General features: G+C 70.1%; 55 protein-coding genes (2 of these 55 running past the window's edge). 16 read left to right on the top strand and 39 right to left on the bottom strand.

Translation table 11 applies throughout. The features are described from left to right. The 4 genes from egtB to fgd all read right to left on the bottom strand — a co-directional run. A protein-coding gene (egtB, locus tag NR111_RS12520; RefSeq protein ID WP_256820957.1) for an ergothioneine biosynthesis protein EgtB crosses the window boundary here: on the bottom strand, nt 1–692 show its 5' portion. The gene continues 682 nt to the left of window position 1, outside the view; 692 of the gene's 1,374 nt are visible here — the first part of the coding sequence; it begins with the start codon at nt 690–692; its stop codon lies beyond the left edge, outside the window. 140 nt (nt 693–832) lie between these two features. Continuing rightward, nucleotides 833–1,450, bottom strand: a complete 618-nt coding sequence (locus NR111_RS12515; protein WP_227022156.1) for a methylated-DNA--[protein]-cysteine S-methyltransferase — start codon at nt 1,448–1,450, stop codon at nt 833–835. 26 nt (nt 1,451–1,476) lie between these two features. Beyond that, nucleotides 1,477–2,115 (bottom strand): suppressor of fused domain protein, encoded by a 639-nt coding sequence (locus NR111_RS12510; protein ID WP_256820956.1) that lies wholly within the window; start codon nt 2,113–2,115, stop codon nt 1,477–1,479. Further along, nucleotides 2,112–3,131: a glucose-6-phosphate dehydrogenase (coenzyme-F420) gene (gene fgd, locus NR111_RS12505; RefSeq protein WP_256820955.1), complete on the bottom strand. Its 1,020-nt coding sequence runs from the start codon at nt 3,129–3,131 to the stop codon at nt 2,112–2,114. Before fgd ends, NR111_RS12510 begins: the two co-directional genes overlap by 4 nt. Before the next feature lie 395 nt (nt 3,132–3,526). On the opposite strand from fgd, the gene NR111_RS12500 reads away from it, so the two are divergent. The 3 genes from NR111_RS12500 (at nt 3,527) to NR111_RS12490 (ending at nt 6,336) form a co-directional block, all read left to right on the top strand. Further along, entirely contained in the window at nt 3,527–4,216 is a 690-nt protein-coding gene (locus NR111_RS12500) for a SipW-dependent-type signal peptide-containing protein (RefSeq protein WP_256820954.1), read from the top strand. A gap of 107 nt (nt 4,217–4,323) precedes the next feature. Then, a complete protein-coding gene (locus tag NR111_RS12495; protein WP_256820953.1) occupies nt 4,324–5,001 on the top strand; it encodes a SipW-dependent-type signal peptide-containing protein in 678 nt (225 codons plus the stop codon). Nucleotides 5,002–5,784: 783 nt separating this feature from the next. Continuing rightward, nucleotides 5,785–6,336 carry a signal peptidase I gene (locus tag NR111_RS12490; protein ID WP_374210724.1) on the top strand — a complete coding sequence of 184 codons (552 nt, stop codon included), beginning with the start codon at nt 5,785–5,787 and terminating at the stop codon, nt 6,334–6,336. Nucleotides 6,337–7,500: 1,164 nt separating this feature from the next. Here NR111_RS12490 and NR111_RS12485 read toward each other — a convergent pair. Then, nucleotides 7,501–7,824 carry a hypothetical protein gene (locus NR111_RS12485; RefSeq protein WP_256820952.1) on the bottom strand — a complete coding sequence of 108 codons (324 nt, stop codon included), beginning with the start codon at nt 7,822–7,824 and terminating at the stop codon, nt 7,501–7,503. 55 nt (nt 7,825–7,879) lie between these two features. Between NR111_RS12485 and NR111_RS12480 the strand changes: the two genes are divergently transcribed. Together NR111_RS12480 and NR111_RS12475 are read left to right on the top strand one after the other, a co-directional pair. Then, the gene (locus NR111_RS12480) at nt 7,880–8,092 is read left to right on the top strand and encodes a hypothetical protein (RefSeq protein WP_256820951.1); all 213 of its coding nucleotides are present in this window, start codon (nt 7,880–7,882) and stop codon (nt 8,090–8,092) included. Nucleotides 8,093–8,263: 171 nt separating this feature from the next. Then, the gene (locus NR111_RS12475; protein ID WP_256820950.1) at nt 8,264–8,893 is read left to right on the top strand and encodes a hypothetical protein; all 630 of its coding nucleotides are present in this window, start codon (nt 8,264–8,266) and stop codon (nt 8,891–8,893) included. Between the two features lie 78 nt (nt 8,894–8,971). Here the strand turns inward: NR111_RS12475 and NR111_RS12470 are convergent, their stop codons facing one another. The 3 genes from NR111_RS12470 to NR111_RS12460 form a co-directional block, all read right to left on the bottom strand. After that, nucleotides 8,972–10,123 (bottom strand): hypothetical protein, encoded by a 1,152-nt coding sequence (locus NR111_RS12470; RefSeq protein ID WP_256820949.1) that lies wholly within the window; start codon nt 10,121–10,123, stop codon nt 8,972–8,974. Between the two features lie 17 nt (nt 10,124–10,140). After that, nucleotides 10,141–11,349 (bottom strand): O-succinylhomoserine sulfhydrylase, encoded by a 1,209-nt coding sequence (locus NR111_RS12465; RefSeq protein ID WP_256820948.1) that lies wholly within the window; start codon nt 11,347–11,349, stop codon nt 10,141–10,143. Between the two features lie 84 nt (nt 11,350–11,433). Beyond that, the gene (locus NR111_RS12460; protein WP_256820947.1) at nt 11,434–11,850 is read right to left on the bottom strand and encodes a rhodanese-like domain-containing protein; all 417 of its coding nucleotides are present in this window, start codon (nt 11,848–11,850) and stop codon (nt 11,434–11,436) included. Between the two features lie 79 nt (nt 11,851–11,929). Here NR111_RS12460 and NR111_RS12455 point away from each other — a divergent pair, with 79 nt between their 5' ends. Continuing rightward, the gene (locus NR111_RS12455; protein WP_256820946.1) at nt 11,930–13,399 is read left to right on the top strand and encodes an FAD-dependent oxidoreductase; all 1,470 of its coding nucleotides are present in this window, start codon (nt 11,930–11,932) and stop codon (nt 13,397–13,399) included. Between the two features lie 223 nt (nt 13,400–13,622). On the opposite strand, the gene NR111_RS12450 is transcribed toward NR111_RS12455, so the two are convergent. From NR111_RS12450 to NR111_RS12430, 5 genes are all read right to left on the bottom strand, one after another. After that, nucleotides 13,623–15,146, bottom strand: coding sequence for an alpha/beta hydrolase (locus NR111_RS12450; protein ID WP_256820945.1), 1,524 nt, complete (start codon nt 15,144–15,146; stop codon nt 13,623–13,625). Further along, nucleotides 15,124–15,474 carry a hypothetical protein gene (locus tag NR111_RS12445; RefSeq protein ID WP_256820944.1) on the bottom strand — a complete coding sequence of 117 codons (351 nt, stop codon included), beginning with the start codon at nt 15,472–15,474 and terminating at the stop codon, nt 15,124–15,126. Before NR111_RS12445 ends, NR111_RS12450 begins: the two co-directional genes overlap by 23 nt. Nucleotides 15,475–15,599: 125 nt before the next feature. Next, the gene (locus NR111_RS12440; protein WP_256820943.1) at nt 15,600–16,163 is read right to left on the bottom strand and encodes a DUF1648 domain-containing protein; all 564 of its coding nucleotides are present in this window, start codon (nt 16,161–16,163) and stop codon (nt 15,600–15,602) included. A gap of 47 nt (nt 16,164–16,210) precedes the next feature. Further along, a complete protein-coding gene (gene purT / locus NR111_RS12435) occupies nt 16,211–17,494 on the bottom strand; it encodes a formate-dependent phosphoribosylglycinamide formyltransferase (protein ID WP_256820942.1) in 1,284 nt (427 codons plus the stop codon). A gap of 777 nt (nt 17,495–18,271) precedes the next feature. Next, a complete protein-coding gene (locus NR111_RS12430; RefSeq protein ID WP_256820941.1) occupies nt 18,272–19,162 on the bottom strand; it encodes a hypothetical protein in 891 nt (296 codons plus the stop codon). 198 nt (nt 19,163–19,360) lie between these two features. Between NR111_RS12430 and NR111_RS12425 the strand changes: the two genes are divergently transcribed. Next, nucleotides 19,361–20,458 (top strand): CaiB/BaiF CoA-transferase family protein, encoded by a 1,098-nt coding sequence (locus NR111_RS12425; protein ID WP_256820940.1) that lies wholly within the window; start codon nt 19,361–19,363, stop codon nt 20,456–20,458. A gap of 3 nt (nt 20,459–20,461) precedes the next feature. Next, nucleotides 20,462–20,902, top strand: a complete 441-nt coding sequence (locus NR111_RS12420) for a GntR family transcriptional regulator (protein WP_256820939.1) — start codon at nt 20,462–20,464, stop codon at nt 20,900–20,902. Nucleotides 20,903–21,210: 308 nt separating this feature from the next. Here NR111_RS12420 and NR111_RS12415 read toward each other — a convergent pair whose 3' ends face one another. Then, the gene (locus NR111_RS12415) at nt 21,211–22,563 is read right to left on the bottom strand and encodes a hypothetical protein (RefSeq protein ID WP_256820938.1); all 1,353 of its coding nucleotides are present in this window, start codon (nt 22,561–22,563) and stop codon (nt 21,211–21,213) included. A 307-nt stretch (nt 22,564–22,870) separates the two neighbouring features. On the opposite strand from NR111_RS12415, the gene NR111_RS12410 reads away from it, so the two are divergent. Beyond that, nucleotides 22,871–23,116 (top strand): hypothetical protein, encoded by a 246-nt coding sequence (locus NR111_RS12410; protein WP_240341380.1) that lies wholly within the window; start codon nt 22,871–22,873, stop codon nt 23,114–23,116. 82 nt (nt 23,117–23,198) lie between these two features. On the opposite strand, the gene NR111_RS12405 is transcribed toward NR111_RS12410, so the two are convergent. The 6 genes from NR111_RS12405 to NR111_RS12380 form a co-directional block, all read right to left on the bottom strand. Continuing rightward, nucleotides 23,199–23,714 (bottom strand): hypothetical protein, encoded by a 516-nt coding sequence (locus NR111_RS12405; RefSeq protein ID WP_256820937.1) that lies wholly within the window; start codon nt 23,712–23,714, stop codon nt 23,199–23,201. 541 nt (nt 23,715–24,255) lie between these two features. After that, nucleotides 24,256–25,056: a hypothetical protein gene (locus NR111_RS12400; RefSeq protein WP_256820936.1), complete on the bottom strand. Its 801-nt coding sequence runs from the start codon at nt 25,054–25,056 to the stop codon at nt 24,256–24,258. 163 nt (nt 25,057–25,219) lie between these two features. Next, nucleotides 25,220–26,506: an adenylosuccinate synthase gene (locus tag NR111_RS12395; protein WP_096906728.1), complete on the bottom strand. Its 1,287-nt coding sequence runs from the start codon at nt 26,504–26,506 to the stop codon at nt 25,220–25,222. A gap of 107 nt (nt 26,507–26,613) precedes the next feature. Next, complete coding sequence (locus NR111_RS12390; protein ID WP_256820935.1) at nt 26,614–27,528, bottom strand: biotin-dependent carboxyltransferase family protein; 915 nt, start codon at nt 27,526–27,528, stop codon at nt 26,614–26,616. Between the two features lie 16 nt (nt 27,529–27,544). After that, the gene (locus tag NR111_RS12385; RefSeq protein ID WP_256820934.1) at nt 27,545–28,504 is read right to left on the bottom strand and encodes an allophanate hydrolase subunit 1; all 960 of its coding nucleotides are present in this window, start codon (nt 28,502–28,504) and stop codon (nt 27,545–27,547) included. Next, on the bottom strand, nt 28,501–29,397 hold the full coding sequence (locus NR111_RS12380) for a 5-oxoprolinase subunit PxpA (protein ID WP_256820933.1): 897 nt from the start codon (nt 29,395–29,397) through the stop codon (nt 28,501–28,503). The genes NR111_RS12385 and NR111_RS12380 overlap by 4 nt, the downstream gene beginning before the upstream one ends. Before the next feature lie 56 nt (nt 29,398–29,453). Here NR111_RS12380 and NR111_RS12375 point away from each other — a divergent pair, with 56 nt between their 5' ends. Further along, the gene (locus NR111_RS12375) at nt 29,454–30,110 is read left to right on the top strand and encodes a hypothetical protein (protein ID WP_256820932.1); all 657 of its coding nucleotides are present in this window, start codon (nt 29,454–29,456) and stop codon (nt 30,108–30,110) included. Here the strand turns inward: NR111_RS12375 and NR111_RS12370 are convergent. Both NR111_RS12370 and NR111_RS12365 read right to left on the bottom strand, forming a co-directional pair. Further along, a complete protein-coding gene (locus NR111_RS12370; protein WP_185950935.1) occupies nt 30,055–31,344 on the bottom strand; it encodes an aromatic acid exporter family protein in 1,290 nt (429 codons plus the stop codon). The genes NR111_RS12375 and NR111_RS12370 overlap by 56 nt on opposite strands. Next, nucleotides 31,301–31,717 (bottom strand): DUF3151 domain-containing protein, encoded by a 417-nt coding sequence (locus NR111_RS12365; RefSeq protein ID WP_067719394.1) that lies wholly within the window; start codon nt 31,715–31,717, stop codon nt 31,301–31,303. Before NR111_RS12365 ends, NR111_RS12370 begins: the two co-directional genes overlap by 44 nt. 294 nt (nt 31,718–32,011) lie before the next feature. On the opposite strand from NR111_RS12365, the gene NR111_RS12360 reads away from it, so the two are divergent. Both NR111_RS12360 and NR111_RS12355 read left to right on the top strand, forming a co-directional pair. Continuing rightward, nucleotides 32,012–33,388 carry an NAD(P)-binding domain-containing protein gene (locus NR111_RS12360; protein WP_374210723.1) on the top strand — a complete coding sequence of 459 codons (1,377 nt, stop codon included), beginning with the start codon at nt 32,012–32,014 and terminating at the stop codon, nt 33,386–33,388. A 112-nt stretch (nt 33,389–33,500) separates the two neighbouring features. Continuing rightward, a complete protein-coding gene (locus tag NR111_RS12355; protein ID WP_374210727.1) occupies nt 33,501–35,219 on the top strand; it encodes an alkaline phosphatase in 1,719 nt (572 codons plus the stop codon). A 68-nt stretch (nt 35,220–35,287) separates the two neighbouring features. Here NR111_RS12355 and NR111_RS12350 read toward each other — a convergent pair whose 3' ends face one another. Continuing rightward, a complete protein-coding gene (locus NR111_RS12350; protein ID WP_256820929.1) occupies nt 35,288–36,679 on the bottom strand; it encodes a PQQ-binding-like beta-propeller repeat protein in 1,392 nt (463 codons plus the stop codon). A 169-nt stretch (nt 36,680–36,848) separates the two neighbouring features. On the opposite strand from NR111_RS12350, the gene NR111_RS12345 reads away from it, so the two are divergent. Then, on the top strand, nt 36,849–37,442 hold the full coding sequence (locus tag NR111_RS12345) for a hypothetical protein (RefSeq protein WP_256820970.1): 594 nt from the start codon (nt 36,849–36,851) through the stop codon (nt 37,440–37,442). A gap of 63 nt (nt 37,443–37,505) precedes the next feature. Here NR111_RS12345 and NR111_RS12340 read toward each other — a convergent pair whose 3' ends face one another. The 15 genes from NR111_RS12340 to clpB all read right to left on the bottom strand — a co-directional run bounded on the left by NR111_RS12340 (nt 37,506) and on the right by clpB (nt 53,472). After that, nucleotides 37,506–39,065: a DUF222 domain-containing protein gene (locus NR111_RS12340; RefSeq protein ID WP_308202017.1), complete on the bottom strand. Its 1,560-nt coding sequence runs from the start codon at nt 39,063–39,065 to the stop codon at nt 37,506–37,508. Nucleotides 39,066–39,327: 262 nt separating this feature from the next. Continuing rightward, nucleotides 39,328–40,371, bottom strand: coding sequence for a class II fructose-bisphosphate aldolase (gene fbaA / locus NR111_RS12335; protein WP_159148996.1), 1,044 nt, complete (start codon nt 40,369–40,371; stop codon nt 39,328–39,330). A gap of 130 nt (nt 40,372–40,501) precedes the next feature. After that, nucleotides 40,502–41,497, bottom strand: a complete 996-nt coding sequence (locus NR111_RS12330) for an MsnO8 family LLM class oxidoreductase (RefSeq protein ID WP_256820928.1) — start codon at nt 41,495–41,497, stop codon at nt 40,502–40,504. 58 nt (nt 41,498–41,555) lie between these two features. After that, the gene (locus tag NR111_RS12325; protein WP_256820927.1) at nt 41,556–41,732 is read right to left on the bottom strand and encodes a hypothetical protein; all 177 of its coding nucleotides are present in this window, start codon (nt 41,730–41,732) and stop codon (nt 41,556–41,558) included. Next, a complete protein-coding gene (locus NR111_RS12320; RefSeq protein ID WP_069390469.1) occupies nt 41,729–41,935 on the bottom strand; it encodes a helix-turn-helix transcriptional regulator in 207 nt (68 codons plus the stop codon). The genes NR111_RS12325 and NR111_RS12320 overlap by 4 nt, the downstream gene beginning before the upstream one ends. Continuing rightward, the gene (locus tag NR111_RS12315) at nt 41,935–42,414 is read right to left on the bottom strand and encodes a DUF2975 domain-containing protein (RefSeq protein WP_069390468.1); all 480 of its coding nucleotides are present in this window, start codon (nt 42,412–42,414) and stop codon (nt 41,935–41,937) included. The genes NR111_RS12320 and NR111_RS12315 overlap by 1 nt, the downstream gene beginning before the upstream one ends. Before the next feature lie 31 nt (nt 42,415–42,445). Then, complete coding sequence (locus tag NR111_RS12310) at nt 42,446–43,093, bottom strand: RNA methyltransferase (protein WP_256820926.1); 648 nt, start codon at nt 43,091–43,093, stop codon at nt 42,446–42,448. Then, nucleotides 43,090–43,932, bottom strand: coding sequence for an SDR family oxidoreductase (locus NR111_RS12305; protein WP_256820925.1), 843 nt, complete (start codon nt 43,930–43,932; stop codon nt 43,090–43,092). Before NR111_RS12305 ends, NR111_RS12310 begins: the two co-directional genes overlap by 4 nt. Continuing rightward, nucleotides 43,929–44,690, bottom strand: a complete 762-nt coding sequence (locus NR111_RS12300; RefSeq protein ID WP_256820924.1) for a lysoplasmalogenase family protein — start codon at nt 44,688–44,690, stop codon at nt 43,929–43,931. Before NR111_RS12300 ends, NR111_RS12305 begins: the two co-directional genes overlap by 4 nt. A 5-nt stretch (nt 44,691–44,695) precedes the next feature. Next, a complete protein-coding gene (gene pyrE / locus NR111_RS12295; RefSeq protein ID WP_256820923.1) occupies nt 44,696–45,253 on the bottom strand; it encodes an orotate phosphoribosyltransferase in 558 nt (185 codons plus the stop codon). A 134-nt stretch (nt 45,254–45,387) separates the two neighbouring features. Further along, complete coding sequence (locus tag NR111_RS12290) at nt 45,388–47,652, bottom strand: hypothetical protein (protein WP_256820922.1); 2,265 nt, start codon at nt 47,650–47,652, stop codon at nt 45,388–45,390. Nucleotides 47,653–47,755: 103 nt separating this feature from the next. Beyond that, nucleotides 47,756–48,634, bottom strand: a complete 879-nt coding sequence (locus tag NR111_RS12285; RefSeq protein WP_256820921.1) for a sulfurtransferase — start codon at nt 48,632–48,634, stop codon at nt 47,756–47,758. 129 nt (nt 48,635–48,763) lie between these two features. Then, nucleotides 48,764–49,705: a hypothetical protein gene (locus NR111_RS12280; RefSeq protein ID WP_120286423.1), complete on the bottom strand. Its 942-nt coding sequence runs from the start codon at nt 49,703–49,705 to the stop codon at nt 48,764–48,766. A 1-nt stretch (nt 49,706) separates the two neighbouring features. Continuing rightward, nucleotides 49,707–50,387, bottom strand: a complete 681-nt coding sequence (locus NR111_RS12275) for a hypothetical protein (RefSeq protein ID WP_163376299.1) — start codon at nt 50,385–50,387, stop codon at nt 49,707–49,709. 532 nt (nt 50,388–50,919) lie between these two features. Further along, complete coding sequence (clpB, locus tag NR111_RS12270; RefSeq protein WP_256820920.1) at nt 50,920–53,472, bottom strand: ATP-dependent chaperone ClpB; 2,553 nt, start codon at nt 53,470–53,472, stop codon at nt 50,920–50,922. A 272-nt stretch (nt 53,473–53,744) separates the two neighbouring features. On the opposite strand from clpB, the gene NR111_RS12265 reads away from it, so the two are divergent. The 3 genes from NR111_RS12265 (at nt 53,745) to NR111_RS12255 (ending at nt 55,860) form a co-directional block, all read left to right on the top strand. Next, on the top strand, nt 53,745–54,578 hold the full coding sequence (locus NR111_RS12265; RefSeq protein WP_256820919.1) for a hypothetical protein: 834 nt from the start codon (nt 53,745–53,747) through the stop codon (nt 54,576–54,578). A gap of 86 nt (nt 54,579–54,664) precedes the next feature. Further along, nucleotides 54,665–54,955, top strand: coding sequence for a hypothetical protein (locus tag NR111_RS12260; RefSeq protein WP_154829744.1), 291 nt, complete (start codon nt 54,665–54,667; stop codon nt 54,953–54,955). Nucleotides 54,956–55,068: 113 nt separating this feature from the next. Continuing rightward, a complete protein-coding gene (locus NR111_RS12255) occupies nt 55,069–55,860 on the top strand; it encodes an ROK family protein (protein ID WP_067719438.1) in 792 nt (263 codons plus the stop codon). A 42-nt stretch (nt 55,861–55,902) separates the two neighbouring features. On the opposite strand, the gene NR111_RS12250 is transcribed toward NR111_RS12255, so the two are convergent. After that, nucleotides 55,903–56,445: the end of a DEAD/DEAH box helicase gene (locus tag NR111_RS12250; RefSeq protein ID WP_256820918.1), read on the bottom strand. The gene runs 2,889 nt beyond the window's last position; only the last 543 of its 3,432 coding nucleotides appear in the window; its start codon lies beyond the right edge, outside the window — the gene reads right to left on this strand; it ends in the stop codon at nt 55,903–55,905.

Raw genomic sequence — 56,445 nt, 5'->3', positions numbered from 1 at the left:
GGACGCTCGTTGTCGTAGGAGAACGCGGGGCCTGCGGCGGTGGCGGGGCCGGCGGCGGTGGCACCGGAGTCGCCCCCGACGTCGGAGTCGCCGGGAGCCGGGGCGCCGACCTGCACGACTCCCTCTGCGACGGCGAGCCAGCCGGTCTCCCCCGGCGCCGCTCCTGACGGGTCTGTGGACCTGTGGACGTAGACCGGGTCGGTCGGATTGTGCGAGAAGAGGTGCTTGATGTCCATGAGCAGCAACTCCTGGTGCTGCTGCTCGTGATGGCAGCCCAGCTCCAGCAGTTCGAGGCCACGCTCGTCGACCCGGCCCGCCTCGATGGCGTCGACGACGGCCTCGTCGATGCGGGCGCGGAAGTCCCCGATCTCCGCCACCGACGGGCGGGTGATGAGCCCGCGCTGCGGCCGCGGCTGCCGTGGGCCGACCGCCTCGTAGTACGAGTTGAACAGGAAGCGGAACACCGGCTCCGGCGAGGTGTAGCCCGGCAGCCGGCCCAGCACGAACTCCTCGAAGAACCACGTGGTGTGTGCCCGGTGCCACGCCGCGGGGCTGGCCGCGGTCATCGACTGGGGGATCTGGTCCTCGGGGCTGAGCCGGGACGCGAGCAGGTCGGTGAGCCCCCGGACCTGCTGGAACTTCTCGACCACGCTCTCGGCGCGGGCGGTGGTGGCGACGGTTCCGGCTGTCATGGCTTCCCCCGTAAGTTGTGGTCGACGGCAGGCGGTCCGCGCCGGCGGACCCCTCGGCCCCCGACGCTGACCGCCACCCTAACCACGGTGTGGCCGCCGTCCCACCGATCCGGCCGTGCCCGGACGAACGGCGGCGATGCCTACCGGAACGGGAGCGGGCCCGGCTTTCCGGCACGCTCGGCGGCGATGTTGCGTCGCTCGTGCTCGAGCAGCCGCAGCCGGTACTCGGGGCAGTTCCCCATTCCGCCATCGGCGCGGATCACCCGGTGGACGGGGATGACGAACGGCACCGGCACCAGCGTGCACAGCCGGCCGACGCGACGGGCGTTGCGTGGTCGGCCGGCGTCGATACTGACCTGGCCGTAGCTGGAGGTCTCGCCGTAGGGGATGTGCTGGATCTCGCGGTAGACCTCGCGTGAGAATTCATCGTGGACCCCGGCCGCCGCCCAGTCCAGCGGGACGTCGAACCCGCGGAGCCTCCCGGCCAGGTAGTCCTCCACCTGTTCCGCCAGGCGGGCGAGGTGCTCCGCCGCGGCGCCGGGCTCGGGATCGCGGCCCTCGTCGTCGTCGTGATGTTTCACGTTGAACCAGGTCGCGGCGGCATCCCTGTGGTCGAGCTGGTCTGCGTCGAGCTGGTCCGCGTCCACCTGGACGAGGCGCGCGATGCCGTCGGGGGTGGCCTCGACGAGCATCAGCCCGGCCGCGGTGGTGAGTACGTGCGTGACACCGCGGGACGTCCGGGGCGCAGGCGCGCTCATACGGGACCCACTCACACCAGCCTCACTCACACCACGCTCGGGCGGTCCGGGTTGGTGACGTCGGCGTCGGCGGTGTCGAGCCGCTCGAACAGGGCGTCGGCGCCGTCGCGTCCGATGGCGGACATCTCCGCGGTGGTGATCGGCACGGCCTGCAGGCGCGTGAGCAGGGGGCCGGTGCCATCGAGGCCGCCGGTCTCGTCGACCACCTGCAGGTCGGGCCACAGGAACGGAGGCGTGAGGACCAGGTGCTCGCACGTGCGGCCGGGATCGACCAGCCCGACCGCGTTGGGGATCACCGCGCCGGGCGCCACGTGGATGGAACCGGTGGCCACCGCGAGCGCGCACGCGTCCAGGACGTCGGCCATGGCGCGGTGCCCGGTGCGTCCGACGGTGACGAACTCGGAGCGGATCTGTCGCCCCTCGGGCGTGGTGACGTTGGTGGGGAGCTCGCGGGCGCCCACGGTGGCGTAGGTGGAGAAGCCGGGCGCGGGAACGTCGTCGACGACGACGATGTCGCAATGCCACTCCGTTGTCTGACCCTCCTCATCCGGCTCGGTCTCGTGCGGATAGCGCAGGACGCGGACCGATTCCTTGTGGCCGAGGATGCCCTCGAGGCCGGAGAGATCGGCCGTGTCCGGGCCGGGGAGGTTGTTCTCGTTACTCATGCAAGGGCTCGCAGTCGCGGTTCGAGGTCGGATGTGAACAGGTCGAGGAAGCGTTTCTGGTCGTGGCCGGGGGCGTGGAAGACCAGGTGGTTCAGGCCGGCATCGACGTATTTCTTGACCTGCTCGACGGCCTCGTCGGGGTCCGAGGCGACGATCCAGCGCTTGGCCACCTGCTCGATCGGCAGCTCGTCGGCCAGGCGCTCCATCTCCCGCGGCGAATCCACCGAGTGTTTCTGCTCCGGAGTCAACGACAGCGGCGCCCAGAAGCGGCAGTTCTCCAACGCCGCCGCGGGGTCGGGGTCGTAGGAGATCTTGATCTCGATCATCCGGTCGATCGTCGAGGAGTCCCGCTCGTTGAGGCGTGCGCCCTCCTCGACCGCGGGCAGCAGCTTGTCGGTGTAGAGCTCCATGCCCTTGCCGGAGGTGCAGATGAAGCCGTCGCCGACGCGGCCTGCGTACTTCGCCACGACCGGGCCGCCGGCGGCGATGTAGACGGGCACACCGTCGGACGGGACGTCGTAGAGGAAGGCGTCCTTGGTGGAGTAGTAGTCACCCTCGAAGCTGGTGGTCTCGCCAGTCCACAGCTCGCGCATGAGCCGCACCGACTCGCGCAGTCGCGCGAAACGCTCCTTGAACTCCGGCCACTCGCCCTGGTGACCGGTGGCGATCTCGTTGAGCGCCTCACCGGTACCGACGCCGAGGAAGACGCGGCCCGGGTAGAGGCACGCCATGGTGGCGAACGCCTGGGCGAGCACGGCCGGGTTGTACCGGAACGTGGGCGTGAGCACCGAGGTGCCCAGCTGGAGGCGTTCGGTCCGCTCCCCCACGGCCGTGAGCCAGGACAGGGAGAACGGGGCGTGACCGCCGTCGTGGCGCCAGGGCTGGAAGTGGTCGGAGACCGTGGCCGAGTCCATGCCCGCCTGCTCCGCCATCACGGCGAACTCCACCAGATCACGCGGACCGAACTGCTCGGCCGACGCCTTGTAACCGAGCTTCAGGGACGGAGTGTCGGGCATCGGCTTCTCCTGCAGGTAGGCATGTGACCAGATTCACCTCTGGCGCGCGCGGGGCACGGGGCCGAGTATGCCAGCGAGCCAGGTTAGGGGTGCACGGGTTGACAGCCGCTCCCCCTTGCACCGCCCTGACCTCCTCGAATGTCGGAGCCCACTCCAAATCCAAGTCAACACTAATATTCACGACACCTAACGAGTGCGTACCGAGCGACCGATCGGTGCATTGCGCTGGGAGAATAAACCCAAGTTCATGGTTGCGGCATCAGTAACTTTTTCGTAATGTATGCGGCGGGCCACCGCAGTGGCCCGGTGTCGATCAAGTCCCATCCCCGTACGAGGCCGACACATCCCACCCCCCGGGATCGTCGCGTGGTCCCCCTCGGAAAGGCAGGGCGCACATGGACGCCACCACTCTCCTCACTCCCGAAGCCCAGCGGAAGCAGGACCGGGCCCGCAAGCGCAAGGCGATCCTCGCCGGCGGCGTGGTGCTCGGCCTCGGCGCCGCGGTGACCCTGGCCGCGTGGTCGGATGACGTGTTCGCGAACGGTACGTTCAACACCGGCTCCTTCGAACTCGAGGGCAACCTCACCACCACCGACGTCGATTCCTCCGAAGTGGTTACCCAGTACCAGAAGTACGACGTCTCTCCCAGCGGCACGCTCCAGTTCAAGCAGGTATTAACAGAGGTCACTCTCCAGCCCAACGAGGAGGTGTTCGCGCCGATCAGCCTCCGCCTGTCGCCGACCACCACCGACGATGGCAAGTACGTTCTCACCGGGGTCACCTTCGGCACGCCCGCTGATGCGGATCTCGCCAGCAAGCTCAACTACCGCGTCATCACCGGATCCACCGCGGCGCTCTGCGACTCGCAGACTCCGACCGGCGGGACCAACTGGTACTCCGGCGTCGTGGCGGACTCCGCTCCAGGGACGACCAATTCATTGGCCTCGCCCCGTGATCTCCTGAAGAACGCCGGCACTCGGGACCAGCTGTGTCTCGGCATCACCCTGAACGACAACTCCGAGTCCGTCCAAGGTGCGACCACCACTCAGGTGATCTGGCAGTTCAAGGCCACCGCCAACACCTGATCACCGCCGACCCGGCTCAGCGAACAGCTGACGCACGGTCGTGATCTACCCCCTCGGGCGGGACCGCTCAGCGGTCCCGCCCGACCACACCACCCCGGAAGCAGATTATGAGCGACACCGCCCTCACCCCCGCCGAGCGACGCAGCCGCAAGCGCAAAGCGCTTCTCGCCGGCGGAATCGTCCTGGGCCTCGGTGCGACCGCCACTCTCGCCGCATGGACCGACGACGTCTGGGTGAATGGAACTTTCACCGCTGGGAAGTTCAACGTCCAGGGCGCGGTGACCGCCACGAGTGGCAACTGGGCAACTGCAAGCAACTGGCAGGAACTCAACACCTCCGGATCCGCCGGCACGCTCGCGTTCACTGTGAACCCCGCCGCGATGACGCCCGGCGACGCCGTATATGCGCCGCTGAACCTCCGAGTGGACCCGTTAAAGAACAGCTACAACGCTGCGATCACGCTGCCGACCGCCCCGACCGGACCCGCTAGCGCCACCCCGGCGGAAAACCAGGCCTTCTTCAATGCGTTACGTGTCACCCTCTACAACGTGGCACCGGGCAGCTGCTCCAGCGCTGGCATCGGGGCGACCGAAGGGATTCCTGGTCTCACCTACGTAGCGCTCACCACCACGGCCACAACGCCCATCACCGCTCTCGAACTCAACAAGGACTCGACAGCCAAGGGAGTGTGCTTCAAGGTCGAACTTCCGGAGGGCTCCAATGCGAACGTGCAGGGCGGAACCACCGGCACTCTGACGTGGAACTTTCGAGCGACCTCAGCCTAACTAATTGTGATCCCCATCCTGACCGAAAAGACGTGATCCAGTGCCCTCGCTCCGCCAGTTCAACCGGCTCAGGATCAGGCGCGTCGCTCTAGCGGCTGGAGGCGTGGGGGCCGCACTGGTAGCTACCATCTCGGCAATTGGGCCCACCGAGACTACGGCCTCGTTTGCGGACGACGTCTGGAGCAAAGCAGGCTTTACCGCGGCGACGTCTTCATCGTTCAAACTCCAGAGTTCCCTAACTGCCAATGGGAATTACAGCGATAACGGGGCCGATAGTCCTCTCGAGTTGCCTGGCGGATCGACAGGAGTCACCTTCTCTACGCCCATCTCACTCAGTCCGGGGGCCACGTCGTTCGCACCCGTATACCTACGCACATCTCAGGCCACCGCGAAGGGTGCAACAGTTGGAATCTCGACGGCAGCCAAGCGGAGCGGGGTAACGAGCAACGGCGATCTATGGGGAACGACAACTACTGCGGGCTACATTACCTACGCAGCCCGCGCTGTGCCGGTACCGATCCCCAGTTCCCCACCGACATGCGGAAGCAGTGTCTTTTCAACGCCATCCGGCACCTGGCTTTTCGGGGCAGGAACGAACAATGCGTCTAACGTCGCCTTATCAACTGCCGCGACCCCGGCGCAGAAGTTTCCACTCAGTTCGGCCGGAAGTTCCATTTACATGGTTTGTTTCCGTTTCACACTTGCGTCTGGCGTCACGGCGACACCCGCAGCGAATGGCGCTTCCGTCTACCCTGTGTGGACCTTCACCGGAACCCTAGTGCCATGACCACCCCCGCACCTGAAGTGAATACTGCCCTTCCAGAAGATCGCCACCCCCCTGGCCGCACGAGTTTCCGTGCCAGGTTGGTTGACACCTTGCTCACTGCCCTAGCCTCACTCGGGGTGGTCTGTATCGTCGCGACCATCGCCGCGTTCGCGCTCAACATCAGCCTGATCATGTTCAAGACCGGGTCGATGTCGCCCACCATCCCGACGGGCTCCCTCGCCGTCGTCAGACAGATCCCCGCCTCCGACATCAAGGTCGGCGACGTCACGACAGTCTCGCGCGGTGAGGGCCAGCTCCCGGTGACCCACCGCGTCGTGTCCGTGACCCCGGTGGGCGGCGGCACCTATTCGGTGGAGATGAAGGGCGACGCCAACGACTCCCCGGACGCGCAGCCGTACGAGGTGACCGAGGTTAGGAAGGTGCTCTGGCACGCGCCCGGGCTCGCCTACGTGGTGGCCGCCGTCAGTCAACCCAAGTACATGGCCGGGATCACCGTCGCGGCCTCATTCCTTGTCGTGTGGGCGTTCTGGCCCCGAAAGGGGCAGTGACATGAGCATCTCCCGCCCCTCCCCCCGTCTCCGTCGCCTCGCGGCGTCAACCGGCGCACTCGCCCTCGCAGGGACGCTGGCACTGTCCGGCGTGATTGGTCCGAACACCGAGATGACAGAGGCGGCATGGAACGACACCGAAGTCGCGCAGGCATCCGTCAAGGCAGAGTGGGCGAGCGGCGGATGGGCGCAAACTGTGACGAACGCCTACTCAAACCATGGGAGCTACCCGGGTTGGGCATACGCCGATCGCACCAGCCCTCGGCAGGACCTGCGGGACTCCGTTCTTTCTCCGGGCGCCTTTACCGACTCCAGAGGGAACCTCACCAGCAGCCCTCTGAGCACAAACTTCAGGAGCGACACTCCCTATCCAAGACCGGGTACTAATTCGACCTTCTGCGTCCAAGCAGCCGCACCTTTGGCCCAAACTGGCACCCACTCAGGCTGCACTTCCGCCGGGCCCGCTTACACCTTGAACTCTCAAACCCGCGCGAAAGTATGGGGTCGCTCCGGCGGCGCTGCAGACCCCATCAATGGAATTTCCCAGCCACTGGTCTGGGTGGAGGCTAATAATGTGGCGACCATGGCCGAATGTGCCGCAGATGGGTCTTCCTATGCCCTCCCACCCACCGCCTCACTTGCCAACTGGGGTTCCGCAAACCGAGTCGGTTTCATTAGCACTTTCTCCACAACCATTTCCGGCATAACGAGTTCTGGGTACACTGACGGTTGGTATAAGACCCTCACACCACAACTGAACAAAACCGTTATCGCTTGGATTCTTCCCAATTACGCTCCCGGGGCTTCTTACAGTCAGGGAGATGTCTACATACGAGTTTCGCTGACCTCGCGGGCGTACATGACCGCCGGATACGCCTTGTCTGATCTCTACGTCACGATCGATCAATTCCGAGACAACAGCGAGAAAACATATCTGGGATCATTCTCAGTGATATTCGGCAGGGCGGAGTGCGCGGTAACTACCCCCACTCGAATTCGTGTTCCGCTCTCACCCGAATTCGAACCGCTGCCACTGCCCCCTCCGGCTTACCCTGCCAATCCGGGATTGATCCCCGTAAGCGCCGTGCCGGCACCATTACCTCGGCCTGACGGGACGTTGGCATACCCGGGAGATCTCGATTACCCGACGACTACGACGTCAAATCAATTCTTCACCGAGCAGGCTTCCGCTCGTGGGACACAGGAGAGGATTGCTCCCACCTCCGAACTCTCACCCACCACCACCCTGACCTCCCCGCTCGAGAACTCCACCGCATCCGAGACCACCACCTCGGCGCCGCCGAACTCGTCCGGAGAGGACGAGTCGACAACTGCGGGAACGAGCACCGCCGCGACGACGAGCACCACCCGCAGCACCACCACGGTCATTAGCGCAGTGCCCACCGTGTCGGCCGCGCCGACCAACACCACCACCCCGCCGGCGACGAAGACGGCCACCACGCCGTCGGCAGCGCCCGCGGTCGTCATCCCCGACGATCCCGGCACTCTTTCGCCCACTGCTCGACTCGAGGACGTCGGCACTGTGACCGTCGGCGGGGAAGACTTTGTCGTCGTCGTTGAGGGCACCACCGTCCCCACCGACGCACCCCAGGGCGTGGCGGCGCTGGAGATCTGGCTGGGCGGCGGCGACCCCGGCGACACCTGGGCGACGTTCACGTCCACCGACCCCGCCGCGGACGGCTGGCGCTGGGCAGCCATCAACCAGGAGACCGGAACCGTGGTCTACGTCCGCTGACGACCGGTCGACACGCCACAGCGAGAGTGATATCGGACACACCCGGGGGTGCTGTAACGATGCTTCGGCCGCGAACCATAAACTAGTTGAAATGGCGATCACTGCGGCCCCGCCCGCACCAGAGCCCCCTCCTCTGGACCGATCTCCACCAGACGGCCCCTCGGAGGAGTCATGCGCATCCGGCACGCGGCGACCACACTGGTCGCACTCGCTGCCGCCTCCGTCTGCGCACTCGGCGCGACGGTGATCGTCCAGGACCGCGAAGATCAGACCCGCGAGTCCGAGCTACGCAGCTCGGCGTGGTCCGTCCAGGCGTCCACCGACTTCGGTACGACCTGGACCGCGCCCATCTCCTCCTACGGCGGCCACTTCCCCGTCCGCGTGGACACCGCAGGCCTGCGCAATCGCTCCGCCTACCAGCCCCTGACGCTGCGCACCACCGTCGACTCCCGGTCCGACGCCCACGTCGACATCGGCGAGGGCGCGCTGGTCGAAGGCGACCCCGAAACCGCGTCCCATGTACGGGTCCGGGCCGTCTCTGCCCGCGGCGGAGCATGCGCCGCGCCGGCGTTCGATCTCGACTCACCGAGCATCCTCGCCGGCGACAGTAACCGCCCGGTGCCGGTCGACGCGCCTACGGTCGACGAGCCGCTGGTCCTGCCCGGCGCCACCCGCACCACGCCCGGATCCCCGGTCACCGTGTGTCTCGAGCTGAGCATGGACGCGGCCGCCCCGGCCACCGACTCGATGCTCACGCTGGCCTGGCCCGTCGACATCGCCCGCGGCGACGCCGACTCCTAGCCGGCCCGGCGCAGCCCCCAGCCCGGCCCGGCCGAGCGCAGCCACCACCCCACCGCGCGCCGGCCCGACCCCGGACGCTCAGCGGCGCCCGGCGGCCTCGTCGTAGATCCGCGCATGGGCCGCGATGACACTCGTCGGATCAGCGCCCGCGACCCGCGGCGGGACGGCCCGAGGATTCTCCAACGCCGCCCGCACCGCCACCGCCACGGCGGACGGATCGCGGGGATCGTAGATCTCCCCGGAATGATCACCCGGATCGCAACGGTCGAACCACTGCTCCCGCAGGAACCCCACCGCCGGGAACACCGGCGACACGCCCAGATCGCGGCACAACTCCAACCAGGTGGAATGGGTGGCGAACCGGTACGGCAACACGCACACGTCGAGCGCGGCGAACTCGGGAAGCAACGGCGCCAGGTCCAGCGACTCGTACCTCACCAACCGCACCGACTCCCAGCCGCCCTCGGCCGCCAGCTCCGCCACCAGATGGTGCCCGCCGGCCTCGCGGTCCTCGCCGCACGCGTCGCGCCACGCCTGCGCCTCCACCACGATCCGCAGGTGCGCGCCCCGCCGCCCGTGGGCGACGGGCGCCAGCTGGTCCAGCAGCTCCGGGCCGTCGATGTTCTCGCCCATCCGCTCCAGCAACACCCCCACCACCACCGGATCGCCGGGACCGCGCAGGTGCTTGCCGGCGCGGATGGCGGAGGAGACCTCGTCCTCGTCCAGTAGCCGTGGGTGCGGCACGACCACCGGTTCGACGCCCCACCGCACCCACAGTTCGTGCGCCGCCACCTCGGTCAGCGTGACCACGGCAGCGGCGGCCTCGACCAGTGTGCCGGTGTGGTCGCGGTGCGGGAGTTCGTCCTCGTGGGACGGGTAGACGATGTCGTGGACGGTGAGCACCATCGGCACCCCGGCCCGCGCCAGGTGCTCCACCACCCCGTCCACGCTCTCGGGCTCGAGGTAGTCGTAACCGAAGTGCACGTGCGCCAGGTCGACAGTGCGCAGCGGGTCGCCGTCGCGATGAATCTCGCCCGACGCCTCGTGGCCGGGATCGAACTCCGCGGGAGTCACCGCCTCGGGCGGGGTCTGCCCGTTCACCACCCCGGGCCGGACGGGCACCAGCTCTACGTGCTCAGCGCCATCCAGGCCGGTGATACGGCGAACCGCGGGATGGGCGGCCGGCAGCACCGCCACCCGGACCCGGGAATGTTCACCCCGATCAGACATACGATCAATCTAGACCGTCACCCCAGACCGCGACGCAGGTCCTCTATGAGGTCGCCCGCGTGTTCCAGCCCCACGGACAGGCGGACCACGTTGTCGCCGATGCCCACCGCGGCGCGGGCCTCGGGCTCCATGGACGCATGCGTCGTCGTCGCGGGATGGGTCACCAGCGTCTTGGCGTCGCCGAGGTTGTTGGAGATGTCGATGACCTCCAACGAGTTCAGCAGAGAGAAGCACTCCTTCTTCCCGCGGCCGCCCTCGTCGTCGTCGTACTTCAACCCGAACGTCACCACCGACCCGCCGCCCGACATCTGTGCCCGCGCCAGCTCGTACTGGGGGTGCGACTCGAGCATCGGGTACGTCACCCACTCCACGGCCGGGTGGGACTCCAGGAACCGCGCCACCTCCAGCGCGTTGGCACTCATCCGCTCCACGCGCAGGCCCATGGTCTCCAGCCCCTTGAGCAGCACCCACGCGTTAAACGCGCTCATCCCGAACCCCGCGTGGCGCATGAGGTTCTGTACGGGCCCGGAGATGTACTCCTCGGTGCCCAGCACGGCGCCGCCGAGGACGCGGCCCTGGCCGTCGATGTGCTTGGTGGTGGAGTACACGACGATGTCCGCGCCCAGCTCGAGCGGCTTCTGGTGCAGGACGGTGGCGAAGACGTTGTCCACCACGACCTGCGCGCCGGCGGCGTGGGCGAGATCGCACACCGCGCGAACGTCGACCAGCTCCTGCATGGGGTTGGAGGGGGTCTCAAAGAAGACTGCGTCGGTGGGCTCGCTGAGCGCCTCGCGCCACTGGTCGAGGTCGGAGCCGTCGACGAACACCGTTTCCACGCCCCAGCGCGGCAGGATCTCGTTGCAGATCACGAAGCACGAGCCGAACAGCGCGCGCGAGGCCACCAGGCGCGACCCGTTCCCGCACAGCGCGGCCAGTGCCACGAACACCGCGGACATGCCGGAGCTGGTGGCGAAGCACGCCTCGGCGCCCTCGATCTGCCGCAGCCGCTCCTGGAACATCGCTACCGTCGGGTTGCCGTAACGGGAGTAGACGAAGCGCTTGAGGTCGCCGTTGAACGAGGCCTCGGCCGCCTCCGCCGAGGAGTACACGTAGCCGGAGTTGAGGAACATCGGCTCGGCGGTCTCCTCGAAGCCGGTGCGCATCTGCCCGGCCCGGACCCCCAGGGTGTCGGGGTGGAGACCGTCGGGGAGCTCGTTGTTTCTCATCGCTGCTTTCTTGTTGTGGTGCGTGGGTGATGCGGCTGGAGGCGTGGGACGTGCGGGCGTGGCGGGCCGGTCGTGGTGGCCCGGTCAGGACTGGCGCCAGGCCAGCCCCGCGACCTTCCAGCCGTTGACCGTGCCGCGGTGTCCGGCGGCGTCCGGGTCGCCCTCGAACCCCTCGGTCACGTTGTAGGCGGTGTGGTATCCGGCGGCGGTGGCCAGGCTCGCGGCGGCGGCCGACCGGCCACCACTGCGGCACAGGAACAACACCGGCGTCTCCGCGGCGACACCGGCCTCGCCGAGGTGCTCGACGAACCGCTCGTTGGGCTGACCCGCCGAGGTCATCCACTCGATGCCCAGCGTGCGCTTGCCCAGCGCCGACAGATCGGCGCCGCCGACCCACTGCCACTCGGCGCTGGTGCGGACGTCCACCAGCACGGCGTCGGGATCGGAGGCGAGCAGATCCCAGGCCTGGCGGGGCGATAGGTCCCCGGCGTAGTCGCTCATGGGTGTCGATTATGCTCCCCCGACGACCGATCGGCGGGGTCGAGGTACCCCGCTCGCTTTTCTGTGCGACGATCGCGACATGACGCCCGTCACAAAGACCCCGTTCCGTGTGGCCGTCGTGGGCTCCGGGCCGGCGGGGGTGTACGCCAGCGAGGCACTGCTGGACTGGAGTGACAACCGGGATCCCTCCGGACGCGGGATCGTGGTGGACCTCATCGACCGCCTGCCTGTCCCCTACGGGCTGCTGCGCCACGGCGTGGCCCCCGATCACCCCCGGATCAAGGGCATCGCCCGCACGCTGGAGGGGATCGCCGCCGATCCGCGCATCCGGTTCCTCGGCAACGTCGAGTTCGGCCGCGACCTCACCCTGGACGACGTGCACCGCTTCTACCACGCGGTCGTCTTCTCCACCGGTGCGCTCGCGGACCGTCGGCTCGGCATCCCGGGCGAGGATCTCGAGGGCTCGTACGGGGCCGCCGAGTTCGTGACCTGGTACGACGGCCACCCCGATGCGCACCCCGAGTGGGCGCTGACCGCCGAGCGTGCGGCCGTGGTGGGCGTCGGCAACGTCGCTCTGGACGTGGCGCGCATGCTGGTGCGCAGCCCCGAGCAGCTCGAGCCCACCGACATCCCCGAGCACGTCCGCGCCGGGTTCGGCACCAACACGACCCGGGTGGTGTCGGTGATCGGCCGCCGCGGTCCCGTCCATGCCAAGTTCACGCCCCTGGAACTGCGGGAGATGGCCAAGGTGGAGGGCGTCACCGTGGTGGTGGACCCGGCCGACCTGGAGTACGACGACGACGAGGCGCGCACCCTCCGCGACAGCGATCGCCGGGTCGGACAGGTGTGCACGCAACTCGAGAAATGGGCCGGGGCACAGCGTGAGGCCGGTCTGGGGACGGCGGATGAGGCCGAGGCCGCCGCCCTCACGGCCGGCGAGCGGGTGGTGCGGTTCCGCTTCCACCGGTCCCCGGTCGAGATCCTGGGTTCCGACGGCCGGGTGTCCGGGCTGCGTCTGGAGGTGACCGAGCCCGTCCCCGGACCCGAGGGCGTCGGCGGGCGGGTCCGCAGCAGCGGCCGGACGGAGGACCTGCAGGTCGAGGCGGTTTATCGCGCGGTCGGCTACCGCTCGGCCGCCCTGGAGGGCGTGCCCTTCGACGCCGATTCCGCGACCATCCCCAACGACTCCGGCCGGATCCTCGACTCGCCGGGCGGGGAGCACCTGCCGGGCCTGTTCACCGCGGGCTGGGTCAAGCGCGGCCCCTCCGGCGTGATCGGCACCAATCGCTCCTGCGCGGTGGAGACGGTCGGGCAGCTGGCCACCGAACTCGAGTCCGGAACCCTGCCCGAACCCGCCGAGCCGGACCCGCAGGCCGTGCGCGACCTGCTCGCCGACCGTGGCGTGGATCTCGTCGACGGCGACGCCTGGCTGGAGATCGACGCCCACGAGCGTGGGCTCGGCGAGGCGGCGGGCCGCGAACGCACCAAGCTGCCGGGCCGCGCGGAAATGCTGGAGGTCGCCCGCGCCTCCCGTTCCACCGCCCGCTGACCCTTCCCTCCCCTGTCGGATCCGCTCCACCGCCAGCCTCTGAGAAATCCGCTACTCGGATTCCCGATCCGCTACCCGAATCCGGGTAGCGGATCCGGAGACGGGGTAGCGGATTGTGCCGGGTTGGTTTTTCCGGCCGGGGCGGTCGATGCGGGGCGCTGTCGGTGTCGGGGATGCGGGGCGCTGCCGGTGTCGGGGATGCGGGGCGCTATCGCTATCGGGGTCAGCCCGTCTCCGCGACGAGCCGGCCGATCTCGTCCAGCGACACCGTGCCCGGGTCGAAGTAGCGGGAGTGGGCGCTGCGCACCGAGTCCGCGCCCGAGCCCGGCTCGGTGACGTCCACCGCGAGCCCACCGAACTCCCCGGTACCCGGGCGGCCGCCGAGCACGCCGGTGACCGACCACCACGGCACCGGATCCCAGCGCGAGGCGACGCCGACCACCTCGTCCTGCCCCGCCGCACGCGCGACGCCGGCCTCGTCGACCCGTTGACCGGCGAGCGACTCGACGCCCGCGCCGGGACTGCCGACGTGGATCATCCGGTCGGCTGCCAGCCCTCGCGGGTCCTCGGCTGCCGCCCCCAGGACCACCGAGCCGTAGCTGTATCCGACCGCGACATGGGGCGCGTCGTCGCCGTCCCTTCGCTCGACCGCGTCCAGTCCCGCCGCGAACGTCCGCAGGTCCGCGGCATGCGCTCGCGCCGGTGCCGTCGAGGAGCCGGCGGCCGTGACGTCGGCGGGCGCGTCGTAGCCCTGCCACGACACCGCGACGCAGGACTCGACAGCCGCACCGGGTGCGGAGTCGGCCGCACCGGGACCCGAGCCTGCCCCGTCAAGGCCCGATCGGGCCGCCTCACACATCGCCTCCACCCGCTCGCCGGTGCGATCGAGCGTTTCCAGCGACGACCCCGTTCCCGGGATGAGCGTGACCACCCGGTCGGCCGTGTCGGGGTCGGCGCTCGCGACCACCGCGCGACCGTCCGGGTGCAGGTCGAGGAGATGCCGTCGCGGGTCGGCCTCGAGATGTGCGGCCAGCGCCGACAGGGCCGGCGCGACACCGGCGAGCCCGCCTCCACCGACGCCGGTATCGGCCGCGTCGAGCAGTCGGCGCAATCGGGTCCGGTTGATCGCATCCCGTGTGGCCGACGACAGGCCGTCCGCCGATCCCAGCTCAGGGTGGTCACGGGCCAGCCTGGCCCGATCGGCGGGTCCCAGGCCGTGCCACAGTTCGGCGACCGCCCGGGGATCGTCGTCGGTCGATCCCGACAGGTCGATGCACGGCCGCGTCGCCGGGTCCGTGTGCCCGGCGAGATGGTCGGCAGCCTCCCGCAGCCGCACGGCGAGGCCGCGATCCGCCTCCTTCACGGCCGCTACATCTCCGGAGCCGGGCGCCGCGAGTTCGTCGTCGCTCCAGTTGATCACCGCCCGCGCCAGCCGCGCACCCTCGGCCCGCAGCACGTCGGCCACATAGAGACAGTTGCCGGAGAGCATCCTGGCCTCGGCGGCCGCATCAGCAGCGCGGCTGCGCGCCCGGGCCCCCGCCTGACCGGACCACCCGCTCTCGTCCATCGCGCCACCGACCACCGCGCCACCGTCCGCCACCCCCCCGACCATCGCGCCGCCCAGCCGGCGGGCGACCGTTTCGAGGTCCTCGGCCGACTCGGCGATCCGCCGGCCCACCGCCGCCGCCCGCGATTCGGCGTGGTCGATCGCCACCACCAGCGCCTCAGCCCGCTGCCCCGGCGACACCGCGGGCCACCTCCTCATCCGCCTCCACGAGGAGTCCGGCAGCCCGCGCCATCGCCTGCGCGATCCGCTGGCTATCCGCCTCGTGGTCGCGGGCGCGCCGGGCGAGCAGGGCCGCGCACTCGGCCAGCGCGGGACCGGTGAGCAGCGCCCCCGCGCCTCCCGCCGCCATGCCGGCAGCCGCCGCCGAGGCCTCCGCCAGCGCCGAGACCAGGCCCGCAGCACTGTCGACCGTGACCGCCCCCGCCTCGCGGACACGGGCCGCTTCGGCAGTCACCGCCACCTGTTCGAATGCCAGCAGCATCTCACCGAAAGCCCCCTGCCCCGCCATGACCCACGCTCCCCTCCGGCCCGGATGTGGCGGGCCGCTCGGGAGTCACGCTAGGGGCGGCACGCGTCGGGACGGGGTTCACCAAGACGGCCTGTGGATGGGGTCGACGACCATCCACAGGAAGGTCAGTCGAGGTCGGACTGTTCCTCGTAGCGACTGCCGTACATCCTCGCGAGGACGACTCCGGTGCCGACGAACGCCACGATCAGCGGGCCGGCCAGCCACAGACCCGGCAACCGGCCGTCGTCGGTCTGCGCGGCCCCGGTGATCCCCACCTGGACGCCGATGAGGGTCGCCAGCATCGCGGCCGTGATCAGCCACAGGTCCTCACGCATGAGCCGCTCGAACCGGCGCAGCCGTGGACCCGTCGCGGTCCACCACTGCTTGTTGGGGGCGTTGATCGACGACGGCCACCGCAGGACCATCAACGACATCAGCGGGAGTGGCAACGCGAACAGCAGCGGCCCGAGCACAGAGAACGCGAGCGCACCGCTCTTGCTCGACCAGCCGTCCGGTTCACCGCCCGAGCCGAAGTGCGTGGGCACCCGCTCCGGCAGGACTGTCACCTGCCAGGCCAGGACGCCCAGCCAGACGACCACCAGTCCGGTGATCAGCACCGTGATCCACCGCGCGGTGGGCTCGCGGGGCAGTTCGCGTGCGTCGTCCGCCGCGGACCTCGTCGTCGTCATCTGTCGGACCCCCGCGCCATACTCTCGGCCATGACGACCCTCCGCACCTACCTCACCACCGTCACACGCGACGCGGACTCACGGGCGCGCTCACGCGCGATCTCGACGTCCTCGCCGGTCGCGACGGCCACGCCCATCCGGCGGAACTCGCTGGCGGACGGCTTGCCGAACAGGCGGACATCGGACTCCGGCACGGCGAGCGCGCGGGCGACACCGGTGAAGCCGACACCCTCGACGGTCCCGTCGCCCTCGGTGCCGTCGCCCTCGGTGCCGTCCTCGCTGATTCCCGTGCCGCCGTAGATCACCGCGGACGCGCCCGGACTGGCCATGGTGGTGACCACCGGCAGGCCGAGGACCGCGCGCGCGTGCATCTCGAACTCACTGAGCACCTGGCTGCGCAACGTCACTAGGCCGGTGTCGTGGGGACGGGGGCTGACCTCGGAGAAGTAGACGTCGACGCCCTTGACGAACAGCTCCACGCCGAACACACCGACCCCGCCGAGCGCGCCCGTCACCCGCGCCGCCACCGACCGCGCCGAGTCGTAGGCGTCGCGGGTCATGGCCTGCGGCTGCCACGACTCGACGTAGTCGCCGCGCTCTTGGCGGTGGCCGATTGGCTCGCAGAAGTCGGTGCGGATCTGCCCCGTCTCCGGGTCGACGCTCCGGACGGTGAGCAGGGTGATCTCGTATTCGAAGTCGACGAACGACTCCACGATCACGCGCGCCCCCGCGACGCGGGCACCGGACTGCGCGTGGTTCCACGCCGTTTCCACGTCTTCGGGACCGTGGAGGGACGACTGTCCCTTGCCCGACGACGACATGGTGGGCTTGACCAGGCACGGGAACCCGATCCCGGAGCACGCCTCCTGCAGCTCCTCCAGCGAGGAGGCGAACGCGAAGCGGCTCGTCGGCAGTCCAAGCTCCTCGGCGGCGAGGCGGCGGATGCCCTCGCGGTCCATCGTCAGCTGCACAGCGCGGGCGGTGGGCGCGACGCGGGCGAGGCCGTCCTGTTCTATCTGCGCGAGCGCGGCTGTGGCGATCGCCTCGATCTCCGGCAGGATCACTGCGGGCTTCTCCAGCTCGACGACCCGGCGCACCTCATCGGCGTCGGTCATGTCGATGGTGTGCGAGCGGTGCGCGACCTGGTGGGCGGGGGCGCCCTCGTAACGATCAACCGCAATGACCTCCACGCCGAGACGCTGCAGCGCGATCGTCACCTCTTTGCCCAGCTCACCCGAGCCCAGGAGCATCACGCGGGTGGCGTCCGGCGTGCCGGGCGTGCCGAAGCGGTCCACGACGGGCGGGGAGAGGGGATCGTGAGCGGCGGTCATATCGTCCACGCTAGTAGACCTGCGGTGACCATCCTCTCCGGGCCGAACGAACGTCCGAGCCGCGGCACCAAGTGGTGCCGGGGCCCGGACGGTTACGTGAAGGGATGAGCCGAGATCACTCCACCGGTTCGAGCGGCGGAAGCTCGCCGGCGGCATCCCCGCCGCTGCCTCCGGGAATCAGGCCGTGATCTGGTCCTCGACGACCTGCGGATCGAAATCAAAATCGGTTTCCAGCGCTGCACGCGTGCCGCCCTCATTTACGGGGACGAAGAGGACGATACCGACCGCCGGGTCTCAGGCGCGAGAGCGGTCCAGCTGACATCCGCCCCGGCCTCAACCAGGACAGAGCAGCCCGGCTTACCGAACACGAACGGAAGAACGTTCTGAACAACGCTGTTCCCGGCCGCGGGATCGTCGAGCGACACTGCCGGAGCCCCCTCGTCGCCGGCGAGGAGGTGGGCCAGTCCACCGCCGGCCACGATTGCGGTGCGAGCATTCGGAGGACGCTCGAACAGAGTGCTACATAGCTCACATTCACCGGTTACGTGTGCAGCGCAAACGTCGATCGAGATAGCTTCCACGTTACTTTGCTGTTCGCACCGATCACTGGACGCCCATAGATCCCATTCCTGATCGCGACCACTTCGGCACCCGACCCCCAGGCCGGCACGACAGAAGACCCCGGAGGGGCTCGTCGCCCGAAGGCAATACCCTTCGGGGTCTTCTGACGGAGACACCACTTCGCGGTGGACCGGTCGATCACCGCCACATTTCAGGTCACTCGACGACGGGAGGCTCTACTTCACCGTCGGCAAGCGAGCCGAGGGCGCCTGCGCCGACCGCCACGCTGCCGCCCGAGATCGAACCTGCCGAGACGGGTTCGACAGATCCGCCCGGGATCTTTCCGTTGATCTGGTCGGCGACCACCTGCTTGTCGATGCCGAAGTTGGTGATCAATTCTGATTCCTGGGTGACGGTTCCGGCGATACAGAGCACCCCGGCGGCCGCAGGTGACTCGGGGACCTCCAGTGTCCAGGACACCGACTCGCCCGGCTCGATCACGACTGTCCGCGGCGGCGGATTCTCGGGGATCCACTCGAACATCAGTCCCACAACCTCCGTGGCGATGCTCTCCTCGATTGTGGGGTCATCGGCCTCCACGAATGGCTCTCCGTCTTCGTCGCCGAGCAGCAGAGAGACGTCGGGCCCGGCTTCGATCGCCTTGAGCAGTTCGAGACCCGCGGCCAGGTCGTCCGTGTCGTACCCCACGTCGAGATCCTTGTCGACGATTGTCGAATACGGAGCCGCGAAGCCCACACACTGGTCTGTTTCCGTCCCGACATTGGTATAGGTGACCGTGGGGCCGCCTGTCGCGTTGGGTGTGACAGTGACCGGGCCGTTCAGGGCCTTGGCGGCGATGGCCAGATCGCCGATAGCGTCACCGAGTCCCAGACCACTACTGGAGAGGGATCCGCGAGCTCCGGACTCGTCGGGTTCGGCGAACGCGGTTGCACCCCCCGTCGTGAAGGCGAGGAGTGCTGCGGCGGTAATCGCGGTGGCCGCACGGGAATGTATCTGCATAAAAATCCTCACGCGAAGAGCGCGGTGAAACTGACTCCGCACTAGACCTGATGACATCGGTTTGATGTCATGGGAAGTGTTACACATCACACTGGTTCGTAACACATATCACCGGATCTTCTCAGGTTTCGTCAGAATCGTCAGCTCCTGCGTACCGCACCGAACAGGTGCTGATGGCCCGAGCGTCCCGATTTTTTCGCGAGTGTTCGTATTCATCAACCTGGCAGGCTGGCTGAGCCCTCAAGGCGATACCGTGAGGGGAAGACCACACGAAAGGGCACTTCTGTGACCAGTTCCTCCACCGGCCCCTTGGCCGGCCTCCGCGTCGTCGAACTCAATGGCATCGGCCCCGGCCCCCACGCTTGCATGATGCTGGCGGACCTGGGCGCCGACGTCGTCACGGTCATGCGCCCCGGAGAGCTCGCCACCCAGGTCGGCGGCTGGGCGCACATCACCCGCCGCGGCCGGACCGTGGTGGAGGCCAATCTCAAGAGCGACGAGGGCCTGTCGCAGGTGCGCGGACTCATCGCCAAGGCGGACGTGCTGGTCGAGGGCTACCGCCCCGGGGTCACCGAGCGCATGGGCCTGGGACCCGACGAGTGCCTGGAGCTCAACCCGCGCCTGGTCTACGCCCGCATGACCGGCTGGGGCCAGCACGGCCCGCTCGCCCACACCGCCGGCCACGACCTCAACTACATCTCCCTGACCGGCCATCTCAACGCCACAGCCCGCAAGGGCGAGCGCCCGGTGCCGCCGCTCAACCTCGTCGGTGACTTCGGCGGCGGGTCGATGTTCCTCATCCAGGGCATCCTCGCAGCGATCGTCGAGCGCGCCACCTCGGGCAAGGGCCAGGTCATCGACGCCGCCATGACCGACGGCGCCTCGGTGCTGGGCCAGTTCCAGTGGGCTATGCGCGCCCGCGGCCAGTGGTCCGACGTCGCCGGGACCAACATGCTCGACACCGGGTACCCGTTCTACGACGTCTACACCTGCTCCGACGGCAAGTACATGGCCGTCGGGTGCCTCGAGCCGCAGTTCTACGCCGAGTTCGCCCGACTGTTGGGCATCGACGGCGAGGGGATGCCCGGCCAGTTCGACATGGACCGCTGGGAGGAGTTGCGCGAGATCATCGCCGGGAAGTTCGCCGAGAAGACCCGTGACGAGTGGGCCGAGCTGTTCTACGGCACCGACGCCTGCACCACGCCGGTGCTGACCTACACCGAGGCGCTGGACCACCCCCACAACGTCGCGAGGGAGACCTTCGTCGAGGTTGCCGGTGACCCCGGGCCCGCTCCGGCACCCCGCTTCTCCCGCACCCCGGCCCCCGCCGTTCCGGCGGAGCCGCCGCGCGAGGCCACCGCTATCGATCAGGTGTGGGCCTGACCTGTGGTCGATTCGACAACACTGTCGGACCCGGGCGCCGCAGGGGATGCTTCCCGCGGCCCCGGGGGCGCCCGCGTCGCCGGCACGGTCCTGGCAGTCAATCCGGCCTCCGCCGAACCACCTTTCCGCCAGCTGAAGAGCCAGATTGTCGAGGCCGTCAATAACGGTCAACTCACCACGGGCACCCGGTTGCCTCCGGTCCGCACCCTTGCCGCCGAGGTCGGTGTCGCGACCGCCACGGCCGCCAAGGTCTATCGCGAATTGGAGGAGGCCGGGGTCCTCGAGGGCCGGGGCCGCTCGGGGACCTTCGTCGCCGCTGCCGACCTGCCCGCCGCCGTGCTGGCCCGAGCCGCCGAGGAGTTCGCGAAGCGCGCGGTCGGCGCGGGCTTCGACGTCGATGAGGCCGTGGCTGCCGTCCGCAACGTCTTCAACCGACTGCGTTGAAGCCCCTCCGACCAACAGCGGACTAATTGCGCTTGAGGCTGCGGCTGAAGCTCAGCCACTGTGAACGTCGCTGACGCGCTGCAATTACGGGTTGCGATACAACGTGACCTTCAGCCGGACCGTGACGAGCGTTCATCTTGCCTACATAAACGGTGGAGTCGGCCGCTGAGTAGGTCACTCCATACCAGGTGAGTGGGTGAGACATCAGCCACGATGGTGAAGGCATGATCACCGACCACAGGGGCTGCGGACCGCGGGTCCCTCGCCGAGAAGGTGGGGGCCCGCGGCCGTCAGCTATGTCAGCTGAGTCAGTTGTTCGCGCCGATGGAGCCGAACACGTCGATCGCCTCGAGCAACTCAGCGATCATCTCGGACACATCCATCCCGGTGCCCGGGGTGTCGCTGTCGTCGTCACCGTCGTCGTCACCAGCAGATTCGAACGTGGCGGTCTCGATCTCGAAGTGGTCGCCGGCGATTCCCACCAGGACGTTGCCATCAAGTTCGACGTCCAGACAGAAGCTCACCGCGTGGGGCTCGGTTTCGGTCGTACCGGGGCCCGTCACCGGCAGCGTGCTGACCGGCCCATTGGCGCCGGCCAGAGAGACGAACCACCCCGAGTCCCCTCCTTCCGCTGTCGACGGGAGCCAGGTCACGTCAGTGGCGACCAGCCCCTCCTTATCGATTCTGCTCAGCTGCCCATCCACGTAGTCCTGGGACCCCAGGAATACCGTGCAGTAGAGGTCCAGTCCCGAGCGGTTGTCGTAGGAATAATGGAAGCCCCCCTCGGGTAGCGGGGACGGAAGAATCGTCAGTGTGCTCGGGCTGTCGACTATCGGGGCTGGGAGAAGGTCCGTCGGGTCGTCGTCGCCGTCGTCGAGGCCGGTCTGGCTGATTTCCACCTCGGTATAGGTGTTCTCGCCTGCGTACAGCGAGCAGAACGATACGCCCACGGGGTCAAAGGAATCGTCCGTGAGGATGCCCGCGGGTTCAACGTTCTCCGGATTCGCCGAGAGCGCCATCGAGGCACCATTGTCGATCCCTCCACCGTAGGTGCCGACGGTTCCGGCCCGGGTTGCATCCTCGAGCGCCGCCCGGAGATCTCCGTTGAGCACGCTGGACGAAGCCGGATCACTTTCAACGGCAGAGAATATCTCGCCGATCAGCGTGGGCTCCCCGACCAGCGCCACGCAGTGGAGACCACGACCCGACTCATTCTTGTACTGGACCGTCGTCTCGGTGCCGCGCCCGGTCACAGTGAGGACGCTAGGGCTGTCAAGGACGGCGACGCCTCCGGATCCCGGTGGGTAGGGGGCGGACAGCTCCACTTCTTGGTAATCGGCGCTCGAACACTGAGTGACGGCCACAGGCCATTCACCCGAGAAGTCATACTCGCTCGAGAAGTCTGCCACGACCGGGCCGGCCCCCTCGGCCGATACCGCGAATAGACTGCCGACCACTACCTTATCGTCCTGCGCTTCATCGAGCATCTCGACGAGATAGTCGGGAAACGGAGCACCCACCTCACCGAATGCAAAGTGATCGAAGAGGCCTGCCGCCACCTCCTCTGTCGTAACGAAGGCCAGGCAGTTCAAATCCTGTCCCGACTGGTTGTCGTACGACAAGAGCAGCTCACCGGCACCGTCGATCTCGACCTCGAGCACACTCGGACCGTCAACGACCCGCTCGACCGGAGCTGCCGATGCCGAACCGGCAACACCGACCAGGGTCGTACCCCCGAGTACCGCTGAGGCCGCTAGAACTCCGAGCCGTGTGGATAATCGCATGGTCCCTCCGAGTTTCTTGGCCCACAGGGCCTGCCAGTGGAAGTCCTCCGACCCCCGGACCAACCATGTCAACGGAGAAGCGAACGGCGCTGTCCCCCGAACGCACGATGTACATAACGAACTGGCATCTTTTCGCATCAGCTGCCACTTCAGTCTGCTTCGCCCCACCTGCGGCGGTGGTTCGATGTTCCCCATCCAGAACATTCTCGCCGCGATCATCGAGCGCTCCGCGTCCGGCAAGGAACAGGTTATCGACGCCGCCACGACCGACGACGCCTCGATGTTGGGACGGCTCCGGTGGACCATGCGCGCCCGCGGCGCTGCGTTGACCCGGGCCGCAGAGGAGTTCGCCGAGTGGTCGTCGGGCGCCGGCTTCGGGCTCGAGGAGGCCGTGGACGCGGTGCGCAACGCGTTCAAGATCCTGGGCTGATGGCCCGGCCACCAGCGAACGCACGCGCAACGCCCCGCCACCGTTCGCGGTGGCGGGGCGTTGTGCTCAGGTGCTCCGGTTATCAGCTACCGAGCGAACCCATGTCGAGCGATCCGAAGAGGCCGCCGGACTCGTAGGCGAAGGCGATCTCGTCACCACAGACTGCGGCCGCTCCCGCTCGGAAGTCCTCTGCGGGGCCATAGCTGCCGATACCGGACCACGTCACGGTTTCACCAGCGGGCACGGTAGCGACTGCAAGGGCGTTCTGCCCCAGCAAGTTCGCGGCGGCCCGCTCTTCCGCGACCGCAGCGTTTGCCTCGTCGAAGGAGGTCTCGTCATCGATCCCGTTCTCGATGGCGGAGATCACCTCGGCATTCGAAACACCGATTGTGCAGGTCAGCGCACCATCAGTGTTGTTGGTGATCTCACCGCCGACGGCCTCCGTGTCACCCGCGACGGTGAGCGTGACTCCGGCGGGCGCCGACGATCCCAGCGAACCGAGCGACTGTGCCTGGGCGACCCCCGCGCCGCCCAGAACTGCAGCGGCACCGAGCGCCGCGGTGGAAATGGAAGCACCAAGCTTGGTGGAAAGACGCATGGATTGATCCCCCTTGCGTTGTGAAACAGCGGCCGAATCTCGGCCACGCTGACCGATGCTAACCGCATTAACACATCGTGTGAATCACCTTGGCGCCTTAAAGTTCTGAGTCCTTTTTGTCGGAGGGCGGCGACACCGGACGAGTTTCGCGACATTTCAACGTTCCAGGCGTCGTCCCCCGCAGCAGCCTGGCGCAAAACGCTGAAGCTCAGGATCGACGCTTGAGATAAGTCCATGACCCACACCCGCGGCACCAAGGCCGCCGCTGCGATGACCTTGGAGACCTCCGCTCCTGTCACCGTCGTCCCAGCTCAGGCGGCGCCCGTCCCCACCAGCGCGGTCCACCACGTCGCGCAGTCCTCCGGCAGTTCGGACGGGAGCTCACCGCACAACCCGATTTCGGGGGCCGGCCGAGACTGCCCGCGGGCGTTGGCGCGTCGACCGCCCTGCGGTCAGCGCCGGTGTGACCGGCGGCGCTTCGGAGTGCCCCGGATCCTCGACCTGCCGTTCTGATCCGTTCACCCCCCGCAGCTCGCCCGGCTCAGCTCGCCGAGCCGAAGGTCCGCTCGATGGACCCGGAAATTCCCTCAGACGGAAGTTCGCCCGCGTCGGCACCCTCTTCCGCATGCTCGATCTCCACATAGGTCGTCTCGGCGACGACGAGGTCCCTGTCGATGCCGTTGAAGCAGACGACGACTCCTCCTGCCGCCTCGCCCTCGGGCAGCCCCGCCGGCATCACGGCCGACCACGTGGCCGTGTCGCCCGCGCCCACGAGGTTCAAGAAGTCCTGCCCGCCGAAAACCTCGTCGAAACCCCCCAGGAACCCCGATTCGAGCACCATATCGACGTACTCGTCCAGCTCTTCTTCGGTGTACTCCCGCTCGTCCTGCTCCCACGTGTAGGTCAGGAACAACCTGTAATACTCGCGCGCACCAATCCCGCCCTCGTCGCCGAGCATGATGGCGAAGTGCCCGGCCTCCATGGCCCCGTTGAGAGCCTCCTCGGCCTCGGACAGCTCCGGCTCGGGGTCGCCCTCGACGAACTCCGGATTCGAGAAGTCCGTGTTCTTCGTCTCCTCGTACAGATCCTTGGCAACGTCTTCGGGCAGAACGAAGCCGAAGCACGCGAGGTCCTCGGCGGAGCGATTCGCGTAGGTCGCTGTGTACGCGCCCTCCCCCGTCGCCTCAAGGGTGGCCGTGCTCGGGGAGTCGAAGACGGGTACCGCACTGCTCCCTGTCCCCTCAAGGCTGCCCTGCGCCGACGCCATGCCGCTCCCTGACACGACGAGAGCCGCAGCACAGGCAGCGGCGGCGAAAGGCCTGAAACGGTTGGATGCACTCATTGGCGTACTCCTCGAGGGGTGGGACACCGGCCGACCTGACCGGTTCTCGAGGAGTCCACCCGATTCGGCGTCATCGCACTATCGGCCATTCATGCGACATGTGTCGCACGTTCACACCAAACCGAGCCGCCCCAGCCACACACGCCTCAGCCGCCCCATGAGATCACCCCAGGATGTCGCGCCGCACCACGTTCTGGTCCCGGCCCGGGCCCACGCCGATGTACGACATGTGGCAGCCGGCGAGCTCCTCGAGCCGCAGCACGTAGTCGCGGGCGGCGGGCGGCAGGTCGCTGAACTCGCGCGCCCCGGTGATGTCCTCGTCCCAGCCGGGCATGGTCTCGTAGATCGGCGTGGCGTGGTGGAAGTCGGTCTGCGTCATGGGCATCTCGTCGTGCCGGACGCCGTCCACGTCGTAGGCCACGCAGATGGGGATCTCCCCGATGCCGGTGAGCACGTCGAGCTTGGTGAGGAAGTAGTCGGTGAACCCGTTGACGCGCGCGGCATAGCGGGCGATCACGGCGTCGTACCAGCCACAGCGGCGGGTGCGGCCGGTGTTGACGCCCACCTCACCGCCGGTGACCTGCAGGTACTCGCCCCACTTGTCGAACAGCTCGGTGGGGAACGGCCCGGCGCCCACGCGGGTGGTGTACGCCTTGACGATGCCCAGCGAGTGCGTGATCCGGGTGGGGCCGACGCCCGCGCCCACGCAGGCCCCGCCGGCGGTGGGGTTGGACGAGGTGACGAACGGGTAGGTGCCGTGGTCGACGTCGAGCATGGTGGCCTGCCCGCCCTCCATGAGGACGGACTCGCCGCGGTCCAGCGCCTGGTTGAGCATCAGGGTGGCGTCGCAGACCATGGGCCGCAGCCGGTCGGCGTAGCCGAGGAAGTACTCGACCATCTCCTCGACCTCGACCGCTCGACGGTTGTAGATCTTCACCAGGATCTGGTTCTTGAGGTGCAGCGAGCCCTCGATCTTCTGGCGCAGGATCGACTCGTCGAAGATGTCCTGCACGCGGATGCCCACCCGCGAGACCTTGTCCGCGTAGGTGGGGCCGATGCCGCGGCCGGTGGTACCGATGGCCTTCTTGCCCAGGAATCGCTCGGTGACCTTGTCCAGCGCCTGGTGGTACGGCGCGACGAGGTGGGCGTCAGCCGAGATGCGCAGGCGGGACGTGTCGGCGCCGCGGGCCTCGAGACCGTCGATCTCCTCGAACAGCGCCTCGAGGTTGACCACCACGCCGTTGCCGATCACCGGGGTGGCCGTGGGCGACAGGATGCCGGCGGGAAGCAGCTTGAGCTCGTACTTCTCGCCGCCCACCACTACGGTGTGGCCCGCGTTGTTCCCGCCGTTGGGCTTGACCACGTACTCGACGCGGCCGCCCAGGATGTCGGTGGCCTTACCCTTGCCCTCGTCGCCCCACTGGGCGCCGATCAGAACGATCGCTGGCATGGTTCGCTTTCACCTCGAAATGAGTCGTCTACACGGTGAGGGACGGACACATCGTCGTGATTCCGCGCACACCAGCGCTCCAGAATAGTCGCATCCGCGCTCTCACCCTAGTCGCCGACCCCCCGCAGCCTGCGCAGCCGCACGGGCGTTCCGGGCAGGAGCTGCGAGATCCTGTCCGCCGAGCGGGCGGTGAGCACCCCGATCACCGGGTAGCCGCCGGTGACGGGGTGGTCGGGGCCGAAGACCACGGGCGAGCCGTCGGCGGGGATCTGCACCGCGCCGCGCACCATGCCCTCGCTGGGGATCTCGCGCGTGTCGAGGCGCGGGACGGGCCGGGCGGGGTCGATGCGGACGCCCACCCTGTCGGCGTGCCCGCTGACGTGCCCGGTCGCGGCGAGCACGTCCCACGCGGCGGGCGGGAACAGGTCGTCGCGCGGCCCGGGGATGACGTCCAGCTCCACGGATTCCCTGGCGCCGGTGACCGCGCCCCCGCCGACCACACCCCGGCCGGCGGAGACCTGCCAGCCGTCTGCCCACGGCCCCACCACGGCGTCGCCGACGTCCAGCACGTCGCCGGCCACGACGGGCGGTGGGCCCAGCCCCGCCAGGGTGTCGCGCGATCGACTGCCCAGCACCGCCGGGACGTCGATTCCCCCGCGCACGCCAACGTAGCTGCGCACCCCGGCGACGGGCCGGCCGATCTCCAGCGACGACCCGGCGTCCAGTCGGAGGACCTCGCCGGTGGCGACGGTGCGTCGGGAACCGTCGGGGGTGACGACGACGACGAGGGCCTTCGCCCCCGTGACCGCCACGACCGCGGGCTCATCCGTCATGACCGTCAGCCCACCGAGCAGCACCTCGAGCACGGCGGCCGCCGGGTCGGTGCCGACGGCCCGCAGGGCGGTGGCCGCGGCGGCGCGATCGGCGGCCCCGGACGCGGTCACCCCGACCGAGGCGTGGCCGGGGCGGCCGAGGTCCTGCACGAGCGCGGACGGTCCGGCCCGCAGTACGAGCAGGCTCATCGGGGCGCGTCCGGGCTCATCGGGACTCGCCCGAGCGCCCGCGGTCGTCCCCGGATCGCCCGCCCAACTCGCGGAACCGGACGGTCATCCCGGGGGCGAGCAGGGCGGGGTCGGGCCGGTCGAGGTCCCACAGCCGGGCGTCGGTGGTGCCGAGCAGCTGCCACCCGCCGGGCGAGGCCCCGGGGTAGACGGCGCAGAAACGGTCCGCCAGGCCGACCGCTCCGGCCGGGACCCGCGCGCGCGGCGAGTCCAGCCGCGGCACCGCAGGCATAGCGGGTTTCGCCGACGGCCCTCCGGCCGCCTCGCTCGCACCCGCCCCGTCCGCATCCGCCCCGCCCGCATCCGCCCCGCCCGCGTCCAGCTCCCGCGCGTCGACGAGGTAGAAGAAGCCCGGCGCGAAGCCTCCGAACGCGGCCCGCCACGTGATCGAGCTGTGCGTGCGGACCAGCGCCTCGGTGGACATCCCGGCGAGGTCTGCGACCGCGGCCAGGTCGGGCCCGTCGTAGCGGACGTCGATCGTCACGACGCCCCCTCCCGCGCCCGAGCTGCCCATCGACGCCGCACCCGCCTCCGCGCCCGCGTCCCCGCCCGCATTCGCGCCCGCATCCCCGACATCCGCTACTCCCCCTACGGATCCGCTATTCGGATCAGAAGCGCCGATCCGGAATCCGGATAGCCGATCTCGGGAGGGCAGATTTGAGGCGGGCCGATTTCGGGAGGGCAGATTGCCGGAGGATGGCGGAGCGACGGACTGTTCAGCGGGGTCCGCAAGCAGGGCCTCCAGTCGCCGCCGCAGCTCGGGCAACGCAGCGGCGTCGCGCACGGTCACCAGCACCGTGCGGGCCGCCGCCACCACGTCGAGGGCGTCCGGTCGCCACTGCTCGATTCTCGCGGCCAACGAGACCGCCTCGGCCAGATCGACACAGTCGAGCAACAGCGCGGTCTCCCCGCAGCGGCGGATCCTCGTCGTCGTCATCCGGGGCCGGGCTCCCCCACCGAATCACGCCCGGACCCGTCCCCCACCGGGCCGCGCGGCGGGGCGTAAGGCGCGGCGAACGGCGCCACCTCCACCCCGGCCTCCTCGAGCGACGCGCGCACGCGACGCGCCAGGTCGACGGCGCCGGGAGTGTCCCCGTGCACACACACCGAGGCGGCGGCCACCACGACCTGCGACCCGCCGGTGGCGGTGATCGACCGCCCGGTCGCCATGGCCACGACCCGCTCGGCGACCTCGTCGACATCGGTGATCACCGCGCCCGGCTCGCCGCGGGGCACGAGCGTGCCGTCGGGCCGGTACCCGCGGTCGGCGAACGCCTCCGTCACCGTGGGAACGCCAACTGCCGCGGCGTGGGACAGCACCACAGCACCCGGCAGGCCGAGGATCGGCAACGGCTCCTCCGAGGCGAGTTCGGCGTACCGCACCACCGCGTCCACCACTCCCGCAGCCTGCGCCGAGTCGTGGACGATACGGTTGTAGAGCGCGCCGTGTGGCTTGAGGTACCGCACCCGCGTCCCGTGCCGTCGCGCGGCCATGTCGAGCTCGACGAGCTGGAACTCCACGAGCCGGGCGACCTCCTCGCGGTCGAGGTCGTGCTCGATACGCCCGAAGTTGGCACCGTCCCGGTACGAGGGGTGTGCCCCCAGTGCGACCCCGCGGTCGGCGGCGGCGACGGCCGTGGCGATCATGGTGGGCCGGTTGCCGGCGTGGAAGCCGCACGCGACGTTGGCGGATGTCACCACGTCCAATAGTGCGGCGTCGTCGGGATCCGGCCCGGCGCCGGGTGCGAGTGACGCGGGCCACCGCGGCGTCCCCCGGCGGGCCTCGCCGAGGTCGCAGTTCAGATCGATCCTGCGCGCCTGTCCAACCACGCTTCCATCCTGCCCCAGGTTCGCCCCCGCCATCAGCTGCGGTCATGATGGAGGTCATGATCGTCATCCGCTGCGGCTCGGCCCCGGTCCCGACGGTTCTCGGTGAGCGCCCCCGCATCCAGGTCAGCGAGGTGCCGACCAAGGACGAGGTCAACCGTGCGTTGGCCGAGGTGGGCCCGGGGCGTCGACTGGTCCTCTGCGGCACCGACGCCGCGTTGGCCGCGGTGCTCACCCGCCTGCTGCGGACCGAGAATCTCGACGCGGAGATCGCCTACGTCGCCGACGAGCCCACCCCCGCCACCCGCGCGTACGGGCTACCGACAGGATCGGAGGCGGCCAAGCTCGGCATCCGCGGCACGTCGCGTGAGGTGCCGCTCGTCCGCGACGAGACCGGGACCGCCCTCGTCGGCGAGGCCCTCGTACGCGGCCCCGAGGGCGACCGACTCGTGGGCGAGGCCTACGCCGACGACACCGTCGTCTTCTCCGGCGAGACGGACACCCTCACCGTCCGGCCGACGCCCGAGCTGCCCGGCGTCCGGGCCACCGCCGCCCGGCCCCGCTGGCTACGTCGCCGTCAGTGGGTGGCGGCCCGGGCGGTGCAACTGGGCACCGAGGCAGGGCTGCTCACCCGGGACGGCCTCACCGGTCGGCGGACCATCAAGAGGACGACTTTCTATCGTCATACCGAGCCATGGAGGCTCGTGTCGCCCTGAGCGGCGGCATCACCGACGCCGGCCGGTCCGGCGCGTCCGGCCACTCCTCTGTCAGCTCCGGCTCGACGGCGGGGTTGCGGACGGTCGGCGGCAGCGTGGCGAGGGCCGAGATCTTGCTCAGCCCCGCGACCTGCATCATGTCCACCAGGATCGAGCGCAGCTGGGCCAGCATGACGGTCTCGGTCAGGCCCGACCCCGTGATCAGCTCCCGCTTGGCGCGCGACGCGACCGCCCGCAGCTCGCGGTGGACCTCGGCGTCCGTGGGTGCGTCGGAGTCCGCGGCCACCCGCCGGGTGAGCACCTCCAGTGCGCCGGCCAGCGCCGCGATCAACGAACTCAGCGCGGGCGGGACGTCCACCTGATCGTCCGCCGCCACGATCGCCCGGCGCGCGAGGACACGGATGTTGCGGATACCGTTGTCCAGCGGGTTGAGCATCGCCGTGAGGACGATCTCCTCCGGACGCCGCCGCCGGTAGAACGGGGAGATCCGCACCAGTTCCCGCGCCCCCGCGAGCTGCTCGGAGATCGCGTCGACGGCCGGCTGGGTGTCGCGGGCGTCCTGCAGGGCGGAGCGGATGAGCTCCGAGTCGCGCCGTTCCAACCCGTCCGCGACCTCGGCGAGCACCGACGACGCCACGCCCAGCAGCGACGCCGCCTCCCGGCGGGCGCGGCGCAGGGGATGGACGGGCATGAGCGCCATCGCGGCCAGCGCGACCACCCCGCCCACGGCAGCATCGAGCATCCGCTCGTAGCCGCCCGCGCTGCCCGGCGGCAGGATCGTCGCCACGAGGATCGCCGAGGAGGCCGCCTGGGTGCCGGTGATCGCCCCCCGGTCGACGAACACCGCCGCAGACATCGCCAGGATCACCACCAGCGCGATCTGCCACGCCCCGGAGCCGATCTCCCGGATCAGCAGGTCACCGAACCCGACACCGACTATGACGCCGAGCACCAGCTCGACACCCCTCCGGACGCGACGCCCCATACCGGTACCGAGGGCGATGGCGGCCGCGATGGGCGCGAAGAAGGGCGCCGAGTGGTGCAGCACGTCGTGCGCGAGGAACCAGGCCAGTCCCGCGGCGAGACCGCACTGCAGGATCGGCAGGAACGCGTAACCGAGTCGCCGGGCGCGCGCCCTCAGCGGGCCCGGCAGCGCGGCGTAGACGCCCAGCGCGCGGGCGTCCAGTCGGTCACGCCAGGCCGAGAGACGCGGCGGCGTGCGGGTCTGACTCATTGACCAGGTCCAGACAACGGATGTACTCGTCCTCCTCACCGATCGACTGCGCGGCGCGGGCCAGCGCGGCGACGCAACGGAGGAAGCCGCGGTTGGGTTCGTGGTCGTACGGCACCGGCCCGAAGCCCTTCCAGCCGTGGCGCCGCAGCTGGTCCAGTCCGCGGTGATACCCGGTGCGGGCGAAGGCGTAGGCGCTGATCACCTCGCCGGAGTCGAGTGCGCGCTCCGCGAGCTCGGCCCACGCGATCGAGGCGGTGGGGTGGGAGGCCGCCACGGTGCGGGGATCCTCCCCCGCGGCGACGGCGGCCTCCGCCTCCGGGTCACCGGTGAGACGGGTGGGCGGGGGGCCGAGGAGATCTCCGAACTGGGTCATGCCCCCATTGTCCACTAATCCGCCGCATCGCCTCTCCCGCCCCCATTTGCTAAGGTCGGGGGCATGCGGCGCCCCGGACGGGGCGCCGTGCGCTCGTCGCGGGCAGTGGTTTCACGCCCCTTCGGAGCGATCGTGGTCCCGGTGTCGAGGCCCCGTTACGCGGACTCCTCCAGTCCCCGCGTCGGACGAGCTTCCACCGGCACCAGTCGGAGCGAACGAACAGGCCGAACGTGGGCCGGAAGGAAAACTGTGTCTAGACAGCGTATTGCGATCATCGGAGCCGGGCCGAGCGGAATGGCCGCCCTGAGGGCGTTCGAATCGGCCCAGCGGTCCGGGGCCAAGATCCCCGAGATCGTGGCCTACGAGAAGCAGGACGACTGGGGCGGCCAGTGGAACTACAACTGGCGGTCGGGCACCGACAAGTACGGCGAGCCGGTCCACTCCTCCATGTACCGCAACCTGTGGTCGAACGGCCCCAAGGAGGCGCTCGAGTTCGCCGAGTACACGTTCGACGAGCACTTCGGCAGGCCCATCTCGTCGTATCCGCCGCGTGAGGTCCTGTGGGACTACATCGACGGCCGGGTCCAGGGGTCCGACGTCAAGGACAAGGTGCAGTTCTCCACGGCCGTCCGTTGGGTGGACTACGACCGCGATCTGGACACCTTCACCGTCACCGTGGAGAACCTCAGGTCCGGCAAGACGACCTCGTCGGAGTTCGACCGCATCATCGTGTCCACCGGCCACTTCTCCTACCCGAACCTGCCGGACTTCAAGGGCATCGGGACGTTCCCCGGGTCTGTCCGCCATGCCCACGACTTCCGCGGGGCCGAGAAGCTGGCGAACAAGCGCGTCCTGCTGATCGGCGCCTCCTACTCCGCCGAGGACATCGGCGTGCAGGCCTTCAAGATGGGCGCCCGGTCGGTGACGATCTCCTATCGCACCGCCCCCATGGGCTACGACTGGCCGGACGGGATGGAGGAACTGCCGCTCGTCCAGCGGTTCGACGGCGAGACCGTCCACTTCACCGGCGGCCAGACCCGCGAGTTCGACGCCGTGATCCTGTGCACCGGCTACCTCCACAAGTACCCGTTCCTGCCGGCGGACCTGGCCCTGCAGTCGCCCAACAACATCTACCCCGCGGGTCTGTACCGCGGCGTCGTGTGGCAGAAGAACCCCAAGGTCTACTACCTGGGCGCCCAGGACCAGTGGTTCACGTTCAACATGTTCGACGCCCAGGCCTGGTACGTCCGCGACCTCATCCTGGGCCGGGCAAAGTTGCCGTCCGCCGAGGAGCGGGTCGCCCACATGCGGGCCTGGCGGAACCGCTTCCAGGAGTTGGACGGGGACGCCGACGACGTACGCTTCCAGGCCGATTACGTCCGCGACCTCATCGAGGCCACGGACTACCCGATGTTCGACATCGACCAGGTGGTCGAGATCTTCCTCGCCTGGAAGAAGGACAAGAAGAAGAACATCCTGACCTACCGGGACAAGCCGTACCGCTCCGTCCTCACCGGCACCATGGCGACCGTCCACCACACCCCGTGGCTCCAGGAGCTGGACGACTCGCGCGAGCGGTACCTCTCGACTCCGGAGAAGACCGAGATCGAGGACCTCGTGGTGGGCGCCGACACCACCCCGGCACAGGACGCCCGGATCGACGGGGAGTGAACCCTCGGTGACGTCTGGGGCGAATCCGCTCCCGGACGTCACCCGAGGGGACAGACTTGAGCGCGTGACCGAGTCTCCCGCCCCCTCGCCCGAGTCTCCCGGGTCGGCCCGCATCGCCGGAACCGCCCCCCTCGCCGATTCCCACCCCACCGGTGGCATCGGCAGGCGCTCCCTCCTCCGGGCCGGAGCGCTGGCCGGTGCCGCCGTCGGGACCGGTGCCCTGGCCGGACGCACCGCCATCGCCGGGGCCGCGGCTGCCGGGGGCACAGGAGGTGGCGGGGCCCCGGCCGGAGCCGTCTTCCGGCACGGCGTCGCCTCGGGTGACCCCATGGCGGACCGCGTCATCCTGTGGACGCGGGTGACGCCCACCCCGCAGGCGAGCCCCGGTTCCGGGATCGGTGACCCCGTCGTCGTCGCATGGGAGGTCGCCACCGACCCGGGGTTCACCTCCCTCGTCCGCACGGGGTCCCTCGTCACCGACGCCGGCCGCGACCACACGGTCAAGCTCGACTGCACCGGACTGGCGCCGGACCGCTGGTACCACTACCGCTTCCGCGCGCTCGGTCAGGCCTCACGGACCGGGCGCACCCGGACCGCACCCGCCGACGGCGCCATGCCCGCCACCGGTCGCTGGCGCGTCGGCGTGGTGTCGTGTTCCAACTGGGAGGCCGGCTACTTCTCCGGCTACCGCCACCTCGAGGCGCGCGGCGACCTGGACGCGATCATCGAGCTCGGTGACTACATCTACGAGTACGGCCGCGGCGAGTACACCGCCGCAATCGGGGCGATACGCCCGCACGAACCACCGCACGAGATCGTCACCCTGGCCGACTACCGGATCCGGCTGGCGCAGTACCACACCGACCCCGACCTGCAGTCCCTGCACGCGCACGTCCCCTGGATCTGCACGTGGGACGACCACGAGCTGGCCAACGACTCGTGGGAGCAGGGCGCCGAGAACCACCAGCCGCACGAGGGCCCGTTCTCCGACCGCAAGGCCGCGTCCTCGCAGGCGTACTTCGAGTGGATGCCGGTCCGGCCGGAGTCGCTGCGCGACGGCGGGCACCTCTACCGGCGCCTGCGCTGGGGGTCGTTGGCCGAGATCAACATGCTGGATCTGCGCTCGTACCGCTCCGAGAGCCCCGATCGGTTCAACGGCCTGGCGATCGACCAGACCAACACGATGACCGGCGCCGAGCAGTTCGACTGGCTGGCCCGCGGGCTGCAGTCGTCGACCGCCCGCTGGAACGTCATCGGCAACTCGGTCATGGTCTCGCCCGTGCTCATCCCGCCGTTGGACGCGCGCACGACCGGCGCGCTCACCGAACTCCTGGGGGTCCCGCGGGAGGGCATCACCTACAACTCGGACCAGTGGGACGGGTACGCCGGTGAGCGCCGCCGCCTGTTCGAGGTCATCCGCGCCACCGGCAACCGCAACCACGTCTTCCTCACAGGCGACATCCACACGTCCTGGGCCAACGAGGTGCCGTTCGACCCGGCCGACTACCCGGGGGCCGGCACCGGGGCGGTCGAGTTCGTCACCCCGTCCATCACGAGCAACAACATCAACGACATGGTGGGCGGACTACCCGAGGGCAACCCGCTCTCGCTGGCCGCCCAGGGCGCCCTGACCGCCGCGAACCGGCACGTTCGCTGGGCCGATCTCGACCGCCACGGTTTCACGGTGGTCGAGTTCACCAACGACTTCGCCCACGCCGACTACTGGGCGCTCGTGGCCCGTGAGGACCCGAACAGTGGCGCCTACCCGATGGCGAGCTGGCGGACCCGGCACGGCACCGACCGCCTGGAGCCCGCGGGCCCGCTCCCCTGATCCAGCAGGTCGGGTGGGCCCGGGGGCCGGTGGGGCGAGTCGGGGGCCGGTCCCGGCACCGGCGCCCGTCAGTACGCGGGGTCGAGCGATCCCGCGTCCGTGCCGAGCGATCCCGCCGCGGACGCCGCGGATCCCCCGACGCTCCCCCACGGTGACGCCGGGTCACCGAGACTCGCGGTCGCCCCGCCCGTGGCGCGGGAGTCGGGAAACTCGTCGAGCGGGACGAAGTAGACGTTCCGGCTCTGGCTGGGGACCACCAGGGTGTCGTCGACGAGGATCGGCCCGGCCGGGGCCAACGGCCCCTCCAGCTCGAGGACGCCGGTGATCGCGCCGGTGCGGACGTCGAGGCGGTACACGTTCCCGGCGGTGGTCGAGAAGTAGGCACCACCCGCGTGGATCACCGGGGCACCCTTGATCGCGCCGACAGGGTTACGCCACAGTCGCTCGCCGGAGTGCAGGTCATACGCATAGGCGGCGCCCGTGGTGGGACTGCCCACGAAGACGGTGCCGTCGTGGATGGTCGGCGCACCGGACCGGTTGTTGGTCGGGGCGGGCCCGTCGCCGATCACGTCCCGCCACACCACCTCGCCGGACTGCTGGTCCATCGCGATGATCGTGTGCTCCTCGCGCGCGCCGGCGATCCCGGGCAGCAGGGCGCGGTTGGCCGTGGTGACGACGATCCCCTCGTCGACGGCCGGCGGGACGTCGTCCAGGCCGTGGGTGAACTCGGGGAACTCCCGCTGCCAGGCGAACTCACCGGCCACGGTGTCGTAGGCGAAGAACGTGTACGGCCGGGGCGCGCCGCCGCCGAAGTACAGCACCCCGCCCTGTTCCGACGGCGAGGACATGCTCACCACGTGGCCGGTCTCCACCACCTCGAGCGCCTCACCGGTCGCCGGGTCGAGCTTATACAGGCGCCGGTCACCGGTGACCGCCCAGACCGCTCCGCCCGTCACGGCGGGTGTCGGCATGACCTCGCCGGCGGTGTCGTGGCGCCACAGGATCGCACCGGTGTCCGGGTCCAGACCCAGGACACCGGACTCCCCGGTGCCGCGGTAGCCGCCCGGCCCGTCCTGGAAGAAGCGGTTCCCGAATCCCACGAACAGCCGCCCGTCAGAATGGATCATCTCCGAATGCACCCAGTTCGGCGCCTGCGCCTGCCACAGCAATTCGCCCGTCGCCAGGTCGAACGCCTGCAACTCCCCGGAGCCGTGACTGCCGACGAACACCTTGCCGTCGGCCACCACCGGGGTCGCCCGCACCTCGTTGGCGGTGGGAATGGCACCGGAGAAGATCTGGGCCCCGCCGGTGATGACGTGGGTGTTGTTGGTGGGGGTCGCGCGGTACTGGCTCCAGTCGCCGGCGTCAGCGTGGGCGGGGCCGATGCCGGACAGCAGGAGCGCCGAGACGGCCAGGCCGCCGGTGAGGACACGGACAGAGCTGAGACGGAGCCTGGGCATACCTGAAGGCTAACTGGCGATCTCGTGTGTAATTCCCGTGGCCTGACGGGAGCGGAGTCCGCGCCGGTGTAGTCGGTGCCCCTGAAGCACCGGAATCACAGGTCGGTCCGCTACGGTGGCGGGTCGACGCGGCCCGTCCGGGGCCGGCGACGCGCACCGGGAGTAGTAGATGACGACGACGAGCCAGCAGCCGGCCGCCGGGGAGCCGAACCCCGCGGGACAGCCGGGCGGGGGCCCGGAGGGTGGGGCACGTCCGGGCAGCGGCCGGCAAGGCGGTCGCGGCGGGCGGGGCGGCGTGGCCGTCGCGGCGGCCGTCGTCGTGGCGCTCCTCGTGATCGCAGCGCTCGTCTGGCTCTTTCTCGCGGGCCCGCTGTCGTCGTCCGCGCGGGCCGAGCGGGAGGTCGAGCAGACGCTGGAGAGCATGAGTTCGGCGGAGTCGTTCGCCGAGTTCAACGGGCACATGTGCGCGGAGAACCGCGTCCCGCAGGAGCTCGTCGACACGATCACCGCGTCGAGCGAGGCGACGGGCTCGGACCTCGACTCGATGTTCCGCGAATCGATCGCGGGTTCGTTCCCCCAGGATCTCGAGGTGCTCGGGGTGGAGATCAGTGACAACGGCGCCGAGGCGACCGCGACCGTGGAGTCGGCGTCCGACGGGACGGGCCCGGAGCAGATTCACATGCGCGACGAGGACGGCGCCTGGAAGATGTGCCAGCCCGGTGTCGGGATGGGCGCGGTCCCGCAGGACCAGCAGCCGGGCTGACCCGACCCGTCGAGGGCGACCCGACCCGCCAACGGTCAGGCGGGCCGGGTCTGCCGCTGGCAGTCAGGCTGGCCGGGAACCGTCTCGGCCGGTGCGGTAGTCCCGCTCGATGCCGGGCGGATTGGTGAGGTGGCCGTCGTCGGCGATGAGACGGTCGACGTGTTGTCGCCATCGGTGGTCGAGAATCCGGTCGCGCGCCTGGGCCAGCGGCCCGTGTGGTGTGGTGCGGTGTTCGTGACCGGTCTCGGTGATGATGGTCAGCTCACCGAGCGGTCCGGGCCGGTAGGCGCAGTGCCCGAAGGTCTTCTCCCGATGATGCTTGCGACAGAGGCACACGAGGTTCCACTCGGCGGTGGGTCCGCCCAGTTCAGGTCGCTGATGATCGAAGGCGATGACATGGTCGATCTCACAGTCGTGGGCGTCGACCGTGCACCCCGGGTGGCGGCACGTGCCGTCGCGGAGCCGGATTCGCTCGGCCAGCGCCGGGGTGATGAAGTACTTGAGCACCGCGTCCGGTGTGTCCTGAACACCCGGTTGCGGGTCGAGCAGTTCGAACCGGACCTTGGAGTCCCCGCCGGACAGGAGCTCCTCGCACAGCCAGTCGAAGCTCGAGTACGCGCCGTTCACGAACTGCACGCGGTTGGGCAGCCCCTGGGCGACGCTGTCGATGATCGAGATCCGGATGGGCTGTTCGGTGCCCCACGACGCTCCCAGCGGGGGCCTGTCGGCGGCTGCGCCGGCGCGGGTGCCGGTAGCGGCATCGCACGCGCCCGCCGACTCTTCCGCGTCGTACAGGCTCGTGCCGATGTCGTTGGTCGTGGGGTCCCCGAGTGCGCACAGGGCGTCGGCGCGCAGTTGGTCGCGCGTGCGGGGGTGGCCCGACTCCGAGGCAGCGCGGGCGGCGGAGTCGATCCGGCGACGGAGCTTCTCTGCATCCCCACTGGGCAGCGAGGCCCACATGCTGGTCATGCCGTCGCGTGCCGGGCGGAACCGCACTGTTCGCTGCTCGACCGCGGCGTCCACGGCGTCGCCGGCGGCCTGTGGGTCATGACGCTCCCGGGACCCGTCGACCGCGGAGTCCAGGTCGGGGCGACTGGGGCGGTGGCCCCCGTCGAGGTCTCGGGTCAGGGCGCCGACGACGTCCGATTCCACCGCGCCGATGATCGTGTCGGGCACCTCTGCCAGACGGCAGGCGGCGTCGATGGCCAGCTGTTCGGGGAACAGTCCGCGTTCTACAGCCTTGCGCAGACGCGGCAGGCGAGTGTGGATCTGCACACCGGCAGTGACCAGGCGGGCAGCGTGCCACCCGGTCAGCGACATGGCCGCGGCCAGGTGGTTGCGCGCACGCTCAGTGGGTTCGAGCCGGGAGTAGGCGGGACGGGAGTCCCCGAACGGCGGCGTATCGGCTGGCCCCGGGGAGCCCCTGTCGACACTCCCCATCGCCTGGACCAACAGGTGGGCCGACTGCAGCCGGGTCGCCGCCGCCAGGTTCTGCGCCAGCGTCGCCGAGCGCGCCACCTCGCTCAGGGCCTCGGCGCCCAGGGTGTCGAGGGGCTCCGGCACCGCGCGGAGCGCCCCGGCGAAAGCCGACCTCGTCGTCGTCGTCCCCGTTTCCTCGCTCACCACCGCACCCCCTTCAGCGTCGCGCCCGACTCGAACATACAGGCGATCTTACCGGTACCCTCCGCGTAGCACAAGGGTTCGATTCCGCGGCGAGTGGTCCACACACGACAGCGGCGCCCCTCCGGGTGGAGGAGCGCCGCTGATGGGGCGGTGTCAGGCCGCGATGAGATCCGACCGTCAGGCAGGCTGACCAGCCCGGCTGATCAGGCCGTGCTCGGTCAGGCCCGTTCGATCAAGCAGCGTTCACTCAAGCAGCGTTCGATCAAGCAGCGGCACCCTTGGACTTGCCGGCCGACTTCAGGTCGTTGCACGCCTCGACGACGCGCTCGGACATGGCCTGCTCGGCCTTCTTCAGGTAGGAACGCGGGTCGTAGACCTTCTTGTTGCCGACCTCGCCGTCGACCTTGAGGACGCCGTCGTAGTTGCCGAACATGTGCGCGGCGATCGGCCGGGTGAACGCGTACTGGGTGTCGGTGTCGACGTTCATCTTGATGACGCCGTAGGACAGCGCCTCCTCGATCTCGCTCTTGGCCGAGCCCGAGCCGCCGTGGAAGACGAAGTCGAACGGCAGATCACCGGCGTTGAGGCCCAGCTTCTCGACCGCGACGTCCTGGCCCATCTTCAGCACCTCGGGCTTGAGCTTGACGTTGCCCGGCTTGTACACGCCGTGGACGTTGCCGAAGGTCGCGGCCAGCAGGTAGCGCTGCCCGGTGTTGCCGGCGCCGAGGGCGTCGATGGTGGCCTCGAAGTCCTCACGGGAGGTGTAGAGCTTCTCGTTGATCTCGTTCTCGACGCCGTCCTCCTCGCCGCCGACGACGCCGATCTCGATCTCGAGGATCTGCTTGGCGTTGGCCGTCTTCTCGAGCAGCTCCTTGGCGATCTCCAGGTTGCGGTCGAGCGGGGTGGCCGAACCGTCCCACATGTGGGACTGGAAGAGAGGGTTCTCGCCGCGGTCGACGCGCTCCTGGGAGATCTCGATGAGCGGCCGCACGAAGCCGTCGAGCTTGTCCTCGGGGCAGTGGTCGGTGTGCAGCGCGACGAGGATGTCGTACTTCGCCGCCACCACGTGCGCGAACTCGGCGAGCGCGACCGCGCCGGTGACCATGTCCTTGACGTTCAGGCCGGAGCCGAACTCGGAACCGCCGGTGGAGAACTGGATGATGCCATCGGACCCGGCATCGGCGAAGCCCTTGATGGCCGCGTTGATGGTCTCCGAGGACGTGCAGTTGATCGCCGGGTAGGCGAAGCCCTCGTTACGGGCCCGGTCGAGCATGTCCTTGTACTGTTCGGGAGTTGCGATGGGCATGTGGTCTCCTCCAGGGTTCTCGGCTGTGCGACGTGCGCATCTCGGGGCGCCGCACCCCTGTGGAGGTGGGCGCACACCCTCCAGCCTAGGCCAGCGTGACGACGCGCACCCGCGAGCCGTGCGGTACCGGTCAGCCGGGGAGCAGTTCGGCCAGCGCCGCGTCGGCCCGGGCGAGGTCGTCGCGGTCGAAAGTCGAGGTGGACGCCATGATCTCGTCGGCCCCGGTCCGCTCGACGAGCACGGCGAGTTCGCGTGCGACCTTCTCCGCGTCCCCCTGGACGGCCCCCGCCATCCAGTCCTCCACCCGCCGCAGCTGCTGCGGACGGAACCTCCGTTCCAGGATCTCCGCCGGCGACCGCAGCGGGCCGAACTCCCCGGTCTCCCGGGATTCTGCCATCGCCCACGCCTCCGGGAGGAGCAGCTGCCGCGCGGTCCCGACCGAGTCGGCGACCATCACCTCCAGGCTCACCACCACATAGGGTTCCGGCGTGGCCTCGCTGGGCCGGAACGTCTCGCGGTAGCGATCCAGGGGCGACGGGTCGGCGAGCAGCCTCGGTCCCCCGACCACGACGGGCAGTCCGGCCCGTGCGGCGACCTCCAGGCCCCGACCGGTCGCGAGCACGAACAGCGGGGGCGGGACCTCGACGACCGGCAGCGCGGTGACGGGCCCCCGACCGTGGAGGAAGTCCTGCACCGCCGTGATGTCGCGGGCGAACGCGTCGGTGTCGTACTCGGCGACGCCGAGCGCCGCACGGACCGGTGCGGTGAACCCGAGCGAACGTCCCACCCCGAGGTCGATACGGCCCGGGTGCATCGCCTCGAGCATGGCGAACTGCTCGGCGACGATCAGCGGTCTATGGTTGGGCAGCATCACGCCCCCGGATCCGAGGCGGATGCGGTCGGTGCGCGCGGCGGCGGCCGCGATCAACAGCGGCGGGCTCCCGCTCGCGATCCCGGGCACGGCGTGGTGCTCGGCCGTCCAGTAGCGGTGGAAGCCCAGGGCGTCGGCCCGCTCCGCGCGGGCCAGGGTGCCCTCGATCGCGGCGGCGTGGGACTCGCCGACGCGGGTCCGGGACCTGTCCAGGAGACTGAGGCGGAGGGTGTCCGGCAGGTCGGTGGGGGCCACGACCACACCGTAGCGCCGGGAGTGACGTCGATCGCGGACGCGGCCGGTCGTGCGCCGATCAGCGTGGCCCGCGCCAGCGCAGCGCGACGACCGCGGCACCGATCACCACGAGCACCCCGATCCCCTGCAGACCCGGGGAGTCGTCGGCCTCACCGAGGACGACCGCGGTCGCCCCCAGCGCGATCATGGCCAGCACTGCGGCCAGGACCAGCAGGAAGTGCACCCGGCGCTTCATTCCTCGACCCATTCGAGCAGGTCACCGGGCTGGCAGTCGAGCACCCGGCACATCGCCTCGAGCGTGCTGAACCGCACGGCCTTGGCGCGCCCGTTCTTCAGCACCGACACGTTCGCGGGCGTCAGTCCCACCCGCTCCGCGAACTCTCCGACGCTCATCTTGCGTTTGGCGAGTTCGACGTCGATCCGCACGATGATCGGCATCAGACCACCGTGTCCATCTCGGAGCGCAGGGAGGTCGCCTGCCGAAGGAGCGCGCGCATGACGACCATGAGCAGCGCGGCGACCGTGATGACGACGACGACGAGGAAGAGCAGTAGCGGCAGGCCGGGATCAGTCGCGTTGATGCCGACCAGCACGAGCACCACCACGAGCATCGCCCAGGCGGCGACGATCGCCCCCAGGATCACATCGACCCAGACCAGGGACGCGTCCGTGAAGATGCGGTCGGCCTTGACCATCGAGAGCAGCTTCCAGGTGGCCACCACCACGACCTGGACGCACACCACCCAGTAGATCGATACGGCCGTCAACGGCCACCGCAGGTGCGCGTCGCCCGGTGACGTCTCGGCCATGTGCGCGAACTGCCCGGGCAGGGACATGGTCTGCAGCAGGACCAGTATCGCGAACAGCACCACGAGGCACACCCGCAACGGCAGGACCGCTCGTTTCTCGATGTTCATACACCGACTATGAACCTATACCTATCGAAACTCAATAGGCGGCGTGTTCGCGGATCCAGGCGTGCATGGCGATCCCGGCGGCCACGCCGGCGTTGATCGAGCGGGTCGAGCCGAACTGTGCGATCGAGACGGTCTTCGCGGCCCGCAGGCGCGCGTCCTCGCTCACCCCGGGCCCCTCCTGTCCGAAGAGCAGGACGCAGTCGCGCGGCAGGCTCGCGGTCTCGAGCGGCTCGGCACCGGGGAGGTTGTCGACGGCGACGACCGGCAGCCCCTCGGCGCGGGCCCACTCCATGAGGGCGGCGACGTCGGCGTGGTGACGCAGGTGTTGGTAGCGGTCGGTGACCATGGCCCCGCGCCTGTTCCAGCGGCGGCGGCCCACGATGTGCACCTCGGCGGCCAGGAAGGCGTTGGCGGTGCGCACGACGGTGCCGATGTTGGCGTCGTGGCCGAAGTTCTCGATGGCCACGTGGAAGGGGTGCCGACGGGTGTCGAGGTCGGCGACGATCGCCTCGCGGCGCCAGTATCGGTAGCGGTCGACCACGTTGCGGCGGTCGCCGGCGTCCAGGAGGTCGGGATCCCACCGGTCGCCGACCGGGCGCGGCTCCCCGGGATGCTCGAACTCCCACGGGCCGACGCCGACCGCGCCCTCGCCCCACTCGGTCGGGCCCGCCCCCGTCACGAGGTCAGGCGCTGATTGGACAGCTTGACGAGTCGGCTGGGGGCGACCTGCGAGGCCAGGTACATGGCGGTGGCCTGCTTCCCGACCGGCCGGTGGACCTCGCGGCCCAGCGCCCGGCGGATCCTGCCGAACACCCCGGAGGACTCACGCGCCGTCTGCTCGGCCAGATCGAGGATCTCGCCGGCGACATCGCCCTCCGTGAGGCGCACGCCCATCGTGCGCATCCCGGTGGTGTTCACGCCCTCGAGCAGCCCGGTGCCCACATAGAGCGGCCACACCGAGCACACCCGAATGCCGTGGCGGGCCCACTCCAGGTCCAGGGCCTCGGTGATCCCCCGGATCGCGAACTTGGTCGCCGAGTACGTCGCCATCTCGGCCTGGCCGTAGATCGCCGACGCCGAGCAGAGGTTCACCACGGCCGGGGTGGCGGACTTCTCCAGGAACGGGAACGCGGCGCGACAGCCGTAGAGCACGCCCTTGACGTTGACGTCCACCAGCGCGGCGTCCTGCTCGAAACTCGCGTCCATGAACGGAGTGCCGTAGAGCAGGCCGGCGTTGTTGACCAGCACGTCCAACGCGCCACCGCTACGGGCGGTGAGCTCGGTGAGAGCGGCCTCCCACGCGGCCGGATCGGTGACGTCGAGCGAGCCGGTGACGATCCGCTCGTCTCCCTCGGCCCACGCACAGGGCTGGAGGTCGTACGCACCCACGAGGTAGCCGGCGTTGGCGAACCGGCGCGCGGTGGCCTCGCCGATCCCGCGGCCGGCGCCGGTGACCAGAACCGTTCGGACCGTGCCGGTGGACGGCGTGCCGGGACCAGGTGCGCCCGCGGCGTTCACGAGGCGCTCCCGGCAGTACGCGCCGCTGCGGCGGTACCGGTGAGCAGCAGGAGCGCCGCGGTGGCGTAGGTGTCGATCACTCCGACGTCCAGCGCCCGGGCGAGTGCGGTCCCGCCCTCGGTCTTGCGCCGGGCCAGGATCAACGCGTCGCTGAGCAGGAAGACCGGCCCGGCGACCGCCAGGACCGAGGCCGCCGGTCCGTGCGACCGGTCGACGGAGGTGGCCAACGCGGACAGCGTGGCGAGCAGCCCGCCGTACGCGGCGAGCGGGGCGTTGGCGCGATCCTCCGTGAGCAGCACGGCGCCCGCGACGCCGGCGACGACACCGTGCACGGCGGACTGCACCGGCTTGAACCGCAGCCCCGACCGGAGCATGAGTCCGCCCAGGGCCAGGTGCCCCGCCCCGAACGCCGCCGCACCCGCGACGAGCCTCGACTTGGACCGGCTCGCGTGGCCGCCACCGAGCATGAGGATCACGTCGCCGGTGGTGTACGCCGCCCCGCTGGCAGACAGCAGTGCGGTGTCGACCGCGGAGAGCCGACCGTCGCGCAGCGCGATCGCCAGCGCCGCCGGCACGATCACCGGCTTGCACAGCTTCTCCAGCGCGCCGACCCCGGTGGCCTTGGCGATCTCCGTCCCCGCGGCGGCCGCGAGGAACGCGGGCCCCTCCGGGCGGGAGGTGTCGCCGAGTGCGCCCACCCGCTCCGTCAGCGTCTGCACCAGGCGATCGCGGAATGCCCTCGTCGTCGTCGTATCCATGCCGGTCACTCCAGTCCCAGGTCGGTCAGGCCCAGCAACGCGCGGTACTCCACGCCCTCGGCCCGGATCACGTCGTCGGCGCCGGTCGCGCGGTCCACCACGGTGGCCACGCCCACGACCTCGGCGCCCGCCTCGCGCAGGGCGGCCACGGCCGTGAGCGGCGAGTTCCCGGTGGTCGTGGTGTCCTCGACGACCAGGACGCGGCGACCGACGATGTCGGGGCCCTCGATGCGGCGCTGCAGCCCGTGCTTCTTGGCCTCCTTGCGCACCACGAACGCGTTGATCGGCCGGCCCGGCGCGTGCATGATCGCCGTGGCCACCGGATCGGCGCCCAGCGTCAACCCACCGACGGCGTCGAAGTCCCAGTCCGCGGTGAGTTCGCGCAGCAGCCGCCCGATCAAGGGCGAGGCCTCGTGGTGCAGCGTGGCGCGGCGCAGGTCGACGTAGTAGTCGGCCTCGCGCCCCGAGGAGAGGGTGACGCGACCGTGGACGACGGCCAACTCGGCGACCAGCTCGGACAGTCGCGTGCGGGCCTGGGCGTCGACGGTGACGGGATCGGTCATGGGACTCCTCGCGGGGACACGGTGTTCATTGACACGGTTGTGTGGTGACACGGTTTGTGGTGACACGGTGGGCGGAACGGCTGCCCCCGACTCTAGTCCGCCTCCGGAACGCCCCGACCCGCTGCGGCGTCGGGTCAGTCCCTGATGTCGGGCGGGAGCCGCAGCTTCGCGGTCTGCTCCACGTCCGGGTCGATGCCGGGACGCTCGCGGCCGGAGGCATCGTCCGCCTGCTCGCCGGCCTCGTGGCTGGGTTGCCCGTCGGCCTGCTCATCGGACTCCGCGTTCGGCTCCGCGTCCGGCTCCGCGTCCGGCTCCGCGCGCCGATGATGACGTCGCCCGCTCGACGGCGTCGCCCCCACCTTGGCCGCGAGGTCCGCGACCGTCAGCCGGCCCGACTCGCCCTCTGGATCCTCCTCGGTGGTCTCGGCCCCGTGCCGGCCACCCGACGTGCGGTCGAGGTCGGAGCCACCGTCGATGCGGGCGGCGTCGAACCGCTCGACCTCGTCGCGGATCTCGTCCTCGTCGTCCTCCGAGCCGAGCGGCTTGATGCCGGCGGCGCCGGTTGCCGCGCCCGCGGCGAGCGGAGGGACCGACGCGTCCTCGGGGTAGGCCTGCCCGACACCGCGAGTCGGACGCGACAGCGGGGGCCTCGGCGCCAGGTGGTCGGCCGCCACGTCGCCGCGGGCCGGGACCGGCCCCGACGGCTCCATGATCTCGGCGAACGGGTCGGGTTCTTCGGCGGCGGGTTCCGCGGTCTGTGCTGGCCCGGCGGCGACAGCGGTGACGGGTTCATCTGCGGCCTGGTCGCCCGCAGCGCCGTGCTCGGTGTCGTCGGCGGGGTCCCCCCGGTCGGCCACGACGGGCACGTCGGTCAGGTCGCGCGCCCCCCTGCGGTCGGGGACCAGGCGGAGGTGACCGGCCCGCCGGGGCTCGGGCGCCGGAGGCGACGTGCCCTCATCGGGGGTGACGGCGGTGGCCACGCCGGCGACCCGGCCGGTGTCCGTGTCCGTGTCCGTGTCGGTGTCGGTGTCCGTGTCGGTGTCCTCGTCGTCGACGACGGCGAAGTCCTCCGGGTCGGGCAGCGCCGCCGTCGCCGGGGCGCCGTTCGTGCCGGTGCCGACCTCGCCGTCCATCCCGACGGTGGGGTCGGCCTCGGGGCCCGCCGCCGCGCCGGGCGCTCCGGGATCGATCTCGGAGGGCAACGCGCGGGCCCGCCCCCCGATCGGCGGGAACGGAGCCAGCACATCGGCAGCCCCGTGCAGTGCCATCACCACGTCATCCCAGGTGGAGGGGTCGTCGACGCCGTCGACCGTCGCCGCCACCCACTCGCCCTCGGCCCAGATGCGACGCACCCCGGCGGGCACCTCCCGAACGGCGTCGACCAGCCGATCGCGGTCGATGAGATCGAGACGGCCGTAGTCCGAGGTCCGGGCCTCCAGGACGCCGACCTCGCCGGCGTCGTGGAAGCCGGGCTCGGCCTCGACGTCCGGGCGGCTCAGGTCGAGGACCACATCGGAGGCGGTGCCGCGGCGCAGCGCGAGGACGGTGCGTCCGCCGGTGACGCCCATGATCGCCCGGCGACCACGGAAGATCCCGTGGGACACGGTGCCCAGTGCGCTGAGTCCACCAGAGAAGTCCCCGTGCATGAACTCCGGCGCCGGAGTGGGGGTCGGGGCGAACTCCCGGTCCTCCAGCCAGCGCACGACCGGCGAATCCGCCAGCGGATCGGCGGGCGACTCCTCGACCGGCTCGAGCGCGGACGTACGCTGCCGACGCGCCGGCAGCAGTGCCCGGACCCGGTCCAGCAGCCGCGGCGACGACTCCGCCGTGGGCTCGGCCGGATCGAGCGGGGCGGGCTCGGCGAGACCGTCGTCTGCGACCGGGCCCCTCGTGGCGACGGCGTCCGCGCTCGCGTGCGTGTCCGCGTCCGTGTCCGCGTCGGAGCGGTCACCGAAATCGGCCACCGCGTCCGGCCCTGCCTCGGCGTCTGTGACGGGACCCCCAGCGCCATCCGCCGCCGCGGCCGTCTCCACGACATCGCCCGGCGCGTCGCCCGTGACCGGCTCCGTGCCCACCTGCGGCTCCGCGCCGCCCTCGGCCACCTCGCGCTCGATGTCGGACGCCTCGGACCGCTGGAACGGCGCGAGACGGGGCTCGCCCGCACGCTCGGCCGAACCGGGATCCTGTCCCACCTCATCCGCCGGCGCGTCGAGGAGCGGGACCTCGTCGTCGTCCTCCTCGTCCGGGGACTCCCCCACCGGCGGCGAGCCGACAGCCGTCCGCCTCTCGCGACGGGCGCCGCCACCCGCGCCGCCTCCCCGCTGCTTGGCGTCCAGGCGCAGCAGGACGAGCGCCGCGGCGAGCAGCACGAGGGCTACGAGGAACCAGATCCAGACCATGCCCCCAAGGGTAGTCAGGGGTGGCGGTGTGCCCGGCCAGGCGCAGCGGCGCGTGGGGGCGCGGCCGGATGAGAGACGGGCGTGGGCGACGCGCCGAGGGCGGTCAGCGGGGCTGCTCGCCGATCGAGACCGGCCGCTTCCGGTCCGCCGACCACGCTGACCACGAGCCCGGGAACAAGCGACCCGCCTCGATCCCGGCGACCTCCATCGCCGCCAACGCGTGGCAGGCGTGGATGCCCGAACCGCAGTACACGACCGCGTCGGACCCACTGGTCACGCCCACCTCGGCGAACATGCGGCGGATCTGGTCGGCCGGCAAGAAGCGGCCGCGCTCGTCGAGGAAGTTCCCGGTGGGTATGTTCACCGCGCCCGGGATGTGTCCGGCGCGCGAGTCCATCGGCTCGGTGCGGCCCTCGTAGCGCTCCGGGGTGCGGGCGTCGATGAGCACGCCCCGCTCGGGCCACGTCGCGGTGTCCTCGATGCCGACGGTGAGCATGTGGTCCAGATCAAAGGTGAAGTCGCCGCGCGAGACCGGGTTCCCGGGCCCCACCGCGAGGTCCTCGCCCTCCGCGATCCACGCCTTGAGCCCACCGTCGAGCAGATAGACGTCCTTCTTGCCGGCCCAGCGCATGAGCCACCAGGCGCGCGCGGCGGAGGTGTTCCCGCAGTCGTCGTAGATCACCACGCGACTGTCGTCGTCGATGCCCACCCGACGCATCGACTCCTCGAAGTTCTCGGGCGACGGCAGTGGGTGACGCCCCTCGCGGACGTTGCGCTGCCCCGCGAGATCGCCGGGCAGATCCAGGTACTGCGCGCCGGGGATGTGACCGGACCAGTAGTGCTCCCGGCCGCGGGGGTCGCCGAGCTGCCACCGCACGTCGAGGATGACGGGGGTGGGCAGGGTGGAGACGTCCTCGATCAGCTCACGGGCGGAGACGAGGAGGGGGCTGACCTGGGTGTCGGGGGCGGGTTCACTGGTCACGTGTCAAGGATAGTCCTTACGACGACGAGGTGGCGGGTCCCGATCGACCCGCCGTGAGCGGTCTCACGTGAACACCCGGCGGTGGGCGGCGCGCCCCGGCGCGGCCCCGCCGCCACAGGGAACCGCGGTTCAGGCGGCCGCAGGCCCGTCGCTGCGCGGGGCGAAGACCTCCAGCGGCCCCGGCGTCAGCTGCCACATGATGTCTGCGGCCTCCTGTGCCGTGTCGGCGAGACGCTCCAGCTCGCGCTGGCCGGCCGCGGGGCCGTACTCGCGGAGGAGTTCCGAGGCCTCGTCGAGCAGCCTGGCCACGTAGGTCCCGTAGGCCATCCGGTCCACGAGTGTCCGGGGGGCCGGGTCGTCGATCACCGATCCGCACTGCATGGCGGTCGCCGAGAGCAGCTGAAGAGGGACCAGCTCGAGCGGGGTCAGGGGCCGCGGGTCGGGGATCACCCCGACGCCGTCTCCCATGTCTACCACCTCCCTCGCGTGGTCGGGCCGCGGGGCCAGGTCCCGCTCGAGGAAGAACTCGAGGACGTCGTCGATCATCGTCGTCTCGTCGTCGGGCAGCGCGTCGTCGGGCAGGCCGGCGTCGGCATCGGCCGGGCCGCGGGCGACGTCCCCCTCCGCCCGGGCGATCGACCGGGCGAGAGCCCCGGCGGTACTGGCCGCCCAGCCGAGCTGCTGGCGGGCCTGTTCGAGTAGGACCCAGGCGGTGGTGGGGTCACCCAGCTCGCGGCGCTGGCGCAAGGACAGCTCGACCAGCGTGCTCATGGTGCAGAGCTGGTCCACCATCCTGCCCAGGTGGCGGGCCCGCTCAGAGGCCTCCTGACCGCGGCCGGAACCGTCCGGGGCGATGTCCGTGAGCCAGGTGGCCAGGTCCACGGTGAGGTACTCCACCACGTCGAGCGTGTAGTCCATGCCCCGGTCATGCTCCTTGCACAGGTGGGCAGTCGTGTACAGGACCGGGGACCCTCCCGTCAGGTCACCGTCGGTCGGGCCCCCGACCGTGGGCGGCGGGGCGGGCGGGGTGGGGTCGGTCGGGTCGGGGTCGGTCGGGTCGGGGTCGGTCATCTCAGGCCACCTTTCGGGGGTCGCGGTCTGTGGTGACGGAGTCGAGGAGGTCGGGAGCCAGGTGGTGCACCCAGAGGCCGGGTTGCCAGAGCCTCGAGGCCTGCCACTCCCAGCGGGCGACCTCCACGTGGGTCCGTCGCCTCCTGCGAATGTCGGCGACGCAGTCGGCGTGGTCCGCGTCCGCACTGACGAGGATCGCCGCGTCGGTGAGGCCGTCATCCGTCCACTGCGTCAGCAACTCCTGGACCGCCGCGTCCCCGTTCTCCTCGCGATGTCGACGGATCGGAACCACGGTGTCGTGCGGCGTCCGGTCTCCCGCGCGGGCCTCCTCGGCCGCGGCCCTGACCGAGACCATCCCGGGGTCGATCAGGGTGACCCGGGGGTCGCGGGCCCACTGTCGCGCGGCGGCGTCCTGGGCGGCGCGGGCCGCCGGGTTGGCGGCTCTCTCGTGCCTACCCAGGATGATCCCGATCCGCACCGCCCCGCCCGGCCGTCGGCGCCGGGCGACAACGCCGTCCGCGAGGCGGGGCATGTCGAGTGTGAATGTCGAGAGGGGGCGTCGCGAGTAGCCGAAGCCGTCCGCGGCTCCGAGTAGGACATTCCATCCGTCCACGATCACCGAGACGGATTCGGTGCGGGTGTGGAGGAAGGGCACGATGTTCGAATGGTGGTCGTTGTTCACGAGGGCTCCTGTGGCTTCGGGTCGGCGGGCCGGGCGCCCGTCGACCACAAGATGATCACACCTAACAGTGCAGGTCAAGTGCTATTTTGTTCGGCAAAGACCGAGGAAAACATCGAACTTAAACTGCGCCGTCCCCCATAGATCTCCGCCCCTTACCGGACCGGAAAAACCCTCGAATTTTCGAACAAATCGTGCGGGGTCAAATGCGGGAGGAATCGATAAATCGGTAAATTTCCTACCAGCGGCGATGCGCCCGGCCCACCTCCGCCGCCCCGGTCCGCGGCAGGTGCGCACACCTCTGGCACCCGCCCCGGAGGCCCGTCCCCGGGGCACGATCACGGGCCTCGACCAAGTCCGAACGCCCCCCCGGGGGGGACGCCCCGACCGCAGCCGCCCACCTCGAGAATCGTCTGTGTGATATTCATCACAGAGACGTCGAGGGGCCGTCCGTATCCCCGACATGACGAGAGACGGGCCCGACCACCATTCACGGTGGTCGGGCCCGTCAGGCACCGGACTCGTCAGACGCCGGTCAGTCGAGGCTGAGCGACTCCCCGTCCTCCGCCAGTGACACGGTGACCGTGTCACCGTCACGGACGTCGCCGCCCAGCAGGGACCGGGCGAGCTTGTCACCAATCGCCTGCTGCACCAGCCTGCGCAGCGGGCGGGCGCCGTAAGCCGGGTCGTAACCGCGCCGGGCGAGCCAGCCCTTTGCGGCGTCGTCCACCTCGAGCGTGAGGCGGCGACCCTTGAGGCGTCGCGCGAGCTCGTCGATCTGGATGTCGACGATCGACTCCAGCTGCTCCTCGCTGAGTGCGTCGAAGACCACGACGTCGTCGAGCCGGTTGATGAACTCCGGCTTGAACGCGCGCTTGACCGCGTCCATCATCTGCTCCCGCGTCCCGCCCGCGCCCAGGTTGGACGTGAGCACCAGGATGGTGTTGCGGAAGTCGACCGTGCGCCCCTGCCCGTCGGTGAGGCGACCGTCGTCGAGCACCTGCAGGAGGATGTCGAAGACGTCCGGGTGCGCCTTCTCGACCTCGTCGAGCAGGACGATCGTGTACGGCCTGCGTCGCACCGCCTCGGTGAGCTGACCGCCGGACTCGTAGCCGACGTAACCCGGAGGGGCACCCACGAGCCGCGAGACGCTGTGCTTCTCGGAGTACTCGCTCATGTCGATCCGGACCATGGCCCGCTCGTCGTCGAACAGGAACTGCGCGAGCGCCTTGGCCAGCTCGGTCTTGCCCACGCCCGTCGGGCCGAGGAACAGGAACGACCCGGTGGGGCGGTTGGGATCGGCGACCCCGGCGCGCGCGCGGCGGACCGCGTCGGAGACGGCCTGGACGGCCTCTCTCTGACCCACGACCCGGCGACCGAGTTCATCCTCCATGCGCAGGAGCTTCTCGGTCTCACCCTCGAGCATCTTCCCCACGGGGATTCCGGTCCAGGCGGAGACGACCTCGGCAACGTCCTCCGGACCGACCTCCTCCTTGAGCATCGCGCCGGCCGCGGCCTCGGACTCTTCAGCGTCTGCGAGTTGCTTCTCCAGCTCCGGCAGCCGGCCATAGCGGATCTCGGCCACCCGGGCGTAGTCGCCGTCGCGCTCGGCCTTCTCGGACTCGGTGCGCAGGGCGTCGAGCTCCTCCTTGATGAGTTGCACACCCTGGATGGCGGTCTTCTCGTTCTGCCAGCGGGCGGTGAGCTCGGCGAGCTTCTCCTTGGCGTCGGCCAACTCGGCCTGCAGGGCCACCAGTCGATCCTTGGACGCCGCGTCGGTCTCCTTCTGCAGCGCCACCTCCTCGATCTCGAGTCGACGGACGATCCGCTCGGCGGCGTCGATCTCCTCGGGCCGCGAGTCGATCTCCATCTTGAGGCGGCTGGCGGCCTCGTCGACGAGGTCGATCGCCTTGTCCGGCAGGAACCGCTGGGTGATGTAGCGATCCGAGAGCGCGGCGGCGGAGACCAGGGCGGAGTCGGTGATGCGCACACCGTGGTGCACCTCGTACCGCTCCTTGAGGCCGCGGAGGATCCCCACGGTGTCCTCGACGCTCGGCTCTCCCACGTACACCTGCTGGAAGCGGCGCTCAAGGGCCGCGTCCTTCTCGATGTACTTGCGGTATTCGTCGAGGGTCGTGGCGCCGACCAGTCGCAGCTCACCACGGGCGAGCATCGGCTTGATCATGTTGCCGGCGTCCATCGAGCCCTCGCCGGTCGCTCCCGCGCCGACGATCGTGTGGATCTCGTCGATGAACGTGATGATCTGCCCCTCGGCCGCCGTGATCTCGTCGAGCACCGCCTTGAGGCGCTCCTCGAACTCGCCGCGGTACTTCGCGCCGGCGACCATCGACCCCAGGTCGAGCGAGAGCAGGGTCTTGCCCTTGAGGGATTCGGGGACGTCGCCCGCGATGATGCGACGGGCCAGCCCCTCGACGATGGCGGTCTTGCCGACCCCGGGCTCGCCGATGAGCACCGGGTTGTTCTTCGTGCGGCGGGAGAGGACCTGGACGACGCGCCGGATCTCGGAGTCGCGCCCGATCACCGGGTCGATCTTGCCCTCGCGGGCACGGGCGGTGAGGTCCGTGGCGTACTTCTCGAGAGCCTGATACTGGTCCTCGGGGTTCTCCGTGGTCACGCGCGTGTTCCCGCGGACCGCCGTGAACGCCGCCTTCAGGGCGTCCTCGGTGGCACCGAGCTCGGTGAGGAGCTTGGCCGCATCGCCACCGGTGTGACCGGCCGCGATCCCGACGAGGACGTGTTCGGTGGAGACGTAGTCGTCGCCCATCTCCGCCGCGAGGGTCTGGGAGTAGTTGATGACGGCGAGGGCGTCCCGGTTGAAGTTGGGGGCGGCGAGCCCCGAGCCGGACGCCTTGGGGTAGCCGCCGACGAGGCCCTTCGCCTGGGTCAGGGCGAGCTGCGGGTCCACCCCGCAGGCCTGGAGGAGGGGACCCGCGATCCCGTCCTGTTGTTCGAGCAGGGCCACGAGCAGGTGGCCCGGACGCACATCCGGGTTACCCGCCGCGGAGGCGGCTTGGACTGCGGCCGACAGAGCCGCCTGGGTCTTGGTCGTGGGGTTGAACTGGCTCATCGACCGGTCCTTTCTTCGACGTATTGTTGAGCGTACTGGAATCAATACCGGTTCCGTTTCGGCCGGACGCCTCGTACAACCTCCGCCTCCTTGAGTCTATTCCGCTCAAGTAGAACGCCCGGATGTGAACGCCGTCACGATATGAGTACACTTTTAGACCTCCGGCGCCTCCCCCTCGACCGTCGCCCCCTCGACCCCCCAGGTAGATCTCGTGACCGACGTGCCCTCCCCCTCCCCTGTCCCGCCGACTGCGGAAAGCAGCCGGTAGGGCCGTGGATTACAACAGCCCCCTGGCCCGCGCGACCAGGATCGCCATCTACGTCCTGGCGGTCACGGTCCCGGTGGTGATCGCCCTTGCGGTGGTCGGCACCACCCCCTACCTACTGGACAAGGTCCCAGAACGGCACCGCGACACGGTCGCCGCGATCGGCGAAGGCGCGGTCCGGCTCTCCGGTGGCAACGGCGGGATCTTCCGCGCCGGCGACGCCCGCGCCGTGGACACCACGATCCCGGGCGCGCCGGAGCCGCTGCGCGGGGAATGGTCGCCGCGACGACCGGAGGATTTCCCGCCGCCGGCCGGGCTCATCGAGGGCGTCGACTACGCCGTCGAGACCACCGACGACGGGTACCTGGCCCACTGGCCGTGTGAACACGAGATCCCGGTGCGGTCCTTCGATGCCCCACCGGGGAGCGAGGCCGATCTGGCCTGGGCGGTGGATACGCTCGCCTTCTCCAGCGGGCTACCGCTGCGCTACACCGGACCGGGCGCTCCCGACCAGAAGGACGTGGAGGGTGCCCTGTCGGTGACGTACGGCGACCATCCGATGTTCCACACCCACGGCGCGGCGGGGGTCGGCGGCGGCGCGGTCTGGCCCCGGGGCCTCATCCTGCAGGGGACCGTCGTGATCCAACCCGGCCAGGTCAGTCCCGTCCCCGGAGACCCCTGGTCCCGAAGTCTGACCCTGCACGAACTGATGCACGCCGTCGGGATCGACCACGCCGGTCCCCACCGTCTCGAGATCATGACGGAGGAGCGGATCGGCGAGATCCAGACGATCCTCGGCTACGGCGACCGGTTCGCGCTGCACATGGTCGGGTGCCACTGAGCCCGGGCATCGCCCGAACGAGGAATGCCGCCGACCCCGCGGGCCTACGCTCGCCTCATCTGACGACACCATCCCCGGAGGTTCCCATGTCCACCCGTCCCCGCCCCGCGGCACTGGCCGCCGCCACCGCCCTCGCCCTCGCCGCGCTGACCGGCTGCGGTGCGATGGACCCGAACAAGGGAGGAGACACCACCTGTGGCGACTACATGGAGATGGCGCCCGAGGACCAGCGCGAGGTGATCACCACCTTCCTCGACGAGAAGGGGCAGTCCGATCCCGCCGGCATGGAGGTCACGCTCAACCAGGAGGCGGCCAAGCTGTACTGCAGCACCGTGGGTCAGACCAGCGATCCGATCCGCAACGCCGAGACCGGGTGACCCCTGAGCATCTCACCCCGTACCCCCACCCGACCGGAGTCGCCACCCAGCCCGCTGGGCGACCGCTACGAATAAGTGGTGAGAATGACGGTGGGAGAACCGGAGGTGCAGCGATGAGGAACGGCGTCGTCGTCGACATCGGCGGCAGTGGTACGCGGATCGGCGCCGTGGTCGACGGCCACGTGGTGGGCGTCCACGGGGCCGAGGTCGCGACGGCCGAGGACCTCGCCGCAGCGGTCCTCGCCGTCGACGACTCCCCCGCCGGCGTGGGCGTGTCCCTCCACGGCCACGTCGATGCGGACCGGGGACGAGTGGTGTCCTCGCGCGCCGCCGCCTGGGCGGAGGGCGACCTGCGTACCGAACTCGTGTCGCTGATCGACGCGCCCGTCTCCGTCATCGGCGACGGTGACGCCCATGCCCTGGCACTGACGCGACTGCCCGACGTGGAGTTCGGCGGGATCGCCATCTCGCTCGGCTCCTCCCTGGCGTTCGGTGCGCTCAATCACCACGGCGCGCTCATCCACCCGTGCGGCCACACCGGATGGGACCTCGGGCACTGGCGCATCGTCGGCGACGGCACCAACACCGAGGCCTGGTGGGGGCTCGGCGGTCACGGGCTGTACGACCTCGAGCGCGAGCACGGCGACGGCGCCGCCGAGATCTACGCCTACCGGCTCGGCTCGTTCCTCGTGGACGCCGTCCAGCTCTTCCGCCCTCAGACCGTCCTGCTCACGGGGGGCATCGTGGTCGGTCTGGGCAAGGCCCTGCACGGCCCGGTCGCCGAACAGCTCCAGTCCCTGCCGATCTCGGTGTCCACCCCTCGGGTGGTCTTCTCGCCGTCGCGGGACACCGCGCTGTTCGGGGCGGCCGTCGCCGCGGGGCTGGCCTTCCCCGAGCGACGCTGAGCCGACGCTCGTGGCCTGGCCCCGACACCCGGCCCGCACGTTCTAGTCGAGCAGCCCCCGCAGGTCGTCGGCGGTGAGCGCGGCCGAGAAGTGCTCACCGCTGTCCAGGACGGACGCGAACAGCTCGGCCTTGCGCCGCTGCAGCTCGACCACCCGTTCCTCGATCGTGTCCCGGGCGACCATCCGGTACACCAGCACCGGTCGGGTCTGGCCGATGCGGTGCGCGCGGTCGACGGCCTGGGCCTCGGTCGCCGGGTTCCACCACGGGTCCAGCAGGAAGACGTAGTCGGCGCCCACGAGGTTCAGCCCGACGCCGCCGGCCTTGAGGCTGAGGCAGAACACCTGCGCGCCCCCCTCGGTGAACTCGCCCACGGCCCCCGCCCGGTCGGTGGTCCGGCCGTCGAGGTGCGCCACCGTGATCCCCTCGGCGCGCAGGCGGTCCACGACCGTGTCGAGGTAGGTGGTGAACTGGCTGAACACCAGCGCGCGGTGCCCCTCGGCCACCACCTCCCGCAGCGCGGCGATGAGCTCGTCGGTCTTGGCCGAGGCGACCCCGGCGTGGGCCGGGTCGATCAGCGAGGCGTC

The sequence above is a fragment of the Dietzia sp. Die43 genome (genome assembly GCF_024519835.1).
In the GTDB taxonomy this organism is placed as follows: domain Bacteria; phylum Actinomycetota; class Actinomycetes; order Mycobacteriales; family Mycobacteriaceae; genus Dietzia; species Dietzia kunjamensis.
This window is presented reverse-complemented; position numbering and strand designations above follow the sequence as displayed.

What these genes read in the sequence shown, in the direction of transcription:
- NR111_RS12515 (WP_227022156.1), bottom strand. Translation starts at nt 1,450, where the DNA reads ATGAGCGCGCCTGCGCCCCGGACGTCCCGCGGTGTCACGCACGTACTC.
- NR111_RS12510 (WP_256820956.1), bottom strand. Translation starts at nt 2,115, where the DNA reads ATGAGTAACGAGAACAACCTCCCCGGCCCGGACACGGCCGATCTCTCC.
- fgd (WP_256820955.1), bottom strand. Translation starts at nt 3,131, where the DNA reads ATGCCCGACACTCCGTCCCTGAAGCTCGGTTACAAGGCGTCGGCCGAG.
- NR111_RS12500 (WP_256820954.1), top strand. Translation starts at nt 3,527, where the DNA reads ATGGACGCCACCACTCTCCTCACTCCCGAAGCCCAGCGGAAGCAGGAC.
- NR111_RS12495 (WP_256820953.1), top strand. Translation starts at nt 4,324, where the DNA reads ATGAGCGACACCGCCCTCACCCCCGCCGAGCGACGCAGCCGCAAGCGC.
- NR111_RS12490 (WP_374210724.1), top strand. Translation starts at nt 5,785, where the DNA reads ATGACCACCCCCGCACCTGAAGTGAATACTGCCCTTCCAGAAGATCGC.
- NR111_RS12485 (WP_256820952.1), bottom strand. Translation starts at nt 7,824, where the DNA reads ATGACGACCGCGGGCGCTGCCGACGGCGTGGTGGCCGTCTTCGTCGCC.
- NR111_RS12475 (WP_256820950.1), top strand. Translation starts at nt 8,264, where the DNA reads ATGCGCATCCGGCACGCGGCGACCACACTGGTCGCACTCGCTGCCGCC.
- NR111_RS12470 (WP_256820949.1), bottom strand. Translation starts at nt 10,123, where the DNA reads ATGTCTGATCGGGGTGAACATTCCCGGGTCCGGGTGGCGGTGCTGCCG.
- NR111_RS12465 (WP_256820948.1), bottom strand. Translation starts at nt 11,349, where the DNA reads ATGAGAAACAACGAGCTCCCCGACGGTCTCCACCCCGACACCCTGGGG.
- NR111_RS12460 (WP_256820947.1), bottom strand. Translation starts at nt 11,850, where the DNA reads ATGAGCGACTACGCCGGGGACCTATCGCCCCGCCAGGCCTGGGATCTG.
- NR111_RS12455 (WP_256820946.1), top strand. Translation starts at nt 11,930, where the DNA reads ATGACGCCCGTCACAAAGACCCCGTTCCGTGTGGCCGTCGTGGGCTCC.
- NR111_RS12445 (WP_256820944.1), bottom strand. Translation starts at nt 15,474, where the DNA reads ATGGCGGGGCAGGGGGCTTTCGGTGAGATGCTGCTGGCATTCGAACAG.
- NR111_RS12440 (WP_256820943.1), bottom strand. Translation starts at nt 16,163, where the DNA reads ATGACGACGACGAGGTCCGCGGCGGACGACGCACGCGAACTGCCCCGC.
- purT (WP_256820942.1), bottom strand. Translation starts at nt 17,494, where the DNA reads ATGACCGCCGCTCACGATCCCCTCTCCCCGCCCGTCGTGGACCGCTTC.
- NR111_RS12430 (WP_256820941.1), bottom strand. Translation starts at nt 19,162, where the DNA reads ATGTGTAACACTTCCCATGACATCAAACCGATGTCATCAGGTCTAGTG.
- NR111_RS12410 (WP_240341380.1), top strand. Translation starts at nt 22,871, where the DNA reads ATGTTCCCCATCCAGAACATTCTCGCCGCGATCATCGAGCGCTCCGCG.
- NR111_RS12405 (WP_256820937.1), bottom strand. Translation starts at nt 23,714, where the DNA reads ATGCGTCTTTCCACCAAGCTTGGTGCTTCCATTTCCACCGCGGCGCTC.
- NR111_RS12400 (WP_256820936.1), bottom strand. Translation starts at nt 25,056, where the DNA reads ATGAGTGCATCCAACCGTTTCAGGCCTTTCGCCGCCGCTGCCTGTGCT.
- NR111_RS12395 (WP_096906728.1), bottom strand. Translation starts at nt 26,506, where the DNA reads ATGCCAGCGATCGTTCTGATCGGCGCCCAGTGGGGCGACGAGGGCAAG.
- NR111_RS12390 (WP_256820935.1), bottom strand. Translation starts at nt 27,528, where the DNA reads ATGAGCCTGCTCGTACTGCGGGCCGGACCGTCCGCGCTCGTGCAGGAC.
- NR111_RS12385 (WP_256820934.1), bottom strand. Translation starts at nt 28,504, where the DNA reads ATGACGACGACGAGGATCCGCCGCTGCGGGGAGACCGCGCTGTTGCTC.
- NR111_RS12375 (WP_256820932.1), top strand. Translation starts at nt 29,454, where the DNA reads ATGATCGTCATCCGCTGCGGCTCGGCCCCGGTCCCGACGGTTCTCGGT.
- NR111_RS12370 (WP_185950935.1), bottom strand. Translation starts at nt 31,344, where the DNA reads ATGAGTCAGACCCGCACGCCGCCGCGTCTCTCGGCCTGGCGTGACCGA.
- NR111_RS12365 (WP_067719394.1), bottom strand. Translation starts at nt 31,717, where the DNA reads ATGACCCAGTTCGGAGATCTCCTCGGCCCCCCGCCCACCCGTCTCACC.
- NR111_RS12360 (WP_374210723.1), top strand. Translation starts at nt 32,012, where the DNA reads ATGGCCGCCCTGAGGGCGTTCGAATCGGCCCAGCGGTCCGGGGCCAAG.
- NR111_RS12350 (WP_256820929.1), bottom strand. Translation starts at nt 36,679, where the DNA reads ATGCCCAGGCTCCGTCTCAGCTCTGTCCGTGTCCTCACCGGCGGCCTG.
- NR111_RS12345 (WP_256820970.1), top strand. Translation starts at nt 36,849, where the DNA reads ATGACGACGACGAGCCAGCAGCCGGCCGCCGGGGAGCCGAACCCCGCG.
- fbaA (WP_159148996.1), bottom strand. Translation starts at nt 40,371, where the DNA reads ATGCCCATCGCAACTCCCGAACAGTACAAGGACATGCTCGACCGGGCC.
- NR111_RS12325 (WP_256820927.1), bottom strand. Translation starts at nt 41,732, where the DNA reads ATGAAGCGCCGGGTGCACTTCCTGCTGGTCCTGGCCGCAGTGCTGGCC.
- NR111_RS12320 (WP_069390469.1), bottom strand. Translation starts at nt 41,935, where the DNA reads ATGCCGATCATCGTGCGGATCGACGTCGAACTCGCCAAACGCAAGATG.
- NR111_RS12315 (WP_069390468.1), bottom strand. Translation starts at nt 42,414, where the DNA reads ATGAACATCGAGAAACGAGCGGTCCTGCCGTTGCGGGTGTGCCTCGTG.
- NR111_RS12300 (WP_256820924.1), bottom strand. Translation starts at nt 44,690, where the DNA reads ATGGATACGACGACGACGAGGGCATTCCGCGATCGCCTGGTGCAGACG.
- pyrE (WP_256820923.1), bottom strand. Translation starts at nt 45,253, where the DNA reads ATGACCGATCCCGTCACCGTCGACGCCCAGGCCCGCACGCGACTGTCC.
- NR111_RS12290 (WP_256820922.1), bottom strand. Translation starts at nt 47,652, where the DNA reads ATGGTCTGGATCTGGTTCCTCGTAGCCCTCGTGCTGCTCGCCGCGGCG.
- NR111_RS12280 (WP_120286423.1), bottom strand. Translation starts at nt 49,705, where the DNA reads ATGACCGACCCCGACCCGACCGACCCCGACCCGACCGACCCCACCCCG.
- clpB (WP_256820920.1), bottom strand. Translation starts at nt 53,472, where the DNA reads ATGAGCCAGTTCAACCCCACGACCAAGACCCAGGCGGCTCTGTCGGCC.
- NR111_RS12260 (WP_154829744.1), top strand. Translation starts at nt 54,665, where the DNA reads ATGTCCACCCGTCCCCGCCCCGCGGCACTGGCCGCCGCCACCGCCCTC.
- NR111_RS12255 (WP_067719438.1), top strand. Translation starts at nt 55,069, where the DNA reads ATGAGGAACGGCGTCGTCGTCGACATCGGCGGCAGTGGTACGCGGATC.